The sequence below is a fragment of the Micromonospora saelicesensis genome (assembly GCF_900091575.1).
GTDB lineage: Bacteria > Actinomycetota > Actinomycetes > Mycobacteriales > Micromonosporaceae > Micromonospora > Micromonospora saelicesensis.
On sequence record NZ_FMCR01000001.1, the window covers coordinates 1,468,671 to 1,526,341 of the forward strand.

The window sequence follows — 57,671 nt, forward strand, 5'->3', positions numbered from 1 at the left end:
TGGGCAGTCGTGCTGGCCGCCGCACAGCGACTGCGGCGCAGCACTGACTTCGCCGCAGCGGTTCGGGGTGGCCGACGCGCCGGACGTGGCGCCGTCGTGGTCCACCTGACCGTGCCGGTGACCGTCGACCCCAGCACACCGACCTCGCCGGAGCCGGTACGGGACAACAGTGCGGAGCAGTCGTCCGTGCCGTCCCGTGCCGGCTTCGTCGTGTCCAAGGCGGTCGGTAACGCGGTGACCCGTAACCGGGTCCGGCGCCGACTGCGGGCGCTGGTCCGGGAACGGTTGACCGACCTGCCCGCCGGCAGCACCCTGGTCGTCCGGGCGCTCCCCGCCGCGGCGCAGGCGTCGTACCCTCGGCTCGCCACCGACCTGGACGCCGCCATCGCGGTCGCCCGGTCGCCGCGCGAACGGCGGTCCCGATGAGCGGCACCGAGCAGAGCAGCCCACGGCCGTCGACAACCGGTGCCAAGGTGCTGATCGCGCCCATCATCGCGTACCGTCGGTGGATAAGTCCGGCACTGCCGGCTCGCTGTCGGTTCTACCCGTCGTGCAGTGCGTACGCCCAGGAGGCGGTCGTTCGGCACGGCGCGCTCCGGGGAGCCGTGCTGGCGGCCCGGCGGTTGTTGCGCTGCCACCCCTTTCACCCTGGTGGATATGACCCGGTGCCGGAGCCGGGCGGCCGCCGTCGTGCTGATGTGACTGGAGCCCCGAATTGAGTCTGAGTCTCGACTGGATCTACTACGCGATTTCGTGGATCCTGCTGACCTGGCACTCTGCCTGGGACGCCATCGGGGTGCCCGTCGGTGCCGTGATCGGCACCAACTTCGCGTGGATCCTCTCCATCATCTTCCTGGTGGTCACCGTCCGGGTGATCCTGTTCCCGGTCTTCGTCAAGCAGATCAAGTCGCAGCGGGCGATGCAGGCGCTCCAGCCCAAGGTCAAGGAGCTTCAGGAGAAGCACAAGGGTGACCGGGAGACGCTCCAGAAAGAAATGATGGAGCTCTACAAGAAGGAGAAGGCCAACCCGCTGATGGGTTGCCTTCCGATGTTCCTTCAGATCCCGGTCTTCCTGGGCCTCTTCCACGTGCTGCGCCGGCTCGACCCGGACAAGCAGAACAAGACCCTCTACGGCTGGACCGCCGACCAGTTCCAGAGCGCCTCGCAGGCGAAGCTCTTCACCGCCCCGATCGCCGGCAAGTTCGGCTCCACGGCCGAGGAGCTGACCAGCCTCGGCGCCAACGGCAGCACCGTGAAGATCATTGCTGGTGTCCTGGTCCTGGTCATGATCGCCACCACCTACCTGACCAGCCGTCAGATGATCCTCAAGACCGGCTGGGCCGAGGACCCGCAGCAGCGGATGATCCAGCGACTGATGCTCTACGGCATCCCCGCGTCGCTGCTGATCTCCGGCGCGATCTTCCCGATCGGCGTCATCATCTACTGGGTCACCAACAACCTCTTCACCCTCGGCCAGCAGCAGTGGGTGCTGCGGAAGTTCCCGCCGCCGGTGACCGCCAAGAAGGCCGTCGCGCCCGCCGCCAGCCGTAACCCGGTGCAGCCCGCCAAGTCCGGTGGCCTGTTCGGTCGCGGCAAGACGGCCCCGCCGGCACCGGTCAAGGCGGCCGCGCCCAAGGTGGCCGGGCCGAAGCCGGGCGCCAAGCCGGTGAACAACCCGAAGAAGAGCCGCCCCGCCAAGCGGCAGGGCTGACCTGCGAGGGCCGCCGCCGGATCACCGGCGGCGGCCCGTTCCGCACCGCGCAGCCGCCGTACGGCCGGCGCCGGACGGAACCGCCCGCGCACCGCGCGGCCACGGGCGACACTGCCCGTACAGACGTGCCTGTGGGCACCGGCGACCTCCCGCCGGCCCCGGGAAACCAGTCGGACCCGACGGTCCGGCCGAGCGAGTACGGAGATGAGACCGTGACCGAGACCAGCATCCCCCGCGCCGAGCAGTCCCTGGACGAGGAGGAGACCGCCACGCTCGCGGTGGACGGCGACGACACCGAAGCCGATGACACCGAGGCGGACGACGACACCGACACCGCCGCTGGCACCCGGGTGAAGAAGGCTGTGGGCGAGGGCGACCTGTTCCGGCAGAGCGAGATCGCCGCCGACTACGTCGAGGGCCTGCTCGACATCCTCGACTACGACGGCGACATCGACGAGCTGGTCGCCGCCGGCCGTCCGATGGTCGAGGTGGTCGGCGAGCGGCTGCAGAATCTGGTCGGTCAGCGCGGCGCCACCCTGGAGGCGCTCCAGGAACTGACCCGCCTCGCCGTCTTCCGGCAGACCGGTACGCCGAGCCGTCTGCTGCTCGACGTCGGTGGCTACCGGGCGAACCGCCGTAAGGAACTCGCCGCGGTCGCCAAGAACGCCGTCGAGAAGGTCAAGGAGTACGGCGAGCCGGTCCGCCTGGAGGCGATGTCCGCGTTCGAGCGCAAGTGCGTGCACGATGTGGTCAACGCCATGTCCGGCGTGGCGAGCGAGTCCGAGGGTGTGGAGCCGAACCGGCGCATCGTCGTACGGCCGGCGGACTGACCGGGTGACCCACGACGACATCACGGCCGACGCCGTGTCCGGCCCGGGCGGCACGCCGCCCGGGCCGTCCGCTGTCCGCCCCGCCACCGCCACCGCCACCGCCGACGCCGACGCCGAATCGACCGGGCGTGACGCCGCCCCGTCACCGGCCGACGCGGCTTTGCCGCCCGAGCTGGCCCCGGCCGCGCTGACCCTCTTCGGTGACCGTCTCGACCTGGCCGCCGCGTACGCCGAGCTGCTGGCCACCGACGGGGTGGTCCGCGGCCTGATCGGCCCCCGGGAGGCACCCCGCATCTGGGACCGGCACCTGCTCAACTGCGCCGCGGTCGCCGAACGGATCCCGTCCGGCGCGACGGTGCTCGACGTCGGCTCCGGCGCCGGTCTGCCGGGTCTCGTCCTGGCCATCGCCCGTCCCGACCTCACGGTCACCCTGATCGAGCCGCTGGCGCGCCGGACGTCGTTCCTGATCGAGGTCGTCGAGCGACTCGGTCTGGCCAGGTCGGTGCGGGTGTTCCGCGGCCGGGCCGACGAGGCGGCCAGCGGGTCGAGCGGCCGGGAGCCCATCAGCGGAGACGTGGTGACCGCGCGCGCGGTTGCACCCCTGGATCGGCTCGCGGGCTGGAGCCTCCCACTGGCGGTTCGCGGTGGTCGGCTGCTGGCACTCAAGGGCTCGTCCGCCGCAGCCGAGATCGAGGAGCACGCCGAGGTGGTGGCGCGACTCGGCGGCGGGGAGCCGAGCGTGCAGCTCTGTGGCGTCGGGGTGATCGATCCGCCCACCACGGTCGTGGAGATCGTGCGCGAGCGGATGATCGGCCCGGCCCGCCCGGCGGCCAAGAAGCGTGCCCGGGGCGGACGCTCCCGCCGAGGTTGACACTTCGCGCCATCGGGCTTCCGGCCGGTGGGTTGCCTCGTTGTACCGGTACGGATGGACGAGGGGATGAGAACCCGACGTGGACCGGCCGCGCCCGTCCGCCGTAGGCTGACCGCGCGTCGATAGTGTGGAGCGGGTGACGGACGTCGCGGGTCTCCGACCGCTCCCGCGGGCCGTACGCTCCGGGTTGCGGCCGTGGATGCGGCCAAGTTGACCGGGGCGCGGACCGACCATCCGAAGCGGGCAGGGATGACAGGTGCATGACGACGGCAGGTACGACGATCCACGCGTGACCGGGTCGACCAGCGATCCCGTTTCACGTGAAACCGACTACCCGAGCTGGTCGCCCGGCGCGACCGGGCCATCGACCCGACCGACCGACGGCGATCCCCCGACAGCACTCGACCCACCGTCGGGGGCCGGGCGGCCAGATAGCTCAGCCATTCCGGAGCCGGCGAGTGGTCGTCGGACGCCGGAGGCGTCGAGTCGACCGGTCAACGCCGCTGAGGTGCGGTCGACCTCAGGTCGCCGGAACACCGCTGCGGCGGTTCGCTTCGAGCCGGCCGTCCCGCACCAACCCACTGCGGCGGCCGCTCGGGACGCCGCGCCGGTGGTCGCCGACGCACCGGTCGCTTCGACCGAGTCGTTGGCCGCAGTGGCGGCCGATCCCACGTACGTTTCACGTGAAACCCCGACGCGCGAAGAGGATGACCCACCGTTGGCTATGGAGGCGATGCGCGCCGTGCAGATCCTGAATCCCAGTGGCGAGGTGACCATGCCTCGGCCGGACCGGACCCGGGTCATGTGCGTCGCCAACCAGAAGGGTGGCGTGGGTAAGACCACCACCACCGTCAACCTTGCGGTGGCGCTCGCCCTGCACGGCAACCGGGTGCTGGTGGTCGACCTCGACCCGCAGGGCAACGCCTCGACCGGGCTCAACGTCCCACACCACACCGGAATCCCCGACGTGTATGACTGCCTGATCAACAGCGTGCCGCTGGCCGAGGTGGCACAGGCGGTCGAGGGCATCCCCAATCTCTGGTGCGTACCCGCGACCATCGACCTGGCCGGCGCGGAGATCGAGCTGGTGTCGGTGGTGGCCCGGGAGTCGCGCCTGGACCGGGCGATCGCCGCCTACCCGGGCGAGTTCGACTACGTCTTCATCGACTGCCCGCCCTCGCTCGGCCTGCTCACGGTCAACGCTCTGGTTGCCGCGCAGGAGGTGCTGATCCCGATCCAGTGCGAGTACTACGCGCTGGAAGGGCTCAACCAGCTGATCAACAACATCAATCTGGTACGCCAGCACCTCAACCCGAAGCTCGACGTCTCCACCATCCTGCTGACCATGTACGACCGTCGCACCAGGTTGGCCGACGCCGTCGAGCAGGACGTCCGGAACCACTTCGGCGACAAGGTCCTCCAGGCGGTCATCCCCCGTAACGTCCGGGTCTCCGAGGCGCCGAGCTACGGCCAGTCGGTGATGACCTACGATCCCGGTTCGCGGGGCGCCACGAGTTACTTCGAGGCCGCCCAGGAAATCGCCGAGCGGGGCGTCAAGGAGCCGGTGGGCCGGAATGCGTAGTGCGGACGAATCGCTGGGAGGCGTGGCATGAAGAACCGTCCTCGGGGCGGTCTGGGTAGGGGCCTGGGGGCGCTGATCCCGACCGGGCCGGCGCCGGCTGCCGCTGGCACCGCGACGGCAGAGCCGGAGAACGAGCACCTGGACGACGCGGGCACCGTCGCTGTCGCCGCAGTGCCGGCCGGAGCGCCGGTTCGTGAGCCGGAACCGGTGCTGAGCCCGGTGCCCGGTGCTCGATTCGCCGAGATCCCGGTCGACGCGATCATGCCCAACCCGAAGCAGCCCCGCCAGGTCTTCGATGAGGAGGCGCTGGAGGAGCTGAAGACCTCGATCCAGGAGGTCGGCTTCCTCCAGCCCATCGTCGTTCGGCAACTCGACGACGAGAAGTACGAACTGGTGATGGGCGAGCGGCGCTGGCGGGCCGCCCAGGCGGTGGGGCGGGATAGCATCCCGGCGATCGTCCGGGACACCCGTGACGACGCGATGCTCCGCGACGCCCTGCTGGAGAACATCCACCGGGCGAACCTGAACCCTCTGGAAGAGGCCGCCGCCTACCAGCAACTGCTGGAGGAGTTCGGGGCCACCCACGAGGAGTTGGCCCGCCGGATCGGCCGGAGTCGCCCACAGATCTCCAACACGATCCGACTGCTGAACCTGCCCGCACCGGTGCAGCGCCGGGTTGCCGCCGGCATCCTGTCGGCGGGGCACGCCCGCGCCCTGCTGAGCCTCGACGAGGCGGAGGCACAGGAACAGTTGGCCCTGCGGATCGTGGCCGAGGGACTGTCGGTTCGGGCGACCGAGGAGATCGTGGCCTTGGCCCTCAACGACGGGCCGGCGAAGGGTCAGGCCGCGAAACGACGACCCAAGGCGCACGCGCCGGCCCTGACCGACCTCGCCGATCGCCTGTCCGACCGGTTCGACACCCGCGTGAAGGTGGACATCGGCCGGAGCAAGGGCAAGATCACGATTGAGTTCGCGACGGTGGACGACCTTGAGCGGATCGTCGGGATCATCGGAGTGCAACAGGAGGAGGGCGGGGAGGACTGACCCCGCCCGCTCGCCTACGGCCGCGCTACCCCAACGGGGGCGCGGCCGTTCTGCATCCCAGGGTCGTCGCGGTTTCACGTGAAACAGACGGCGGCGCTGATTCAGCGGATCGGCGTGCGCTGCGGCTCGTGGTCGCTCTCGGCTCGGCCAGCCGACCCGGCGTCCTTCTCTGGCAGCAGGAGGAGTCGGCGGGAGTGGTGGGCCGATGGATCGGTCGCGCCGGCCCGCACGTTCGACAGCACAATCCGCGGGCGATGGGCGATGGGCGATGGGCGATGGGCGATGGGCGATGGGCGATGGGCTTGGGCTTGGGCTTGGGGCTTGGGGCTTGGGGCGTGGGGCGATGGGCGTGGGGCGTGGGCGTGGCGTGTGGGCGTGGCGTGTGGGCGTGGGGTGTGGGTGTGGGGTTTGGGGTGGGGCGTGGGGCGTGGGGTGTCAGGTGTCAGGTGTCAGGTGGCGGACGCGGCGACGGGCGAGGCGGGCGGGGGCGCCGCGATGGGGGTGGTGACGGCGCCGCGATGGACGGCGAGCCCGACATCGCGAGCGGCTCAGGGGGGGAGCGGACGCAGCGGCGGGTGGCGGACGCAGTGGGGGTGACTGGCGGCGGTCGCTGAGGTGAGAGCGGGCGCTGATGGATCCACTACACGCGTCGCAGAGGGCTCCGGGATAGTCCGCTCGACCGCAACCACCCCCCGCGCGGATCAAAGCGTCAGCGAGCCGCTGAGCGGCGCGAAACGGCGTCTCCGTGGTCATCCGCAGATGGGCCGCAGCTCTCGAACGCGATCAGTCCGGCGGAGTGGCAGCCTCGCAGCGACCTGGCGAGAGACCGCCAGGCCTCCGGGCCTCCGGGCCTCCGGGCCTCCGGGCCTCCGGGCCTCCGGGCCGCTGCCGGGCCACCGCGCCGCTGCCGGGCCGCCGCTGCCGGCCCGTGTGAACCGGGTGTACGAGCGGTAGGCCAGCGCGAGCCCGGCCCCGGACCGCCGGACCGCCCTCGCCGCCCTCGCCGCCCGGCGCACGGTTTCACGTGAAACCGAGATAGCGGCTCGCTGGCGCCCGATCGGAAACCCTTTGGGTCGGGGTGACGGTCAAGCGCAGTCACCTCCAATCTCAGAAGCTCGACGTCGTTGCTGCGGTTCGACTCCCCGTCCTTCGGCGTCCAGAGCATCCGGACGTTCATCCGGATGTTCAGGCATCCGGGCATCGGGCCGTCCATGCCGCACGGGCCGAGGTCTGTGCTGGCGCGCTCCGCGAACCGAGCCAAGCCGTCACCTCCGACGTGTGCCAAATGACCCAGCGGGCGGCGTCGGCGGCTGGGTATCGCGCGCCGGCGGCGGCATGCGGAGCCGATCGGAGCGCCCCCGTCCAATTCCGTCTTCAGCAGCCATCGAACCCGCCGATTTGGCGGGTCGCGGACAACGACCGACTGGCCGAAAAGTTATCCACACCGGTTGTCCACAGGCACCCCCCGTTTCACGTGAAACAGCGCGTGGGAGCGGGTGCGAGCCTGTGGATGACGGCCTGTGTTCAGGATCTCGGCAGCCTGTGGATATCGCCTCTCGGCGCCCCGCGCAACCACGCGCACCAGGTCGACGGTGGGCACCGATCCGGTGGCCCGGGACCGCTCGAACAGGTAGGGACAGCGGTGCCAGACTCGGTTAGGGTCAGCGTCGTGCACGACAACCCTCCCTCAGTCCCGGACTTCACCCAGTGGCCGTCATTTCCCTTCGAGGGTGACCTCCACGTTAAGCAACTCGATGATCCGGTCCCGGTCGAACCGCCCCGGAAGGGCGAGGGTCTCCGGGAATGCACCGCCTGCAACGCACCCGACGACGCCTACATCTGGGTCGGTGAGCGGTGGCGGGTCCGCGCCATGGACCGGCCCACCGGCCTGCCCATGGTGCTCATCCTGGAATCGCGCACCCACCTCGACCTCGGCGATCTGCCCAACCTGCTGGCCGCCGAGTTGGGGGTGATGACCGTACGTCTGGAGCGGGCCATCCGGTCGCTCGACGGCGTGGCACGGGTGCACGTCAATCGCTGGGGCGACGGCTCGGCTCATCTGCACATGTGGTTCCTCGCCCGTCCGTACGGCCGCCTTCAGCTACGGGGCACGTTCCTGTCCCTGTGGGACTCGATCCTGCCGCCGATCTCCGAGGCGCAGTGGCGGGAAAATCTGGCGCTCGTCGCAGCCTGGCTCGCCGAGTTCGGTGGCCGTCCGCTCGCCGAGCCGCCCCGCATCCAGTGGCAGGCGCCGTCCAGTCTGCTGGCCCAGTCCGCTGCCGCCGATGCCGCTGCCGCAGCGGAGGCTGCCTCAGCGGCAGCAGCCGGGACGGAGGCTGTCTCGGTCATCGAGGCGGCAGAGGAGATCCCGGAACCAGCGCTCGACTCCACTCCTGATCCGACCGACGCCGACAGCGGACCCCGGGCCGAACCGGTCATGGACCCGGACGCCGGCTCGACGACGACCACCGTCACCGACCGCGCGGCTGAACCCGCCCGGTCGGCCACGGTCAGCGGTCCGGCGGCTGCACCCGTTCGGACGGCATCCGCCACCAATCTGCCCGGCATCCCGACCTCCGGCACCCGGGACTCCACCGCCGCAGCACCCGGCAGCGCAGCATCCGGCAGCGCCACCACGACGGCTACCGACGGACTCCACGTCGGCCCGGCGGAGATTCCCACCGGCGGGCCTCACGTCGTCGGCCCGGCGAGCGGAAGCGCCGACGAGGCTGGTTCCGTCAACCCGGCCGCGTCCGACCTGGCCGCCGAGGGCGCCTCCGGAGAGGGAGAGGCCGTCAACACGACCGCCCCCGAGAAGAGCGCCGGCACTCCGGGCGCGGCCGCACGCACCAACGGCAGCGACACACCCGACGTACGCGCGACCTACTGATCTGGAACCGACCATGAGGTTGACCCGGACCGGCCAACCTCATGGTCGTCCGGCGGGTGGTCCGCTCGGCCGAACGGGTTGGCAGGTAGGTCAGTGCTTGGTGAGGCGGCCGGCTGCTCGGGCGACCAGGGTGCCGAGGAGTCGGCCGAAGTCCAACCCGGCCGCCTGCGCGGCGAGCGGAAGCAGTGATGTCTCCGTCATCCCCGGCGAGACGTTGACCTCCAGCACGTGCGGCTGGCCGGCCGCGTCCACGATCACGTCGACGCGGGAGAGATCCCGTAGACCGAGTGCGGTGTGCGCCGCGAGGGCCACGTCAGCGACCGTGGCGGCCACCTCCGGGGCCAGCCGGGCTGGGGCGTGCCAGGTGGTCCGTCCTGCGGTGTAGCGGGCGGCGTAGTCGTACACGCCGTTGCGCGGCACGATCTCCACCGGCGGCAGCGCCTGCGGGCCGTCGCCGAGGTCGACGACGGAGACTGCCACGTCCATCCCCGGCACGTACCGCTCCACCAGTGCCGTGGAGTAGTACGCGAAGCAGCCGACCATTGCGGCGGGCAGCGCGGCGGCGTCCCGGACCACCGCCCCGCCCAGCCCGGACCCGCCCTGCGCCGGCTTCACCATCAGGGGTACGCCCAGACGGTCGACGATCCGGTCCAGGACGGCGACCGCGCCGAGCTCGGAGAAACGATCGTGCGGGAGCGCCACCCAGTCGGGGGTGGGGATGCCGGCCTCGCGGAGCACCGCCTTGGCCGAGGGCTTGTCCCAGGCGACCCGGGAGGCCCGAGCGTCGCAGCCGACGTACGGGACGTCGCACAGATCCAGCACCCCGCGCAGTGAGCCGTCCTCGCCGGTAGCGCCGTGCAGTGCGATCACCACCGCGTCCGGCGGGTCGGCCGCGAGTGCCGGTAGCAGCGCCACGTCCGCGTCTCGCAGCTCGGCCTCCACCCCGACGGCGCGCAGCGCGTCGAGCACCCGACGACCGGAGCGCAGCGACACGTCCCGTTCGTAGGAGAGCCCACCGGCGAGCACCACGACGCGCAGGTCGGCCGAGATGGCGGAATCGGTCACGAGGAGGTGCTCGGCGGTCGTACCCATGCCGGCATCATGCCAAGTCGGGCCCGGGCACGTCGGAGCCGGCCCGGCCGCGTCGGCCGGCGGCACCACCCACGGCGCCGAAGACCCGGCGCATCGCGATTTCCTGCTCCATCACACCGGCCAGCCGGCGGACGCCCTCGCGGATCCGCTCCGGCGGCGGGAAGCTGAAGTTCAGCCGCATGGCGTCGGTGCCGGTGCCGTCGGCGTAGAAGCCGGTGCCGGGAACGTAGGCGACCCGGGCGGCAACCGCTCGCGGCATCATGGCCTTCGAGTCGAGCCCGTCGGGCAGGCTGGCCCACACGAAGAGACCGCCGGCCGGGGTGGTCCAACTGGTGCCCTCGGGCATCAGGTCGGCCATCGCGTCGAGCAGGGCGTCACGGCGTTCCCGGTAGACCTCGCGGTAGACCTTGAGCTGCTGCCGCCAGGGCATCGTGCTCAGGTAGGTGGCCACCGCGGCCTGGGCGAAACCGCTGGGGCAGAGGATCTGCGCTTCGCTGGCGATAACCAGCTTGTCGCGGACCGCGTGCGGCGCCAGGATCCAGCCGACCCGCAGGCCGGGGGCGAAGGTCTTGGAGAAGGTGCTGAGGTAGAAGACGCCGTCGCGGCGGCGGGCCCGCAGGGGTGCCGGGGCCTCACCCTCGAACCCCAGCTGGCCGTACGGGTCGTCCTCGACGACGAGTAGACCGGCGCGCTCACAGATGTCGAGCACCCGTTCCCGGCGCTCCTCGCTGAGCGTCACGCCGGTCGGGTTCTGGTACGTGGGGATCGTGTAGAGGAACTTGACCCGCTGGCCGGCGCGGGCGAGGTCGGCGATGGCCGTCTCCAGCGCCTCCGGGATGAGCCCGTCCGCATCCATCGGTACGTGGACGACCTGCGCCTGGGCGGCCTGAAACACGCCGAGCGCACCGACGTACGTCGGCCCCTCGGCGAGCACCACGTCACCCGGGTCGAGAAAGAGCCGGGCCACCAGGTCCAGTGCCTGCTGCCCGCCCACGGTGACCACGACGTCCTCGGGGGAAGCACCGCACGCGGCGTCGATCCCGGAGAGCGACATCACCTCGCAGATCCGCTCGCGCAGCTCGAGGGTGCCCTGACCAATGCCGTACTGAAGGGTGGTCACGCCGTGCTCGGAGCCGAGCCGGCCGAGCATCTCGCCGACAGCGTCCAGCGGAAGGGCGGCGATGTACGGTGCGCCGCCGGCGAGCGAGACGACCTCCGGACGACTTGCCACCGCGAACAGTGCTCGGATCTCGGAGGCGGTCATCCCGCGTACACGCCGGGCGTACCGGTCGGTGTAGTCGTCGAGTGTCGTGCCGGTCATGACCTCACCTCGATCGCTGCTCGGGTGGCTACCGCCCCGGGTACCCCACACACCGCTGACCATGGCGGAAGGGACACCGATTGTCGATCCTAATCCGCCGGCGTCGCGCCGTCGCCGCACCGAAGCGGATCGACCACATGGCGGACCGTCCTCGGCGTCCCCCGTTGCGGTGGGCATCTGCGCGTCCCCTCCCGTATCGCCGGTCGGCGGCGTACGATCGCTCGTCGGGGGCAGGAAGGCGGCGCTGTCGTTCCATGCCGGTCTCACCACCGAGCCTATTGTGGGGATGCGCCATATGTCGCGACGTCTGGTCAGCCTGACCCTCGACACGTTGGAAGACCTCCCGCGCCCATGCCGGCAGTGCGTCTACTGGGAGCTCGATCCGGTCTCCGCGGACCGGGCCTGCGCCGCTGGCGATCCGGGCCTGGAGAAGGAGGCGTGGGTCTCGCAGACGCTGCTGGAGTGGGGCTCCTGCGGCAAGCTCGCGTACGTCGACGGCATGCCGGCCGGCTTCGTGATGTACGCCCCGCCCGCCTACGTGCCCCGTTCGATGGCGTTCCCGACCTCACCGGTCTCCGCGGACGCAGCACTGTTGATGACCGCCAACGTAGTCGCCGCGTTCTCCGGCGGCGGGTTGGGCCGGATGCTGGTGCAGGGTGTCGCCCGGGACCTGACCAAGCGTGGGATCAAGGCGATCGAGGCGTTCGGCGACGCCAAGTTCGGCGACGCGGACGACCCCGCCGGCGGTTGCGTGGCCCCTGTCGACTTCTTCCTCTCCGTGGGCTTCAAGACCGTACGTCCGCATCCGCGCTTCCCTCGGTTGCGCCTTGAGCTGCGTACGGCGCTGAGCTGGAAGTCCGACGTCGAGTACGCGCTGGAGAAGCTGCTCGGGTCGATGAGCCCCGAGACCCTGCTCCGGCCGGTCCGTCCGGCACCGGCCACCCGCTCCACCAACGGCTGACGCCCGGCGGCGAATCAGTCCACCACCGTGCCGGCGGTCACCACCGCACGCAGTTCGCTGACGTCGAGCGAGCCGGTCGGGACGTCTCGTTCGATCGGGTAGTACATCCGCTGCACCGCGGCGACGATCGCTTCCACCACCCGGTCCCGGAACCGGGGGTCGACAAGGTGGGCGCGGTCCGTCGGCGAGGTGAGGTAGCCGACCTCGACCCGGACGGCGGGCATCCGCGTCAGTCGCAGCAACTCCCACGTCTTGGCGTGGGTACGGCAGTCCCGCAGCCCGGTGCGGGCGACGATCTCCCGCTGCACCAGCCCGGCCAGGCGTTCACCGGTCGCCGAGGTCACCCCGTTGTCGGTGCCGTAGTGGTAGGTCGCGACGCCGTCCGCATCCGGGTTGGCGTGGCCGTCCAGGTGCAGCGAGATGAACACGTCGGCGCCGAGCGAGTTGGCGAGCAGGGCCCGGTCGGTGTCCGGCAGGCAACTGTCGGGCGACGGGCCCCGGGTGAGCTGCACCCGCACCCCGGAGGCGGCGAGTCGCCCCTCCAGTCGGCTGGCCAGGTCGTGCACCAGGTCCGCCTCGGTCCAGCGCAGCGAGCCGTCGGGCACCACCATCCCAGGGTCGGTGCCGCCGTGCCCCGGGTCGATGACGACCGTCTTGCCGACCAACGCCGGCCCGGACTGTCGGATCGCGTCGGATTCACGGAGCCACTGCGGGCGGCCACCGACCACCTTGCGGCCGATCCGCCGGAGCGCGTTCATCGTGTGTGGGCCGCAGGAGCCGTCCGGGGTGAGCCCGACCTCACGCTGGAACTGGGCCACCGCCCGCGACGTCCGGACGCCGTAGATCGCGTCCGCGCGGCCCACGTCGTACCCCATCTCCAGCAGTCGCTCCTGTAGCGACCGGACATCCTCGCCGGTGAGCGGCTCGGGGACCGCGTGGTAGAGGGTGCGGGCGCCGAGCCGCCAACGGGCGGCGTCCAGGGCTCGCCAGGTCTCCGCGCCGACCCGGCCGTCCACACTGAGCCCTCGCGACTGCTGGAACGCGCGGACCGCCCGCTCGGTGTCGAGGTCGAACTCGTCGCTTTGCGGGCCGGCGGCGGCCAGTAGTTCGAGGCCGGTCAGGATGGTACGGATCTCCGTGACCGCTGGTCCCCGGTCACCGGGTCGGATCGGACGCACGCACGACCCCCTCTGCACGACGCTGGCTGGCCGGGCGGCCCAGGCTTGAGGCTATGCGCTCCGGGGCGGCGAGGTGGCTGGGCCGAGAAATACGTCGGCGGCACGGCCGAGAAGACACCGAACCCCGCACCCGGCGAGCGGGTACGGGGTTCGGTTGATGTTTCTGCTGATCAGAGGGCCGATTCGATGAGCCGGACCAGCTCGCCCTTCGGCTTGGCACCAGCGATCGACTGCACCGGCTGGCCGTTCTTGAAGACGGTCAGCGTCGGCACCGACATCACCCGGTAGGCCCGAGCGGTCTCCGGGTTCTCGTCGATGTTGAGCTTGACGATGGTGACCTGGTCACCCATCTCCCGGGCGATCTCCTCGAGCAGCGGCGACACCTTGCGGCACGGCCCGCACCACTCCGCCCAGAAGTCCACCAGCACCGGCTTGTCGGCCTGCAGCACGTCAGCGACGAAGCTCTTGTCGGTGACCGCCTTGGTTGTTCCCACTATGCCCCTCCTCCGGGATGTGTTCTTGTTTCAGCTGAGCGTCGCGATGAACCGCTCGGCGTCGAGCGCGGCGGCACAACCGGTGCCGGCCGCGGTGATCGCCTGACGGTAGGTGTGGTCGACCACGTCGCCGGCGGCGAAGACACCGGGCACGTTGGTGCGGGTGCTCGGGGCGTGGACCTTCACGTAGCCCTCGTCGTCCAGCTCGACCTGGCCCTGGAACAGCTCGCTGCGAGGGTCGTGACCGATGGCGACGAAGACGCCGGTCACGTCCATCACCTTGGTCTCGCCGGTGTGCACGTTGCGGACGCGTACGCCGGTGACCTTGCCGTCCTCGCCGAGGATCTCCTCGACGGTGCTGTTCCACTCGACCTTGATCTTCTCGTTGCTCAGCGCCCGGTCGGCCATGATCTTGCTGGCCCGGAACGAGTCGCGGCGGTGGATGATGGTCACCGACTCCGCGAAGCGGGTGAGGAAGGTGGCCTCCTCCATCGCCGAGTCGCCGCCACCGACTACCACGATCTGCTGGTTGCGGAAGAAGAAGCCGTCACAGGTGGCACACGCGGAGACGCCGTGGCCCAGGAATTCCTGCTCACCGGGCACGCCCAGCGGACGCCAGGCCGAACCGGTGGAGAGAATGATGGATCGCGCCCGGTAGGCGGTCTCGCCGACCCAGACGGTGCTCACCGCGCCGGAGCCGGCGTCGCCGGTGTCCACCAGCTCGACCCGGGTCACGTCGTCGGTGAGGAACTCGGCGCCGAACCGCTCGGCCTGCTTGCGCATGTTGTCCATCAGCTCGGGGCCGAGGATGCCGTCGGCGAAGCCGGGGAAGTTTTCCACCTCGGTCGTGGTCATCAGCGCGCCACCGGACTGCACGCCCTCAATGATCAGCGGCTTCAGGTTGGCACGTGCGGCGTAGACCGCCGCTGTGTAGCCGGCCGGCCCGGAGCCGATGATGATCAGGTTGCGGACCTCGTCCACTGCCGTCTCCCGAGTTGTGTGTGTTCGGCGTCGGCGCGAGCACCGATGCTGATCCGAGTCGCCGACGCCTGGGTGGGGCCGGCAGCTGACTTCCAGAACGTCATCGTACGAACCGGGGATTCCCGAGCCGGGCATCCGGTGGGTCAGGTCACGTGGGGGGTCATCGTGCCATTGACCGTGGATTCACCCTACCCGCGCCGAATACCGGCTGTCCGAGCCGGACCCAGGCACTCCGCACTCCGGGCCACTCACCCAGGCCCACCGGGCACCGGTTGCGTCGGTGAAGTGGATGACCAGCGCCTGTTCGCCCTGGAACCGCGCGTAGTCGATCACCTCGACCACCAGTGGGGCCGATCCGTGCTCCGCCGCGACGCTGGCCAGACAGCTGGTCAGCGCGGCTTCGTCGGTCAGCCGGGCCAGCCGGTCCGACCCGTCGGGAGAGGGACGGCGCTCGCCCTCGGCATCCACCTTTGGCTGCTCGCCCGGGGTGTTGCCGGTCGGCCGGCTGGCAGCCGGTGTGCGTGGCACGCCCGTGCCGTAGGCGTTGGCGAGGGTCTGCGGGGTGTAGTTCGTACCACTGCGCAGTGCCGGCCCGGTGGTGCGGGCCGTCCCGGCCCCCGCGACGCCCTCCGGCGCGCTCGCCGGCTGGTTCATGGCGTTGGTGTCAGCGGAGTCGTCCGACGCCCGCATCGAGAGCTGATTGAGGCCCAGCGCGACGGCGATGACGGCGATCGCGGCGGCGGCCACGGGTGCGCCACGGCGGGCCCAGCCGCGCTGGCGGCGGCCCGGACCGGTGGACGTCGGGCGCCCCGACCCGCCGGGCGTGGGGACGGGAGGCCGGCGACCGGCACCGCCCTGCGCCGGTACGACCAACGGCGTCGCCGTGTCGCCGTCCCGATCGAGGCTGGGCGCGCCGGCGGATGCCTTCTCGGTCGAGGTGTCGGTCGTCGGCTCCGCGGAGGCCAACGCGGCCAGGAGGCGGTCGGTGATCGCCGACGGCATCTCCGGGGACGGCTCGCCCCAGCGGCTCAGGTCCGTCCTGACCTCGGTCACGGCGGGGGCCAGCAGCGCGTACGCCTCGGCCCAGGACGGGTCCGCGGAGACCAGTCGGGCGACCTCGTCCTGCTGCGGGGTGCCGTCCAACGCCCCGCCGAGGTAGTCAGCGAGGAGGTCGATGTCGACCTCCCGGAACCCCTCGGTCGTCACGTGTCCTCCTGGTTGGCGTCCCGCCGGTACCGACCTGACCCCGATCCGACGCCCTGCACCGGGTCGGGGTTCCCCGGCGTGACGCCCGGCACGCCCGTGATCGGGGTGATGGGGTCCGGGCGGGCCGAAGGCGTCGCGACGGCGGCGGGGCGGAGGTGCCCGAGCAGCACGGCCAGCCGCGCCCGGCCCCTGGCACACCGGCTCTTCACGGTGCCCTCGGCGACGCCGAGGATGCGGGCGACCTCGGCGACCGGATAGCCCTGTACGTCGACCAGCACCAGAGCGGCGCGCTGCTCAAGGGGCAGCGCGGCGAGCGCCTCGCGGACCACCAGCACGGTGTCGTGGTCCGTCACCGGTGCCGCCGGCTCGAGCCCGCCGGTGCCGTCGTCGGCCCGGTTGCCGTCCGGCAGCGGCACGGTGGGATGCGCCTGCCGGCGTCGGATCCGGTCCAGGCAGGCGTTGACCACGATCCGGTGCAGCCAGGTGGTGACGGCGGAGTCGCCGCGGAAGCGGGCCGCCGCCCGATGCGCCGACAGCAGGGCGTCCTGGAGGGCGTCGGCTGCCTCCTCGCGGTCGCCGAGCGTCCGCAGGGCCACCGCCCACAGCCGGTCCCGGTGCCGGTGGAACAGTTCGGCGAAGGCGTCCCGGTCTCCGGCGGCGTGCGCGCGCAGCAGCTCCAGGTCCTCTGCGGCGGCGCGCCCGTCCATCACCGCGCCCAGTGCGAGCGGTGCCCGGACCGTGGAGCCCGGCTCACGACCCCTGGACCGTAATCTCCTGCACCCCCAGCTTGAACCCGTTCTCGGACGGCGGCAGCTCGGTGATCCAGAACAGCAGGTACCGGTATTTCTGGTCTGCGTCGAAGCCGTTGAACGTCATGGTGGTGCCGTCGTGGTCCTCGAACGGCTGGCCGATGGCGGTCTTGTAGCTCGCCACCAACTGCTTGTCACCGCTGGTGCTGGACGGCGGGTTGGTCGTGCCGGCGAGCAGCTGGGCGGACGCGCCGGTGGCCGACAGCACTGCCTGCACCGACTTGACGGTGTGCGGCTCGCCGAGGTCGATCCAGACGCCCATGCCCTTCTTCAGGTTGCCGAAGTTGGGCTTGTTCTCGTAGGTCTCGGTCTCCCAGCCCTTGTCCTCGTCGCCGTCGATGACCCTCTCGGCGTTCCGGACCTCACTGCGATTGCTGCTGTCCGGGTCGATGATCCGGACGTTCTTCACGGTCAGCTTGCGGGCCGTCGCGGCGGCCGGGGTGGCGTCGCCGGCCGGCGCACTGGAGGTCGGCGCGGCGGCCGGGGTGGGCTGCGGGTCCTCGTCGTCGCCGCCCAGGGCGATGATCCCGATCAGCAGACCGACCAGGGCGACGGCCAGCAGGCTGGCGATGCCGAAGGCGACCTTGCGGCCCCCGGCCGCGGCCAGCGGTGACGGCTCTTCCCCGGTTTCGGCGGCGAAGCGCAGCGGCCCGCTGTTGTCGAGGTAGTGCTCATCCTCGGCCGGCACGTCCAGTCGCGCCAACTCGGCGGCGAGCACGTCGGAGGACGGCGGCGCGATCTCGGCGTCGAGCAGGTCCATGGTCAGGTCGTCCAGGTACGCCGGAACGCCCGCCCGCACCTGGCGCGGGGCCGCGATGGCACCTCCGGCATCCCGAACAGCGTCCGGGATGGCGGCGCGGCCGTGGCCGGCAGTGGCGCCGCGCAGTGGTGCCTCGGCGTGCGGCCAGGAGCCGGTCAGCGCGAAGTAGAGGACACCGCCGACCGCCCGGATGTCGTTCTCCTGGCTGTCGGCGCCGTCGGTGCGGGCGTCGGCAAGGACCACCCGGCCCTCATCGCTGATCATGACCGTGCCGGGGTGGACGTTGCCGTGCACCATGCCGGTGGCGTGCACCGCGGCGAGCGCGCTCGCGACGGCGTTGCCGATCGCGGTGGCCCGAGCGGGGTCCAGAGGGCCGTCGGTCGCCAGGTCCCGCAGGGACTGCCCGTCGACCCACTCGCGCACCACGTACGCCCGGTCGGCCTCGTCGATCGCGTCGTAGACGCCGACCAGGTTGGGGTGGATGACCCGACTGGCCGCGACGGCGGCCTGAAGCATCTCGGTGGCGGAGTCGCCACCCGGGTAACGCAGCACCACGGCAACGGGACGGCGCAGGATGACGTCGACCCCGCGCCAGACCAGCCGACCCGCACTGTCGTTGTTGATGTGCTCAACCAGTTCGTACCGCTCGGCGAGGACTTCACCGGCCGTGGGAGCACCGAAGGTCATGACCGGAGGAGCGCTTTCGTCCGCCTCCTGACCCTCGCCGACCTGGGTCACCCGTCCTCCCTCGGTGATCGTGTCGATCGATGAACCCGAACTGCTGGGCATGTGGCTTCCCGCTCTGCCGTTGAAGGAACCGGCCGACCGGTGTCGACGCCCAGCGTCGGCCCCTGCCGTACCCGTCGAGAGCGACCTTACCCGGCTTGCCCGTCTCTCCGACATGTCATCTTCCCGCCGTACCTGGCGGGGTTCCGGCAGTCGAAGCGCTCGTCCGGTTACGACCGTTGTCAGCCACGTTGCTGGCACATGTACTAGCTAATCTACGGCCTCACCGCAAGTGACCGACGCCGGGGCTGGGCTGGCGTGCCGCTCGCGCTACCTCGTACGTTCCCACCGATCGGGTCGCCACCCTCAGCCGTACGGTTGGTTATCCACAGGCCGAAGCGGCGGTTGACCGGCGAATCGCGGAGTTATCCACAGGTGCATCCCCAGCCTGGTGATCCGTGGTCACGGTCCGTATGGGTGCCAACTTGTTGTAATCAGATGCGAACGTTCAGCGACCGAGGCGCCGGCGAACCATCCCGACCACCTCGGTGATCTCGCCGATCTTCAGCAGCATGGCCAGACCCAGGTAGGTCCCGCCGATCACCACGCCACCGATCACGAGCTGCACGACGGCCTGCATCCAACTTGGCCTGTCGCCGCCCGGCAGAAGACTCACGACGAGGAGGCCGACCAGTGCGGCCCCCAAGGCGGCGACCGCCACCCGACCGAGCGTGCGCAGGATGGCACCCATCCCGATCCGGCCCACACGGGGCCGCAGCAGCCACGCGGAGGCGAAGGCGGCAGCCAGGTAGGACACGGCGTTGCCGATCATCATCCCGGCCGCGGCGAAGTGGGCGGCGAAGGCGACGTAGAGCACCACCTGCACGCCGATCCGCAGGGCGACCACCGGGATGTTGATCAGCGCCGGGGTGCGGGTGTCCGGCAGGGCGTAGAAGGCGAAGGTGAAGAGCTGGCTGATCGCGAACGGCACCAGCGCCAGCGCCGCCAGGAGCAGCACCAGCGAGGTGTCTGCCGCATTCTCGTCGGTGAACGCGCCGTAGCGGAACAGCGTCACGGCCAGCGGAGTCGCCAGTACGGCGTAGCAGACCGCGATCGGGGCGAGCACCGCCGAGACGGTGCGCGTGCCCCGCGACAGGTCGGCGGCGACGTCGGAGTAGCGGCCGTCAGCGGCGGCTGCGCTCATCCGAGGCATCAGTGCCGTGATGATCGATACGGCGATGATGCCGTGCGCCATCATCAGCAGCAGGAACACGTTGTTGTAGATCAGCGGGCCGGCAGCGTTCTCCTTGCCGGCCCGGTTGAGCAGGTTGAACAGCACGATCAGGCCGACCTGGCTCACCGCGACGTAGCAGAACATCCAGCCGCCGAGACGCCCCAGCTCCCGTAGCCCGAGAGTGCGGAAGTCGAACCGGAACTTCCACCGGAAGCCGACCTTGCGCAACGCCGGCAGGAGGCCGGCGGCCTGGATCGCAACGCCGAGCAGGGTGCCGCCGCCGATCAGCAGAATCCGGCCGGGGGTCATCTGGTCGGGCCGGACGATCTCGGCCCCGAAGATCGCGATGTACAACCCGGCGGTGGCGATCACCACGATGTTGTTGAGGATCGGCGCCCACATCGGCGCGGCGAAGTGACCCCGGGTGTTGAGCACCGCGCTGATCAACGCACTGAGACCGGTGAAGAAGATCATCGGCAACATCAGGTACGACAGCGCCGTGACGAGATCCCGGAAGTCGGTCCCCGTCTTCTTGCTGGCGTAGAGCGACGTCAGCACCGAGGCGAACGCGACCGCGATCAGCGCCGCCACGGCCAGGGCCAGCACCGCCAGGGTCAGCAGCCGCTGGGCGTACGCCTGCCCGCCGTCGGTGTCGACCCTGCGCCGACGGACCAGCACCGGGATCAACACGCTGGTGAGGATGCCGCCGAGCAGGAACTCGTAGACCATGCCGGGCAGGATCTGCGCGGTGGTGTACGCGTCACCCACCAACGCCCCACCCAGCGCGGCGGTCAACGCCAACGTGCGCAGGAAGCCGGTACCCCGGCTGACCAGGCTGCCGATCGCCATCACCGCACTGTTGGCCGCCGCGCTCGCCTCGCCCACCTGCTCCTGCGGCGGCGCGGTCGACTCCATGGCCGGCTGGTTCAGCGGCTCGGCGGAGATGAAGGTGGCGCCGTCCCCGGGACGGACACCGGGGCCGCCGTCGTTCGCGGCGTTGGCGCTGCGGTAGAGCCCGCCGCTCATCTCCAGCCTCCCAGGGGTACGTCGAGTCGGACACCGACCCGCACGCCACAGACCATAGTCAACCCCCACCCGTTACCCGCGCCCGGCGGATCGGATCACACCCCGGCCCGATAAGCTGGCGATCCCATGTCCGAAGCCTCCGCTCCTCACGCCGCCGACCGCCGCGAACTCACCGCCGCGCAGCGCAACGCCGTCGCCGAACTACTCCGGGTGTCCCCGGTCGCCGACGAGTTGGGCCGCCGCTTCGTCCGCGCCGGTCACGAGTTGCACCTGGTGGGCGGTTCGGTGCGGGATGCCCTGCTCGGTCGACTCGGGGATGACCTCGACTTCTGCACCGACGCGCACCCCGACGAGACCCTGCGGATCATCAAGGGCTGGGCCGAGTCGATCTGGGAGACCGGTCGGGAGTTCGGCACCATCGGCGCTCAGCGCGACGGCCTCCGACTGGAGATCACCACCTTCCGCGCGGAGTCGTACGACCAGGTCAGCCGCAACCCGGTGGTGGTGTACGGCACCAGCCTCGACGAGGACCTGAAGCGGCGCGACTTCACGATCAACGCGATGGCGGTCAGCCTGCCGGACCACCGGTTCACCGACCCGCACGGTGGGCTGGACGATCTTTCGGCCAAGGTGATCCGTACCCCGAGCACGCCTGGTGAGTCGTTCGGCGACGACCCGCTGCGGATGCTGCGGGCCGCCCGGTTCGCCGCGCAGCTGCGTTTCGCCGTGCACCCGGACGTGCACCTGGCGATGACCGAGATGGCCGCCGACCTGGACCGGATCACCGCCGAGCGGATCCGCGACGAGTTCACCAAGTTGCTCTGCGGCGCCGACCCGATCACCGGGCTGCGGCTGCTGGTCGACACCGGGCTGGCCGAGCGGTTCCTGCCGGAGCTGACCGGCCTGAAGCTGGAGATCGACGAGCACGCGCAGCACAAGGACGTCTACGAGCACACGTTGACGGTCGTCGAGAACGCGGTCTCCTACGAGGAGGACGGCTGCGACTTCATCCTGCGGATGGCCGCCCTCCTGCACGACGTGGGCAAGCCGGCGACGAAGGCGGTCGGGTCCGACGGCCGGGTCAGCTTCCACCACCACGAGGTGGTCGGCGCTCGGCTGACCAAGGCCCGGATGAAGGCGATGCGCTACCCCAAGGACGTCACCGCGCAGGTGACCGCGCTGGTCGCGCTGCACCTGCGCTTCTACGGGTACGGGCGGGGCGAGTGGACCGACTCGGCGGTGCGCCGCTACGTCGCCGACGCCGGTGACCTGCTGCCCCGCCTGCACAAGCTGACCCGCTCGGACTGCACGACCCGCAACCGGCGCAAGGCCGCCCAGCTCGCGGCCGACTACGACGCGCTGGAGGATCGGATCGCCCGGATCGCGGCCGAGGAGGACCTGGCGCGGGTTCGACCCGACCTGGACGGTAACGCGATCATGGAGCTGCTCGGCGTACCGCCGGGGCCGGTGGTCGGGCGGGCGTGGAAGCACCTCAAGGAGCAGCGCCTGGAGCACGGCCCGCTGGACCGTGACGCCGCCGAGGCGGAGCTGCTGCGCTGGGCCCGCGCCGAGGGTCTGATCTCCTAGCGCTTCGAGCCGAGCGACGACCGATGCCGACGGGCGCCACCCCCGAACCGGGAACGGCGCCCGTCGGCGTACCTCGTCAGCGGGTTTCGACGGCCTTCCCGTCGACGGACGCGGCTCCGTTGCCGGCCGGAGTGGACGCCGAGCCCAGCCGTGCCAGCAGACCGGGCAGGTCGATGCCGGTCAGGTCGCTGCCGAGCTGGAGGCCCTGGGCCACGTTGCCGGCCACCGACTTCGTGAGCGACGACGCCCCGTCGGTGGAGATGACGGTCATCTTGTCGATCGCCCCGATCGGCGCACTGGCCGCCTCGACGACCTGCGGCAGAACCTTGACCAGCAGGTCCAGCACAGCCGCCTCTCCGTACGCGGCGAACGCCTCGGCCTTGCGCGCCATCGCGTCGGCCTCGGCCTCGCCCTTGGCGAGGATGGCCGCGGCCTCGGCCTGGCCTTCCCGCTCCACCGCCTCGGCGATGGCGGAGCGTCGCCGCTGCTCGGCCTCACCTTCCTTGGCACCCTCGATGGCGTTGGCCTCGGCGAGCGCGGCCCTCCGGGCCCGCTCACCCTCACCGGTGAGGCGGGCCTGCTCGGCGGAGGCCTGCGCGGCGGCGATGACGGACTGGCGCTGCGCGTCGGCGTGCAGCACCGCCGCGTTGCGGGACGCCTCGGCCTCCTGCTCCACCTTGTACCGGGCCGCGTCGGCCGGCTTGCGAACCTCGGTGTCGAGTTGGCGCTGCTTGAGTTCGGCGTTGCGCTCGGCCACCTTCTGCTGTTCGGAGAGGATCGCCTGGTCCCGCTCGGCCTGGGCCAGCGGTCCGGCCGCCGCGGACTTCGCCTTCGCCGCGTCGATCTCGGCCTGGATGCCGGCCTGCTTGAGGGCCAGGTTGCGGTTCGCCTCGGCGATGGCCTCCTCGGCGAGCAGCCGCTCCTGCTCGGCCTGCTGCCGGGCCCGGGCCTCGGCGATCGCCGCGTCCTTCAGCACCCGGGCCGCCTCGGGGCGGCCCAGGTCCTGAAGGTAGGAACCTTCGGCGAGGATGTCCTGGAGCTGGAAGGTGTCCAACACCAGGCCCTGGTTGGTCATCGAGTGCTCGGCCTCCTCGGCGACCGCGCTGGCGAACGCCGCCCGGTCCCGGATGACCTCCTCGACGGTGAGCCGGCCGACGATCGAGCGCAGCGCGCCGGCCAGCACCTCCCGGGTGAAGTTGTCGATCTCGTCCTGCTGGTGCAGGAACCGTTGTGCGGCGGCCCGGATCGCGTCCTCGGTGCCGCCGACCTTGACGATCGCCACGCCGTGCAGGTCGGCGCGGATGCCCTGCTTGCTGACGGCGCCCCGGATGCCGACGTCGATCCGCCGGCTGGACAGGTCGAGCGACTGGAGCTTCTGCACCACCGGCAGCACGAAGACCGAGGCGCCCAGCACGACCTTCTGCCCGGAGTTGTCGGTGGACCGCCCGCCGTCGGCGGTCTGCGTGGTGCGGCCCTTGCGACCGGTGACGATGAACGCCTCGTTCGGGCCGGCCACCTTGATCCGGGAGAGCACGAAGAGCACCAGGATGAGCGCGAGGAGGACCGCGCCACCGATGGCGATGAGTAGGGCCATATGAGGAGTCCCGTCTGTGAGGGGGAGGTCAGTAGGTCTCTACGTGCACGCTGGTCTCGCTGAGCGCCTGCACGACGAAGACCTGGGCACCGATCGGGATCGGCTGGTCCGCGCGGGCGCTGAGCTTGACCGGTTGGCCGGCTAGGCGAATGCGGACCTCGCCGTACCCGTTGGCCGGCACCGGGGTGACGACCAGGCCGAGCGCGCCGACCAGGTCGTCGCGGGTGGGGGTGGGGTCGGTGCGCATGTTCCGCGCCGCCCGACTCAACCGGGACGCCAACCAGCCGGTGGGCACGGCCGCGAGCACGCCGCCGGCCACCGCCCCGACGACCATGCCAGGTGTACGCGCTCCGAGCAGCTCGTTGACGATGGCCGCGCCGAACCCGAACGCCCCGGCGAAGCCGGCGACCGTCTCGACCGAGATCGGCCCGTCCACGTCGGCGTGCCCGAACTGGAACAGCTCGGTGCCGAGCAGGGCGAGCGCGAGCACACCGATGCCCGCCCCGCCGATGATCAGAAAGATGAGCGTCCCCGTTGCCACGACCTTGACGGTATCGACGCCGCGCAACGCCGAACGGCCTGCCAGGGCGGGTCGGGAGTGGCGCTCAGCCCGACGCTGGTGGCCGGGCCGGCGAGAGAGTCCGCGTCAGGGAGAATAGGTGGATGCGCTGGGCTGTGCTCGACTCACCGATCGGTGAGTTCTCCGTCGCCACCGACGGCACGAGCGTCCGCGGTGCCCATTTCGGCCGGCTCGAGGCGGCCACCAACGAGCCCGACGACGCGCTGTCCCGGCAGGCCGTCGACGAGCTGCGGGCGTACTTCGCCGGTGAGCTGACCGCGTTCACCGTTCCGGTGTCGGTGCCGCGCGGCTCTGACTTCGAGCGCGCCGTGTGGCGGGAGATGACGCGGATCCCGTACGGGGAGACGCTGACGTATGGCGAGGTGGCGCGCTTGGTCGGCGATCCCGGAGCGGCACGGGCGGTGGGAGTGGCCTGCAACCGCAACCCGGTCCCGGTGATCGTGCCGTGTCACCGGATCGTCGGCGCGGGCGGCAAGCTGGTCGGCTTCGGTGAGGGCCTGCCCCGCAAGGTCAAGTTGTTGGAGCTGGAGGCCGGGGTCGCGCTGCGACATGCTTGGGCTGGAAGTTGACGCCGGTCAGCCAGGGTTATACAACTTCGGTATGGCTGGCATTGACCGACGCGCTGGTCAGTGGCGAGGTCGACTCGATTGACGAGTTGGCGTTGCGGCTGTCGCCGTACCTGGAGATGTCGAGCTGAACGCGGCGAAGGGCCGGGTCCGTGCGGACCCGGCCCTTCCACGTGCTTGGTGATTCAGCGCGTCAGCGCGTGACCTCACCGGCAATGAACTCCTCGACGGCCTGGTGGGCGTCGTGGTCGGCGTACTGCACCGGCGGGGACTTCATGAAGTACGACGAGGCCGACAGGATCGGGCCGCCGATCTTCCGGTCCAGGGCGATCTTCGCGGCCCGGACCGCGTCGATGATGACGCCGGCCGAGTTCGGCGAGTCCCACACCTCGAGCTTGAGCTCGGCGTTGAGGGGGGTGTCACCGAACGAGCGGCCCTCCAGGCGGATGTACGCCCACTTGCGGTCGTCCAGCCACGGCACGTGGTCCGACGGGCCGATGTGCACGTCGCTCTTGCTCATCTCGTGCGGGATCTGCGAGGTGACCGACTGGGTCTTCGAGATCTTCTTCGAGACCAGCCGCTTGCGCTCCAGCATGTTCATGAAGTCCATGTTGCCGCCGAAGTTGAGCTGGTACGTGCGCAGCAGCTCGACGCCGCGGTCCTCGAAGAGCTTCGCGAGAGCGCGGTGCACGATGGTGGCGCCGACCTGGCTCTTGATGTCGTCACCGACGATCGGCAGGCCCGCGTCCTCGAACTTCTTGGCCCACTCGGGGTCGGAGGCGATGAAGACCGGCAGGGCGTTGACGAACGCGCAGCCGGCGTCGATCGCGGCCTGGGCGTAGAACTTGGCGGCCTGCTCGGAGCCGACCGGCAGGTAGCAGACGACGACGTCGACCTGCGCGTCGCGCAGCGCCTGCGCCACGTCGACCGGGGTGGCGTCCGACTCCTCGACGATCTCGCGGTAGTACTGGCCCAGACCGTCGAAGGTCGGACCGCGCTGCACGCTGACGCCGGTCGGCGGCACGTCGCAGAGCTTGATGGTGTTGTTCTCGCTGGCGACGATCGCCTCCGCGAGGTCCATGCCCACCTTCTTGGCGTCCACGTCGAATGCCGCGACGAACTCCACGGCGTTGACGTGGTAGTCGCCGAAGGCGACGTGCATGAGACCCGGGACGCGGTCGTTCGGGTTGGCGTTCCGGTAGTACTCGACGCCCTGAACCAGGGACGAGGCGCAGTTACCCACACCGACGATGGCGACGCGGACGGAGCCCATAGCGTCTGCCTCCTTCTTTTCTGTCACGGCCGCTCATTCCTGGTCTCTCCAGGCGGAGGCGGGCTGTTGTCTTCTCGTCGGCCGCCGGCTGTCCCGATGTTCGGGACCGTCGGGGCTCGGCCGGAGCGCTCGTTGGCGATGAGCTCCTCCAGCCAGCGGACCTCGCGCTCACAGGCATCAAGGCCGTGGCGCTGCAGTTCCAGCGTGTAAGCGTCGAGGCGCTCGGCCGCCCGGCCCAGCACGTCACGAAGCCCTTCGCGACGCTCCTCGATCTTGCGGCGGCGACCCTCCAGAATGCGCAGTCGGGTCGCCTGGTCGGTCCGGGCGAAGAACGCGAAGTGCACCCCGAAGCCCGTGTCGTCGTACGTCTCGGGCCCGGCCTGTGCGATCAGCTGGGCGAAGCGTTCCTTGCCTTCCGCGGTGATTTTGTAGACCACCCGACCTCGTCGGCTGGTCAGCGCGGGAACCTCCTCGGCAGTGGCGGGCGTCTCAGCAGCTTCGGTGATCCATCCCGCCGCCTGCAGCCTGCGTAGCGTGGGATAGAGCGAGCCGTAGCTGATCGCCGCCCGGATCGCGCCGAGTTTGGCGGTCAGCTCCTTGCGCAGCTCATAGCCGTGCATCGGAGACTCCTGCAGGAGGCCGAGGATGGCGAACTCAAGCACTGGCCACCCTCTCTTTACCCTCCGGCGGGAGCGGTAACCGCCGCGATGTATCGGACCGATACATCGCACGTTAGCGGGTCGTGCGGGCCAGGGCAAACCCCCGTTCCGAGATGCCGTCGTCACGGATTGTGAGCGTGGTCGCCTGGTCGGGCCGGACCGCGTACCCTTCTCCGCATGCGTACGCAGCGCCAGGTCGTCGACTACTCGCTTCAGAAGCGAGCAGTGCTGCGTGAGCTCCTGGCCGGCCGGGTCGGCACGTACGACGTCTGCGACGCGTCGCCGTACCTGAAGAACGCCGCTCGGTTCCACGGTGAGCCGACCGACCGGCGCTGCCCGATCTGCCGGAGCGAAAACCTGACCCTGGTCCACTACATTTACGGTGACGAACTCAAGCAGTCCGCCGGACAGGCTCGGACACTGACTGAGTTGCCCGTGCTGGCGATGACGCTGCGTGAGTTCCAGGTCTTCGTGGTGGAGGTGTGCCTCGGTTGTGACTGGAACCATCTCGTCGAGCAGTACCTGCTCGGCCGGGACGGTCTGACCGGCGACAGCGACGGCATCAGCGAGCAGGACGCGGCGGGCGCCGGAGGCGCCGGTCGGCGGAGGCGAGAGGCGCAACGGTGATCTCAGCTGGTTGGACCGGCCCCGGGGCCGTAGACGAAACCCGGGACGGCCGACCGCTCGTTGGCCCGATTGGCCCGATTGATACGGCAATGACCCCGGTCGGCCGGCACCCCCGTGCCGGCGCCCCGGGTGAAGCAACTCACGGCAACCCGGTGGCGGCGCAGCCGCGCCCCACCGCGACCGGCAGGGTGTGAGGAATGAACTCGTACGGCGATCCCAGTTCTGCGCGCGGACGGACCCAGCACTCGGGTCCAGACGGTGACCCCGGGCCGGGCGCGGACGACGCGTACCGCCGACCCGGCGGTGATTCCGGCGGGAGCGGCTGGTCAGCCTCGGACCGAGGCGTGGCAACCCCAGGCCGGGCCTCGGTGACGCCCCGGGCTGCCGGTGGTCGCGCCACGGTCGGCGGTTCCGCCTCGGTGCCGCCGCGTGGCAGCGCGGCCGCCGGGTCCGCCTCGGTGGGTGCGGCAGCGAACGGTCGGTCCGGTCGAGCCTCGGTGCCGGTGTCGCCGGCACCCGGTGTGGCCGCTGGCCGCGCTGGCGCAGGTCGGGCCTCGGTGCCCGTCTCCCCGGCGCCGGCGGGTCGGGCCTCGGTCGGAGCCGCCGCGGTCGGTGCGGCCTCGGTCGGCACCGCCTCGGCGGGCCGGGCCAGCGTCGGCTCCGCATCGGTAGGTGGTCGTGCGGCGGTCGCCCGGGCGAGCGTCTCACCGGTCTCCGGTGGGCCGGGCGGCCCTGGGGGCCCCGGTGGTCCGGGCGGGCCGGGCGGGCCCGGTAGGGGCGGCCGTGGTCCGGGTGACTCGGGCGCGGCGCGGGCAAAGAAGCGCAAGCGGATGAACCTGCTGATCGCCGGGTTCGCCGTCTTCATCATGCTCGCCGGCATCGGCGTGGTCGGGTTCACCTACTACTCGACAAACGTGGTCATGCCGAACGAGATGCCGCTGCCGCTGTCCACCACCGTGTACGCCAAGGACGGCAAGACGCAGCTCGCCAAGCTGGGCAGCGAGAACCGTACCTTCGTGACCATCCAGCAGATCCCGCAGCACGTGCAGGACGCGGTCGCCGCGGCGGAGGACCGGAACTTCTACCGGCACTCCGGCGTCGACTACAAGGGCATCGTCCGGGCCGCATGGAACAACGTCTCCAACGGCGACAAGCAGGGCGCCTCGACGATCACCCAGCAGTACGCCCGCAACGCGTTCGAGAACCTCAAGGACGACACGTACGGCCGGAAGGTGAAGGAGGCGATCCTCGCCTCCAAGCTGAACGACAAGTACGACAAGCCGACGATCATGCAGCACTACCTGAACGTCATCTACTTCGGCCGCGGCGCGTACGGCATCGAGGCGGCGGCACAGACCTACTTCGGCAAGCCGGCCATCAAGCTCACTCCCGCCGAGGGAGCAGTGCTGGCCGCAGTGATCAAGCAGCCGCAGCCGAGCGAAACGCACAAGGGGTTCGACCCGGCGGTCAACCCGATCGATGCCAAGTCGCGGTGGGACTACGTGATCGGCGGCATGAAGAAGGAGGGCTGGCTGGACTCCCCCAACCATCCCCCGGCGCCCACCGAGTACCCGAAGGCGCTGCCGCCGAAGAAGGACGGCGTCGGCTTCGGTGTCGACAGCCCGCGCGGCAACGTCATCAACTACGTCCGGCAAGAGATGGACGAGATGGGTCTCTGCTCCGACAGCGGTGCGGAGGGCAAGACGAGCTGCGTCGACGCGCTGCGGGATGGCGGCTACCGGATCACCACCACCATCGACCCGAAGCTCCAGACCGCCGCGGAGAACACCGCGATGCAGTCGAAGAAGGGCTCAGAGCTCAACGACCAGCCGAAGAACCTGATGGCGGCGGTGGTCTCGATCGACCCGAAGATGGGCCGCGTGCTCGCCTACTACGGCGGTGACAGCGGCGCCGACTTCGACTACGCCGGCAAGAACATCGACAAGAACGGCGACCTGACCGGTGGGCACCAGCCGGGCTCGTCGATGAAGGTGTACACCCTGGCCGCCGCGATCGAGGCCGGGATCTCGGTCAAGTCGCACTGGGACCCCACGCCCTACAAGCCCAAGGGCTCCAGGGACACGATCGGTAACGCCAACCGCACCAACCTCAAGTGCGGCAAGTACTGCACCCTCGAAGAGTCGACGGTCCAGTCGTACAACGTGCCCTTCTACTGGGTCGCCGACACGATCGGCGCCGACAAGGTCGTCGACATGGCCCGGAAGGCCGGCGTGACCACCATGTGGGGCGTCGACCCGCCGCAGGCCTTCGACCTGTCGAAGAAGGGGCCGAAACCGTTCGACAACTACACCGGTTTCGGCAAGTACCCGATCACCGTGTTCGATCACGCCAACGCCATGGCTACGTTCGCCAACGACGGCAAGTACATCAAGGCCCACTTCGTCGTCAAGATCGAACAGCAGGACAAGGCCACCGGCAAGTGGAAGGTCGTTGGCAGCGAGCGCATCAAGCCGGAGCAGCGGATCCCCAAGAAGATCACCGACGAGGTCACCGGCGTCCTGAAGCAGATCCCTCGCCCCAACAACATCTCCCTGGAGAACGGCCGCCAGGCCGCCGCCAAGACCGGCACCTGGGAGTACGACGACAAGGACAACTCGCACGCCTGGACGGTCGGCTACACCCCGCAGAACGCCACAGCGGTGTGGGTGGGCAGTCGGGATCCGAGGAAGCCGCAGATCAAGCTCGCCAGCGGTAAGGACATCGGCGGTTCGACGCTCCCCGGCCCGATCTGGGAGAAGTACATGAACACCGCCCTCAAGGGCCAGGAGGAGATCCCCCTGCCCAGCGTCACCGGCGAGGGTGACACCACGAAGGGCAACGGCAAGGAGCCGCCGCCACCGCCGCCGACCAACCCGGGGGGTCAGCCTGGGCAGGGCACCCCCTGCAACCCGCTGATCGATATTTTCTGCAACCCCGGGGGCAACAACCCCGGCGGGAACCCTGGGGGCAATCCCGGAGGTAACCCCGGCGGCAATCCGGGCGGCAATCCCGGCGGGGGAGGTGGTGGTGGCGGGGTGTTACCCAGCCTGCCACCCAACCGGGACTGACCCGCACCAGCGCACGACGCCGCCGCCGGCCGGACGACCTGTCCCGGCCGGCGGCGGCGTTTTCGTACCCGGAACTCCGCGCCGGGACGGGACGGGCACCCCCGTCGTACGGCAGGATGCCTCTTCATGAGCACCCAGTCGACGCCCGGCATCGACGACGCCGGAACCACCGATCACCCGTCCCGCTCCGACGGGTTCGTCCGCGGCATCTCCAGCGTCATCGGCGGGCCGCTGGGCGACCACGCGACAGCGGTGGACCGGCCGGCCGGTCGGGAGCGTCGCTTCTGGACCGCCGTGCGGATCGTGCTGGCGATGGCGTGCCTCACGCTCGCGCTGCACTGGGTGCAGAAATCGCCCTGCCAGGACGGCGCCTGGCAGAACAACGTCCAGTACACCCGGTTCTGCTACACCGACGTCCTCGCCCTCTACTACGCCGAAGGGCTCAACGAGGGCAAGGTGCCCTACCGCGACCACCCGGTCGAGTACCCGGTGCTGACCGGCTACTTCATGGGGGCGCTGGGCCTGCCGGTGCACGCCATCGGTGACGGCGACCCGAGCATCAACCAGGGTCAGTGGTTCTACAACCTGAACGCGCTGGTGCTGGGCGCGCTCGCGGTGGCCACGGTGGCGGTGATCCTGGCGCTGCGCCGCCGACGACCCTGGGACGCGGCGATGTTCGCACTCGCCCCGGCGTTGGTGCTCACCGCCACCGTCAACTGGGACCTTCTCGCCATCGGGCTGGCCGCCTTCGGCCTGCTGGCCTGGGCTCGAAAACGACCGGCGGTGGCCGGGGTGCTGCTCGGGTTGGCCGGCGCGGCGAAGCTCTGGCCGCTCTTCCTGCTCGGGCCGATCCTCATCCTGGCGCTACGGGCCGATCGGGTTCGTGCCGCGCTCATCGCCATCGGGACGGCGATCGCGGCCGTGGTGCTGGTCAACCTGCCGGCCGCCCGCGCGTACCCGGAGAACTGGGACCGGTTCTTCGAACTGAACACCACCCGGCCGATCGACTGGGGCACGCTCTGGTACATCGGGCGCTACCTGGACGGCAAGGTCGGCAACGACCCCGCCAACCTCGGCCCGTTCGAGTGGCTCAACGCCAACATCCCGACCCTCAACACCGTCTCGTACGCGCTGTTCGGGCTGGCCTGCCTCGGCGTCGCCGTGCTGGCGCTGCGGGCGCCGCGCCGACCGCGGCTGGCTCAGCTCGCGTTCCTGGTGGTGGCCGCGTTCCTCATCTTCAGCAAGGTCTGGTCGCAGCAGTTCGTCCTCTGGCTGCTCCCGCTGGTGGTGCTGGCCCGACCGAAGTGGGGCGCGTCCCTGGCCTGGCAGATAGCCGAGGTCTGCTACTTCGTCGCCTTCTACGGGGAACTGCTCGGCGCGGCAACCAGCCGGCCGGTCTTCCCGGAGGGGGTCTTCGTGCTGGCCTCGACGCTGCGACTGGCCACCGTGGTGGTGCTCTGCGTGTTCGTCGTCAAGGAGATCCTGCACCCCGACCAGGACGCGGTGCGGGCCACCTACCCGGACGACCCGGACGGTGGCGTTCTCGACGGCGCCCCGGACGCCCCCTGGATAGACCGCTGGCGCCGCAGAGAGACAACCAGCGAACCCCGACCCGAGCCCGTCGCAACTACCTGACCCAAAGCCGACCGCGGCTTGGACCAGGTCAGGGTTTTCGGGGCAGCCCGCCCGGCGCAGGGATCAAGCCTGACCGCCCGGAGCCGGGCGGGCTCCCCCGAAAAACCGCCCTAAAGCTTTACAGGCGATAGACGACAGCGTCGTCGCCGACCTCCTGCCGGCTGATGCCGAGCGACTCGACCGGCGCGTCGATGTTGATCTCCCACGGTGTGCCGGCCACCTGGCCGCGCAGCAGCACCACAGTGCGGACGCCGAGCGTGCGCAGGTAGTCGACGCTCGTCTGGTCCGGGAACGACTGGCTCACCCGGCGGACGTCGTCGAGCTGGCGCGGCGTGAAGCCGCTACCGCCGTTGACCACGTCGGGGAACCCGCTGGTCGACCAGAGCATCACGTGCTGGTCGAGGCTCTGACTGCTGGGCAGCACCAGCAGCGGACCCTCCGCCGAACGCATCGCCGCCGGCTGGGTCGGCACCACCGGGTGTGGGGTGGTGTTCAGGCCCTCGACGGTGACCAGCAGCAAGGGCAGCAGGGTGGCCATCCGCAGCCACGGCCCCGGCCACGACGGAATCCGCTGCGCGGTCAACTCGCGGACCCGGTCGGTGAGCGCGGTGACCGCGCCCGCCGCGAGCAGGCCGAGCAACAACGTGGTCCAGAGCATCAACCGCCCGGGGGTACGCAGCCCGCTCCAGCCCGGCAGGTGCTCGAAGAGGGGCACGTAGGTGAAGGTGCCGTCGAAGAAGCGGGTGCCCATGGCGAAGGCCATCGTCAGCAGCACCCCGGCGAGCAGCAGCAGTCGGTGCCGCAGCCGCCAGACCGAGAAGAACAACCCGCCCGCGGCGAGTGCGTAGAGCACGAAGCCCGGCAGCAGGGTCATCTCCGGATGCCACGGCAGCGCTGCCCGGGCACCCTCGTGCAGCCCACCCCAGATCCGCGACTCGCCGGGCGCTGTCACGAAGCCCGACGCCGGCGGCGAGAAGAGGCTGATGTCGGCGATGGTGCGCTCGGCGTACGGGTGCAGCTCGGTCACCTTGAAGAACGGGAACGCCATCAGCAAACCGACACCGGCGAACAACACCCCGCCGAGCACGTCGGCGGCGAACAACCGGCGACCGAACGGAACGGCCTGCCCGGTGCGCAGCCGCCGCGCGAAGAACAGGACGGCAGTGACCAGCACCGCGCCGGCCAGGAAGTACGCGAATGGCAGCCCGATGCCGAAACCCAGGCTGAGTTGCCAGGCCGCCACCAGCCAACCGGCATAGACCCAACCGTCATGCCGGCGCTCCGGCCGGTAGCCGTGTCGCAGGGACCACCCGTGCCCGCGCGCCAACATCGCCAGCGCCAGCGGAATGCCCCCGTTGGAGAGCACGTGCAGGTGCCCGGCCTGGGCCAGCAGCCACGGCGCGTAGGTGTAGCTCACCCCCGCGACGGCCGCACCGATCCGGCCGGCCCCGAGCTGTCGGGCCAGCGCGTACGCCCCGAGCGTGGCAAGCGCGTGCGCCAGCACGAACATGATGTTGTAACGCAGCACGGCGTCCTCGGGACCGCTGCCGAGCATCCCAGCCGGGGCGTACCCGAGCAGCGTGTCGGAGAACGCGAAGCTCCACAGCTCGGGGAAGAACGTGTTGGACTGCCACAGCCGCGCCGGCTCGGCCAGCAGGATGTGCCCGGACCAGGCCATCTGCCAGGCTTGCAGGCTCGGGTCCCAGTAGTCCTGCGGGAGGGTGTAGCGCGGATAGCGCAGCGTCGGCCAGGTCATCAACACGGCCAGCGCCAACGCGCCGAGGGCGGCCAGGGTCCACTCGTGGATCAGGAACCGACCGACCGCCCGGCCCACCCGACTGAAGATGGAGGGCTTCGGCTCCGGTGCGGAGGCGAAGGCCTCCCAACGCTCCGGGCCGACCGGCTTGGCCTCGCTGTCGCCCTTGTCCTTACCGTCGGTGCCGTCCGCCTTCGCGCCCTTGGCCGGGTCGCCGTCCTTGGCCGGTTTGCTGGCCTTGATCGCGGCGCTGTCCTTGGCCGCGCCATCCACCGTGCCGCTGTCCTTGGCCGCGGCGCTGTCCTTGGCCGCGCCGCTGTCCTTGGCCCGGTCGGTGCCCTTGGATGCGTCGGTGCCCTTGGCGGTGCTGGCGCTGACCGCGGTGCCGCCCTCGGCGGCAACCTGCTTGGTCATGGCGTTCTGCTGGGTGGGGGTGCCGGCCGCAGCCGTGGTGGGACTCTCGGCGGCCGCGCCGGTGGGGGTGGGCCGGGCGTTGCCGGTCCCGGGCTGTCCGCTGGTCATGCCGCCGGGCTCTCCGCTCCGAGCTGCTCACGCAGGAAGTCGATGTCGGCGGCCTGGCCGGTCACACCGCCCGGTGTCTCGACGACCACCGGCGCGCCGGCCGCCCGGATCACCGCCACCACCAGCTCCGGGTCGATCGTCCCGCCGCCCAGGTTGTCGTGACGGTCCTGGCCGGAGTTGAACGCGCCCTTGGAGTTGTTTGCGTGCACCAGGTCGATCCGCCCGGTGATCGCCTTGACCCGGTCGACCAGGCCGAGCAGCTCCTCACCGCCCGCGTACGCGTGGCAGGTGTCCAGGCAGAAGCCGACCTCGTAGTCACCGATGGCGTCCCAGAGTCGGGCGAGCGCGTCCAGCCGTCGGGCGCAGGCGTTGTCGCCGCCGGCGGTGTTCTCGATCAGGACCGGTACGCCGAACCCGCCGGAGTCCGCCGCGTACGCGAAGGTCTTGCGCCAGTTGTCGAAGCCGACGGTCAGGTCGTCGCCGGCGTTGACGTGCCCGCCGTGGACGATCAGGCCCTTGGCACCGATGGCGGCGGCAGCGTTGGCGTGCCCGAGCAGCAGCTTGCGGCTCGGGATCCGGATGCGGTTGTTGAGCGTGGCCACGTTGATGACGTACGGGGCGTGCACGTAGAGGTCGACCTCGGCGGCGCGCAGCCGCTCGGCATCTTCGCGAGGCTTGGGCGCCTTCCAACCCTGTGGGTCGGCGAGGAAGAACTGCACGGTCTCGGCGGACCGGGCGGCCGCCTCCGCCAGCGGGTCGGTCGAGTCGACGTGGGCTCCGATACGCATGCGAGCGAGCCTACGTCGCGACCCCGACCGGCGGGGCAAGGGCCGGGGCGGTGTCGCGTCACCGGAGGGACCGACGATCGTTGATGGGTTTGAACCGGCGACCAGTATCCCGGTGCCGCCAGCGGCGCGAGCGTCGCACACGGCGACCGGCGGTCGACGGCCGACAGCGAGGTCACCCCCGCGGCGCGGCCCGGCGCAGCGGGGGCGACCCCATCGCACACCAGTACCGAGCGACGACGAATCTCGGAAAATTGTGCTTTTCCCCCCGACAAGGTACGAGTGCTGTTGTATCGTCAGATAACAACACGATAAAGCTCCGCGGGGCGTCTTCGGTCCAACCTCATCGGTGTGGTCGTTCCTCCCCAGGTCCCACCCAAGGAATGCGGACCGGACGCCCCGCGGCCTCGTAGACGGGGGTCCACCACCGACCAATTGACGGTCGGGCGGTGGGCCCCCGTCGGCTCGTCCGGGTCCGGACCCGACCACCCCGGGCATGATCGTTGGGACCGGGTATCCTGGTCAGGTTGTCCGCGTCCGGCCGGGTTCCCTCGGCGCGTGCGGGCAGCGACACAAGACCTCCTGCCACGGAAGGACCGTGGCCGCTTAGCCCACAGGAGGTGAGCACGTCTTGCGTCACTACGAACTAATGGTCATCCTCGACTCCAGCCTCGAGGAGCGCACCGTCGCACCGTCGCTCGACACGTACCTGAACGTGATTCGGACCGCGGGTGGCTCGGTTGAGAAGACCGACGTGTGGGGCCGTCGGCGCCTCGCGTACGAGATCAACAAAAAGGCCGAAGGCATCTACGCCGTCATCGACCTGCAGGCCACGCCTGCTGCGGTGGCCGAGCTGGACCGTCAGCTCCGGCTCAACGAGTCCGTGCTGCGCACCAAGGTCATCCGACCGGAAATGCGCTAGAGCATCCAACCCCGGTTCGTCCGGATCAGCCTCCGCGACTCTGTCGTACGGCTCTGCGAGCCTGTACGACGAGACGCTGAGTGCGCGAGGAGATGGTCATGGCAGGAGACACCACCATCACGGTCATCGGCAATCTGACCGATGACCCCGAGTTGCGGTTCACCCCCTCCGGGGCTGCGGTCGCCAAGTTCCGAGTCGCTTCGACGCCCCGTTTCATGGACAAGGCGTCGAACGAATGGAAGGACGGCGAGCCGCTGTTCCTCGCATGCACCGTGTGGCGCCAGGCCGCCGAGCACGTCGCCGAGTCGCTGCAGCGTGGCGCTCGCGTGATCGTGTCGGGCCGGCTGCGTCAGCGGTCGTACGAGACCCGCGAGGGTGAGAAGCGCACTGTCATCGAGCTTGAGGTCGACGAGATCGGCCCGTCGCTGCGCTACGCCACGGCGAAGGTGCAGAAGATGTCCCGCTCCGGCGGTGGCGGCGGCGGCTTCGGTGGCGGCGGTGGCGGTGGCAACCAGGGCGGCGGCGGAGGCAACTTCGACGACCCCTGGGCTTCGGCTGCTCCCTCTCCCGCGCGTGCCGGTTCGGGCGCCAATTTTGACGAGGAGCCACCGTTCTAATGGCGCCTAGCGCTCGCGATCGCAAACCAGGAGCACGTGCAACGGCCAAGGCTGCGGCACTGCGCAAGCCCAAGAAGAAGGTGAACCCGCTCGACAAGGACGGGATCGCCTACATCGATTACAAGGACACCGCGCTGCTGCGCAAGTTCATCTCCGATCGCGGCAAGATCCGCGCTCGTCGGGTGACCGGCGTGACCTCGCAGCAGCAGCGGCAGATCGCCCGTGCGGTCAAGAACGCCCGTGAGATGGCGCTCCTGCCATACACGGCCACCACCCGCTGAGAGGAGGCACCGATATGAAGATCATCCTGACTCAGGAAGTGTCCGGCCTCGGTGCCCCGGGCGACATCGTCGAGGTCAAGAACGGCTACGGCCGTAACTACCTGCTGCCGCAGGGCTTCGCGATCGTCTGGACCAAGGGCGCGGAAAAGCAGGTCACGGTCATCAAGCGGGCCCGTGGGGCCCGCGAGATCCGCGACCTCGACCACGCCAACGAGGTCAAGGCTCAGCTCGAGGGTCTCAAGGTCAACCTGAAGGTCCGCGCCGGCGACGGTGGACGGCTCTTCGGCTCGGTCACCCCGGCCGAGATCGTCGACGCCGTCAAGGCCGCCAGCGGCCCGGTCCTCGATCGTCGCCGGCTGGAGGTGCCCGGTCACATCAAGTCGATCGGCGCCTACCCGGTGAAGATCAAGCTGCACCCTGAGGTGACCGCGTCGTTCAACCTGAACGTCGTTCAGGGCTGACGTCCGCAACACCACCACGAGGGCCCGCACCGAGCGATCGGTGCGGGCCCTCGTGCGTACGTCGTCCAACCCGGCACTGCCCGGGCCAAGATGGTCGCCGCCGGGCATGCCCCGACCCGCCGCCCAGTGGGGCCCCGACCTGCCTCCCCGCCCAGCGCAGGCCCCGACCCGACGCCCGCCCGAGCCGGACCCGGCCTGCCGACGGGTCACCCGATGGGCTGGCCCGTCACCGCGCTGATCAGCACCGTGGAGAGGCCACCGCCCACCACCGCGGCAGCAACCGCGATGGTCGCCGAGCGCCACGTCGTACCCACCCGCCGCAGCAGCGCGGCCACCACCAAGCTGCTCACCAGAGCCAGACCGAAGCGCGGCGAACCGGCCAGGAGTGACTCCAGTGCGCGCGACCGGGCGGACTCGCACCCGCCCCCGCTGATGTCGGTCACACAACCAGCCGGCGCCTGGCTGTCCAACGTCAACAACCAAACGAAGATCAGCATCGCCGGCACCAGGTAACAGGCCGCCGTGTACAGCAGAGGCCGGACGGACCCACCCGGATCCGGGTCCAGCAGGTCGTCCTCCAGACGCCGCGCCCAGGCACCCGTGGCCGCCGACTCGACCCGCCGACGTACCGACGCCGTTCCCACCGCCGGCCGGTCCGCCCTACGTCGGGGCGTACCCGGACGCGGCGCGGCCGGACGCGGCGCGGCCGGACGCGGCGCAGGCGCGCTGCGCGGCCGTGGGGCGGTGTATCCCACCACCGGAGACCGGGGCGCCGACGTCGTCGGATCCATCCAACGCGGGTCGTCATCGGCCAACCGAGTGCCGGACCAGAACCCGTCATCCCGGCTCGGCCACCCCTCGGCCGCAACCGAGCGATCGGAGCGCGGCGCCAGCGTACGGTCCCACTGGTCGTCCTCGATCGCGGACCGCTCCCACTGGCCGGTGCGGTCCGATCGCTCCCAGCCACCGACGCTCTCCGCGGCCGACCACTGCCCGCTCAGGTCCCCGCTGTCCGCGCCGGCCGTCGGCGGCCACGCGTGCACGCCCGAGGCGTCCCACGGGTCCACCGCAGGCGGGTACGACGGTTCGGGCTCCGCCACCCGGTCCGATCCGCGGGCCCACGGGTCGGCCGCCGGACGTGACCAGGACTCCTCCGCCGCACGGCGGCTACGCCGGCTGGGACGGCTCGGCTCCTGGTCCGGCACCTGCTCGCTCTTGGCGGACTCCGGCTCCCCGCCCGACCAGATCACCTGCGGACGGCCAACGGGCGCGCGGCGGGGACGCCGGTCCGAGACAGCGCCGGAGACCGGCTCGTCCTCCCCGGCATCGGCCCGTCGGCGGCCGGAGTAGCCCTGCTCCTGCGGCCGGTCGAGCGTCCACTCCCGGGTGTGGTCCGAGTCCGGCGCCGGGCCGATCGCTGCCTGGTCCCGTCGACGCGGCTCGCTGCCCCGCCGCCGACCACTCGACGACTCGGCGGACCGTCGGCCTGCCCCGGAGATCGGCCGCTCGGGCTCGTCCTCGTCGTCGTCCGGTGCCGCGTGGCGACCACCGCCGTCCGCGTGCCGGACCCCGGACTCCAGCGCCCACCGGGGCAGGTAGGCGTCGACAGGCTCGTCCTGGCCGCGGTCCAACGCACGCCGCCTGCTGGAGGTGCGGTAGCGCCCGTCCTCGTCGTACGGGTCAACCGGAACAGACGCCGCGCGCTCACCCCACGAGGCGGTTGGCTGGCGCTCGCGCGGGCTGCCATCGCCGCGTCCCCAGTCCCGGTAATTCACGGCCGGAGTGTGACCCTTCTGAACCGAAAGCGGAATCCGCTGTCCAGGTGTAGCCGTTCGCTGGAGATAGTACGGGACGATCGTGTCACAGGCCCGACCGAAATATTCTCCTCCACAGGCTGGGGAGCATGTTCTCGCAGGTCAACGACTTATGGCCGAGAATTCCCCAATGGTTATCCACAGGCTGTGCACACGCTGCGCACATGCTGTCCACCGGGATCCACAGGTTGTCCCGAGGCTCGTCCACCGGCGTTGTTGAGTCTCTGACCTCGGGGTCCGTATGGTTGGCCCTCGACCGCCGGCGATGGCCCCCGATCGACCGGCCCGGTCGGACGGAACTGTCGTACCCCAGCGGTAGAGCTGGGGTTGGATCCGGCGCAGTGGAGGGGGGACCCGTGTCGGTCACCGACGACATGCGGGCAGAGCCACGCTCCGGCGGAGGCCAGCCACCCGCGCAGCGGGATGGCCAGTTCGACAAGACCCCGCCCCAGGACGTCGCGGCCGAGCAGTGCGTCCTCGGCGGCATGCTGCTCTCCAAGGACGCCATCGCCGACGTCGTCGAGATCCTCAAGACCAACGACTTCTACCGGCCGGTGCACGCCACCATCTTCGACATCATCCTCGACATCTACGGCCGGGGTGAGCCGGCCGACTCGATCACTGTCGCGGCGGCGCTCGCCGACTCCGGGGATCTGGTACGCATCGGTGGCGCACCGTACCTGCACACACTCATCGCCAGCGTGCCCACCGCCGCCAACGCCGCCTACTACGCCCGCATCGTCAGCGAGCGGGCGGTGCTACGCCGACTGGTCGAGGCCGGCACGAAGATCGTGCAGCTGGGCTACGGCACCGCCAGCGGCGGCAGCCGCGACGTGGACGACGTCGTCGACCTCGCCCAGCAGGCCGTGTACGACGTCACCGAACGGCGGGTCAGCGAGGACTTCGCGGTCCTGGCCGACATGTTGCAGCCGACGCTCGACGAGATCGAGGCGGTGGGGGCGACCGGCGGCATGATGACGGGCGTGCCGACCGGCTTCAGCGACCTGGACCGACTGCTCAACGGTCTGCACGCCGGACAGTTGATCATCGTGGCCGGGAGACCTGGTCTGGGCAAGGCGCTCGCGCTCGACACCCCACTGCCGACCCCGGATGGCTGGACCACCATGGGCGAGGTCAAGGCGGGCGATCAGCTACTGGCTGCGGACGGCTCTCCGACCACGGTTACACACGCCTTCGACGTGATGCACGACCGTCCCTGCTACGAGGTCGAGTTCTCGGACGGCACCGTCATAGTGGCGGACGCTGAGCACCTGTGGAAGACGACCACGCGGGCGATCCGGCGGCAGGAACCGGCGCGGCAGAGGCGGCACTGGCCCGAATCGTCGCTGGCCAACGTGCGTGCGGCACATGAGCGGCTGAGCTCCCTGGGGAACCAGCCGATCACGCTCTTCGACACGATTGCGCAGGTTGGGCCGGAGTTCCGGCATGTCCTGCACACCGTCGCCCGTGAGGTCGGGTCGGTTGGCCGGATCAGCCGTCCCATCGTCCGCAACGGCAAGCCACAGAACTGGACTGCACCGGGATATCCGGCCGGTCCGCTTCTCGGCACGCTTCTTCAACGAGCCGAGCGGGAGATCAATGCCGGCAGCCGAGCCGACCACGACGGCGTTGTCACCACCGCCCAGATCGCGGCCACGCTACGTACCGACACCGCCCAGCGACGGCTCAACCATGCCGTACGTAACTGCGCTCCCATCCAACTCCCGGACCGTGAGCTGCTCGTCCCCCCCTACACGTTGGGAACATGGCTAGGGGACGGGCACAGCGACGCCAGCCGCTTCACCACGGCAGATCCGGAGATGGTCGCGCACGTCGAGGCGGACGGCTTCGTCGTGCGGCCCAGCGGGCCGATGGTCTACACCATTCTGCTGCAGCCCACGTCCGCTGCTGCGGGGAACGGTGTCTGCGTGGACTGTGGCGTTTCCACCAGGGCGTTGCGTGAGAATCCAGCGACGAGGAAGTGTGCCGACTGCCGTCACCGGAACGGTTCCTTCCTCGGGCTGTTGCGTCAGGTCGGGGTAGCGGGGAACAAGCACATCCCGGGCGACTATCTGCGCGCCTCCGAGGCTCAGCGCAGGGCGTTGCTCGCTGGGCTGATGGACACCGATGGGACCGTCGCCCCCTCCGGCAACTTGCAGTACACGTCGACCTCGAAGCGGCTGGCTGATGACGTACGCGAACTCATCGTCAGCCTCGGCTACCGCTGCACGGTCAACGCGAAGCCGGTGCGCGGACGCACCGACGAGTCGTCGATCGCGTACACGCTGAACTTCTCCACGCCGGATGTCATCTTCCGGCTCAGGCGGAAGCAGGATGCACACGCCGAACGCCGCCGCACCACCTCCGACGTTCGAACGACCTCGCGGTTCATCGTCGACGTCCGGCCGGCCCCCAGCGTTCCGGTGCGGTGCGTGACCGTCGACAACGACGAACACCTGTACCTGGCCAGCCGGGCGATGATCCCCACCCACAACAGCACGGCCAGCATGGACTTTGCCCGAAATGCTGCGATTCGCGCAAACCAGGCAGCTGCGATCTTCTCGCTGGAAATGAGCAAGGTCGAGATCGTCATGCGGCTGCTCTCCGCCGAGGCGCGGGTGCCGCTGCACGTGCTGCGCAGCGGTCAGCTCTCCGACGATGACTGGACCAAGCTGGCCCGGTGCATGGGCGAGATCAGCGAGGCGCCGCTCTTCGTCGACGACACGCCGAGCATGAACCTGATGGAGATCCGCGCCAAGGCTCGGCGGCTCAAGCAGCGGCACGACCTCAAGATGATCGTGGTCGACTATCTCCAGCTGATGACCTCGCCGAAGCGCACCGAGAGTCGCCAGCAGGAGGTCGCGGACCTGTCCCGTGGCCTGAAGCTGTTGGCCAAGGAGGTCGAGTGCCCGGTCATCGCGGTCAGCCAGCTGAACCGTGGTCCCGAGCAGCGCACCGACAAGCGACCCCAGTTGTCCGACTTGCGCGAATCGGGCTGCCTCACGGCGGAGACCCGAGTGATTCGCGCGGATGACAACACCGAGATCAAGCTCGGGGAGTTGTTGTCAAACAACGCTAGAGACATCCCGGTCTGGGCGTTGGACGAGAGCCTTCGCTATACCCCTCGCACCATGACCCACGTCTTCCCGAGCGGCACCCGCGAGGTGTTCCGTCTGACCCTCGCGTCGGGCAAGCAGATTGACGCCACAGCGAATCACCCCTTCCTCGCGTTCACCGGCTGGTTGCCACTCGGTGAGTTGTCGCCCGGAGATCGCATCGCCACGCCGCGACACCTGCCGCCTCCAATGGTCACCCGACCGTGGGTCGACGCCGAGGTGGTCATGTTGGCGCACCTGTTGGGCGACGGGTCCTTCGTGCGGCACCAACCCATCCGGTACGCAAGTTGTGATGAGCTGAACCTGCAGGCCGTGACGGAAGCAGCGAAGCACTTCGGGATTTCCGCCGTCCGCGACGACTATGCGGCCGCGAGGGTCACAACCCTCCGCTTGCCGGCGCCCTATCGCCTGGCTCGCGGTCAACGTAACCCGATCGCGTCTTGGCTGGACGAGTTGGGCCTCTTCGGTCTGAGGTCACACGAGAAGTTCCTCCCTTCTGCCGTCTTCAGCCTGCCCAAGGAACAGATCACCAGCTTCCTGCGGCACCTCTGGGCCACGGACGGTTCGGTGACCGTCAACGGCACAGGCCGCGGAGGGCGCGTCTATTTCGCGTCCACGAGCCGACGAATGCTCGAGGACATCTCTCGACTGCTCCTCAGGTACGGCATTACAGCCCGGCTGCGGGACGTACCAGTCGTGGGACATCGCCCTCAGTACACGCTCGACATCTCCGGTCGGGACGACCAGTTGAGGTTCCTGCGCGAGATCGGCGTCTACGGGCAGCGCTCGGAGGGCTGTGCTGCTCTGCTTGCTGCTTTGGAGTCGACGGAGAGCAACACCAACGTTGACACCGTGCCGCGCGAGGTGTGGACCAGGGTGAAGGAAATCTTGGTCGAGCAGGGGATGACGCACCGTGAGTTCGCGGCTGCCATCGGCACCCAATTCTGTGGTAGCGCCCTCTGGAAGCGCGCGCCCAGCCGTTCCCGGCTGGCGGCGATCGCCACCGTCCTCGACGCGGCCGACCTCGACTTGCACGCGACCAACGACATCTTCTGGGACTCGGTAGTGTCCATCGAGTCGCTCGGTGAACAAGAAGTGTTCGACGCGACCGTGCTCGGGAAGCACAACTTCATCGCCAATGGCATCGCCACCCACAACTCGATCGAGCAGGACGCCGACGTTGTCATCCTTCTGCACCGCGACGACTACTACGACAAGGAGTCGCCGCGGGCCGGGGAGGCGGATTTTATTGTTGCCAAGCATCGAAATGGGCCCACCGACACGGTGACCGTCGCGGCGCAGCTGCACCTGTCCCGCTTCGTCGACATGGCCATCGGCTGACCGACGCGGCAACCGTCGTCGGTCAGCCGAGCAGTGGGAACCAGCCCGCCGACTCGCCCAGTTCCAGCCGGTCCCGGTCGGTCAGCGGTACACGCCCGGTGGCTTTCAGCAGGAAGTCGTGGTCGTCCCACGCGCTGGGTCGAACGGTGTCGTCGCTGAGCAGGCCGTCCATGGTCGCTACCGCGACGCGTACCGCCAGTGGGCCGGGCGGCGGCGCGTCGGGCAGTTCCAGCGTCAGGTCCAGGTGGTGGACGGCGGCCTCGGTGGTCAGGGTGGCGAGGAAATCCGGTACGCGCAGCACGTGTCCCTGGGTGGTCACGTACCCCTCGGGGTCGGCTGACCTGGCGGCGCGGACCGCTGCCGGCGCGGTGTCCCGCCAGAGCTCGACGATCCCGCTCGGACGGTCGAAGGCGGCAGCCGATCGGCGGACCCACCAGGCGTGCCCGGCGGCCTCGTCGTCGTTGCCGGGAAAGTCACGCCAGTAGCTCACGTCGTCGATGTCGGCGGGGCCGTCGACGGGGCTGGCCAGGGTGACGAGTGCCCGCTGGGCGTCGCCGAGCACGTGCAGGAGCAGGTCGGCGATGAGCCAGCCCCGGCAGCGGGTGGCTCGTTGCAGGCCGGCATCGTCCAGGTGACCGACCACCGCGGTGATCCCGTCGTACGCCTGGGCCAGCGCCTCGTCCGGTCGGATCGCGGTCATGCGACTCAGCCTCGCATGAAGCATCGCGCCCGCCAACGATCAATGGCCCGGGTGGTGTGCCCGGGCCGACGCGTGATCGACCCGGGCGGGAGGCCGGCCTGGGATCAGCCGAACATCTCGTCGAGGAAGCCCTTGCGCTTCTTCTGCCGGTAGTGGCCGTGGTAGCCGTGGTGTTGCTGCTGCTGGTGGCCGTAGGCCGGCTGCGGCGGGTAGCCGTGGGCGGGCGGGGGCGGCGGCGGGACGGCGCCGTAACCGGGCTGGTGCGGCGGGGGCGGCGGGGGCGGGTAGCCGGCCGGCTGCTGCGCGGGCTGCCCTGGCGCGCCGCCGGTCTGTTGGCGGCTCCAGTTGGCCTCCGCCTCGAACAGCTTCTCCAGCTCGCCGCGGTCCAGGAAGATGCCTCGGCACTCCCCGCACTGGTCGATGACGACGCCGCTGCGCTCGTACTGGCGCATTTCTCCGTGACACTTGGGACAGGTGAGGCTACTCATCGCCCGACGGTACCTGGTGGACCTATGCAGTTGCTGTGAGCGCCTCGGTGACTTCTTCGTCGGACACCTCGTGGAAATCGTCGTAGTAGACGCTGACCGCGCCGAAGTCCGCCGGGCGTTGCGCGCAGATGACCTGGTCGGCTTCGGCGGCGAGCAGTTCGTACGCCTCCTGCGCGCCGACCGGGACCGCGACGACGACGCGGTGTGCCCCGAGTTGGCGGACGACTTCGACGGCGACGCGGGCGGTTGCGCCGGTGGCGAGGCCGTCGTCGACGATCACGGCCGTCCGCCCGGTGAGGTCCAGCTGTGGGCGGTCGCCCCGGTAGAGCCGTTCCCGGCGTTCCAGTTCGGCCTGCTCCCGATGGCGGACCTCGGCGATGTCGTCGCTGCTGAGTCGGCTGGCCACCGCGTCGTTGAGCACCTGGACGCCGCCCGGCCCGAGTGCGCCGAAGGCGACCTCCCGGGCCCACGGCATGCCGAGCTTGCGGACGACCAGCACGTCCAGTGGTGCGCCGAGGCGTTCGGCGACGACCCGGGCGACCGGCACGCCGCCACGGACGAGGCCCAGGACGACGACGTCCGGTTCGCCGATGAGTGCGGTGAGCCGTTCGGAGAGCGCCCGGCCGGCGTCGGCCCGGTCGCGGTACGTGGTCATGCCTTCAGGTTTACGCCCTGACGCGCCGTTCCGCTCGGAAGTTACGCCGAAGTGGTCCGACCGGACCCCTCATCGGCAACCGCGGCGGTCGGTGTGTCGCCCGGGCGGTGCAGGGCGGGAGCCCAGGTCAGCAGGGCCAGCGGGTACAGCAGGTAGCCGAAGCGGGTCGTGGGCATCAGGGCGATGGCGGCGAGCAGCCCGTACCCGCAGATGAGTGCGGTGGCGACGGCGGTGCGGGGCGGGCGGCGGGCGAGCCGGACGGCGATGGCCACTCCGGCGGCGACCAGCAGCCCGGCGGCGATCAGCCGGCCGGCGGGTAGCGCGCTGGCGATCAGGTAGCCGGGGAACGGGGACTGCGCGGGGCTGGTGACCAGCCCGTGGCCGAGGGGGAAGCGCAGCACGTTCTCGGTGAGGGCGTCGCGGTCCACCAGCAGCGCCGGCAGTAGTGCGGCGATGGGCAGTCCGATGGCGCCGACGGCGACTCGGGTGCCGGCGCGTCGGGTCAGGCCCCAGACGATCAGGACCAGGGCGACCGGCCAGGCGAACAGCTTCAGCGCGCCGGCGAGCCCGACCGCGAGGCCGGCCCGGCCGGGTCGGTCGGCGGCGGCGAACGCGAGGGCCAGCAGGCAGAGCGCGAGTACGGGTAGGTCGTCGCCGCCGGTGGCGAGGGTGAGGGCGCAGATCGGCAGTACGGTGGCGGCCTGCACGCCGCGCAGCAGGGCGGCGTCCCGCCGGTGGTTCGCGGCAGTGGTGGCCTGGCCGGCGGTGGCCCCGCCGGTGGTGGCCTGGCCGGCGGTGGCCGGTGTTCTGCGCAGGGCGGCCACGGCCAGGGCGAGTGCCAGCGCGGTGCCCACCGCGAACCAGACCCGGGAGTCGGTCCACCAGGTGTCGAGCAGTGCTCTGGGCAGGCCGAACATCGCCATGCCGGGCTGGTACGGGGTGTAGCCCATCAGTTGCTCGCCCGGTGGCAGGGCGGCGATGGCGTCGGGTCCGAGGTATGGCGTGCCGTGTTCCAGGAGGCGGCTGCCGGCCTGTTCCACGACCAGCACCTCCTCCTGGGCCCGGTCGGTGCGCCCACCGGCCCGGTCGATGCTCTGCCAGGCCAGGGGCAGCAGTGTGGTGGTGGCCCAGGCGAGGCCGGTGACCGCCCAGCGGGCTGGCAGACCGGTCAGCCGGGAGGTGGGAGAGCGTCGACGCAACAGAAGTTGGGCGATCACCGTCAGCGTCGCGAGCAGATAGCCGACGGCGGCGACCGCGCCCCAGGCGCGGTGCGGCAGCAGGGTGGACGTGACCGCGGTGATCGCGGCGAAGGTGGCCGACACGGCGTAGAGGCCCAGGTCGAGGGCGAGTCCGCCGGCGGCGTTGTCGAGCGTGCGCCAGTGCCAGCGACTGCGGTGGGCGGTCGGGTCGTCGACGATCACGCGCGACAGTCTGGCAGACCGGGCTGCCCGCGCAGCGGGGCGACGCCTGCTCAGGCGGGCAGGTGTGGCAGGCGGTCGGGCCTGGAGCGGCCGGCCTGGCGGCGGTTCTGGCTCAACCGGATCACCGCCCCGGTGTCGTGCAGCGGCGCGGCGAGGGTGCCCGGTCGGCCGCCCGAGCCGCGCTGCATCGCCGCGAGCAGGGTGCCGGACGGCATCGGCCGGGCGAACAGATGCCCCTGGCCGGCGACGCAGCCCAACTCCCAGAGGGCCCGCCGCTGCGGCTCGCTTTCCACCCCCTCGGCCACCACGTCCAGGTCGAGGCTGCGACCCAGGTCGAGGGTGGAGCGGATGACGGCGGCGGCCTCCGCCGAGCTCTCCATCGTCGTCACGAAGCTCCGGTCGATCTTCAGCTCGTGAACCGGGATTCGGGAGAGCAGCGAGAGGGAGGAGTAGCCGGTGCCGAAGTCGTCCAACGCCAACCGGACTCCCTCGTCGCGTAGTCGGCTGAGCACCCGGTCGACCACGTCGAGTTGGCTGAGGGTCAGCGTCTCGGTCAACTCCAGGACCAGCCGGTCCGGTGGCAGGTCGTGGGCGCGGAGGCGGGCCAGCACCGAGCCCGGGAACCGCGCGTCGAGCAGACTGCGCGGGGACACGTTGACCGCGACCGGTACGTCGAAGCCCGCGTCGCGCCAACTCACCGCCGCGATCAGCGCCTGGTCGAGGATCGCTTCGGCGAAGGCAGGTAGCAGCCCGGACCGTTCCACCGCCTCCAGGAACCGCAGCGGGTCGATCAGGCCGTGGGTGGGGTGGTGCCAGCGGGCCAGCGCCTCAGCGCTGGTCACCTCACCGGTGCCCAGGTCGACGATCGGTTGGAAGTTGACGACGAACTCGTGGTCGGCGACCGCGCGCGGTAGGTCACCGCCGAGGGTGAGGCGACCAAGGTCGGCGGTGTCGCGGGTCGGGGCGTACGTGGAGATCCGCTGCCCGGCTCGCTTCGCCTGGTACATGGCCACGTCGGCGCGGCGCAGCAACTCGGCCATGCCGCCGTTGGACGGTGCGCCGGAGATCCCGCCGCTGGCTTCGACGCTGATTCGCATGCCGTCCAACTCGAACGGCTCGTGCAGGGCGGCGAGCAGCGTCTCGGCCCGGTGCGCGGCGACCGCCGGGGCCGGCAGACCGCGCATGAGTACGGCGAACTCGTCGCCGCCGAGGCGGGCCACCAGGTCGCTCGGCTGGGCCGCACCCCGCAACCGGTCGGCCACCTGCACCAGCACCTGATCGCCGGCGGCATGCCCGAGCGTGTCGTTGACTTCCTTGAAATGGTTGAGGTCGATCAACACCAGCGCGGTCACCCCGTCGGCATGACGGGTGCTCAGCTGTTCCGTGCCCTCGTCGAGGAGGTGCCGGCGGTTGGCCAGGCCGGTCAGCGCGTCGTGTGAGGCCGCGTACGCGTGCTCGTCGGCGACCCGGGCCAGTTCGGCGTACGCCTGGGCGTTGCGCACGGCGGTGCAGAGCGCGGAGGCGAAGGTCCGCAGGGTGTACTGCTCCCGCTCGGAGAGTTGCACCGGGCCGCGGAAGCGCAGCCGAAGCATGCCGACGTCGACCGTCCGGTCGTGGCCTTCCAGCGGTGCGGGGACGATCGTGCCGTCCACGTCGGTGAGCGTGCCGGTCGGGCCGTCGAAGGTGATGCCGCCGGTGCCGCCGCGTACGGTGCGGCCGCCGTCGCGCAGCTCGATCTCGACCTCGTCGGCGGAGAACAACTCGGCGGCCTGGGTGACGGCGGTGGTGAGGACGTTGTCCAGGTCGACCACGTTGAGCGCGTCGGTGGTGCGGGCCAGCCGCTGCCACGCCTGCTGCTCGGTGCGGCCTCGGATGCGCGCGGAGTAGGCCAGGTGCAGGCTCAGGACCAGGGGCGGGACGGCGAGCAGCAGCCGGGGGTCCATCCGGACGATCAGCAACGTGCAGGCCGCGACGGCGAACCGCACGGCGAAGCCGGCAAGCCGAAGGTCGAGATTGCTGCGGAAGTGCTTCGCGATTCTGGTCTGGGAGGCGAGCGCGATGACCGGGATGGCGAGTAGGTCGTCCAGGAGCGCCGCGACCAGGTAGGCGAGCGCCAACGGCCCCAGCAGCATCAGGGGGGCCGTCTCCGTGGGCGGCCAGGTCCAGGTCGTCATCGCGAGTGCCGTGCCGGCGCCCCAGGCCACGATGACGTTCTTGCCGATACCGAAGGCCAGCTTGATCGGTGTGAGGCGAAGCGAGGCGAGGGCGATTCCGACTGCGGTACAGAGCACGACCACCGAGGTCGGGGCGATGGCTGCACCGACGATGATCGCTGTCTCGTTCCAGCTGATCGACTGGGTCGTCGACCGGATCCGTACGCGAGCCTTGACGAGCGTGCCCAACGCGATCATGAGCGTGAGCATGACCAGGACTGCGCCGTCGCTCACCGTCTCCAGCTTCGCCGAACGGAATGCGGTCGGAAGTGACGTGGCGACGATGACCGCGGCAACAACGACGACGAGACCGACGAGCAGCAACAGCCGCCGATCGGTCTCAATCTCTCGTCGCTGAGGAAGGGTCATGCCGCTCCCGAAGGACTGCCTGCTCGTTCTCGCAGCCTACTGCCCGGGCCCTCAGAAGTCCTGTGTCGAACTTGTCAGTTCCAGTCGGTGCCACGCATCGCGTTGCCCCCTTCTCCCGCTGCGCCAATTGGAGTACCTGTCCCGTGATGGGGAGGTCTTCCTCCGAAAGGCAGCTTAAGAGGCGGAAGGGCAGGCTAGAAGAAATAAATGTCGGTATGCGCAACATTAGCCAACTTGAAGCCTGTTTATCACGTTCTGTCCATCGTTACTGAACGGAGTGCGGTCGAACGAGCCGGCACTGGATTCAAGTGGCACCTTGCAAGTGTGGACGGTATCTGACGAGGTTATGGGACGCCTTATTCTTTGAGTCTGAGGGCCGTTCAGGAGTTGCCTCATCCGGAGTTTGGTCAGGCGTGAGGGCGGCATGGGCAGAGTTGGCGCGGCCGAGGGCGCCCAGTGGGGCAGGTAAATGGCAGCGGCCTACGCCCGGTCCTTGGCGACGACGGGTGGATAACCGCGTTTCGGCAGGCGGGGATGCAACTTGCTGCCGGCACCGTGCGGTCCCGCACTGGCATTCGCGCAGCTCCTCCCGTCACTCCCGCACGCCTAACCGTCGTTCGTATCGCCCCGTAAGCGGTACGCCACCCCACGAGGTCGTACACTCCGTTGCGTGATCGGCTGAATACCTGATACGGCTGGCGGGGACGGGTGGAGATTCAGGTTCTGGGCGGCCTTTCGGTGCAACTCTCTACCCACACGCTGCGCCTTGGCACACCCAAGCAGCAGACAATCTTCGCGATGCTCACCATTCAGCCCGAGCGACTTGTGACAGTGGACGACCTCGTCGATGAGCTATGGGCCGATCGCCCACCGCGATCGGCCGTAGCTAATGTGCGTACCTACGCCGCCAATCTGCGCCGGGCTTTCGAGGCTTTCCCGGCCGGCCGCGGTGCCATCGAACGCCAGCGCAGCGGCTATCGGCTCGTAGTCGACCCGGAACGGGTCGACGTCTTTCGCTTCGAGTTGGAACGGAACGCGGGCCGGGAAGCGCTGACGGGTGGCCACCTGGACCGTGCCCGCGAACTGCTGGGGCGTGCCCTGGCTCGGTGGCGGGGACCGATGCTCGCCGGCGTACCGCTCGGGCCCGTCCTCACCTCCCGAGCTGTCGCGGCCGAGGAGGAGCGGCTGTTGACCGTGGAACTTCTCGCTGACGTCCAACTGAGATCGGGCCGGGACGACCTGGCAATTGCGCTGTTACGGGAGGTGGTGGCCCGCCATCCTCTGCGTGAGCCGGCCTACGTCCTGCTCATGCGTGCCCTGCACGAGCGCGGGGACAACGCGGAGGCGCTGGCGGTGTACGACGAGATTCGAACAACGCTGACCACGGAGTTGGGTGTCGGCCCCGGGGGCAATCTCGAGGAGTTGCGCCGCTCCATCGTCACGGCGATGTCGCGCCCCGGTTCGGCGCGTGCCGCCGTACGGGTTCGCGGACCTGACCGGGCGCGCCAGCCAGCGGGAGGGGCGGGCGTGGCGGTCAGCGCGGCACCGGAGCCGGCGGCTCAGATCAGCCCAGTCGATCACCTTCCCCGAGCTGTCACCGACTTCGTCGGCCGAGCGGACGTGGTGTGGCGGCTGCTGGCGGAGACTCGGCGGGTCGAGGAGCGGGTGCCGGCCGTACACATCATCGACGGCATGGCAGGCAGCGGGAAGACGGCCCTCGCCGTGCACCTCGCCCGTCGGCTGTCCGATCGATACCCGGACGCCGCGTTGTTCATCGACCTGTGCGGGCACGGTGACAAGAACCGGATCGAGCCGGCGGGTGCTCTGTTCACCCTGCTTCGACAGCTCGGGGTGCCGGCCGACCGGGTTCCGGTGGAGTTCGACGACAGAGTGGAGTTGTGGCGACAGGAGTTGGCCCGCCGCAGGGCAGTGGTGATCCTCGACAACGCCGCGAGCAGCGAGCAGATCATGCCCCTGCTGCCGGCCGAGCCGACCACCGTTGTGTTGGTGACCTCGCGACGACGGCTGTCCCACCCGGATGCCGGGCCGTCGCGGACGCTGCCGGTGATGAGCCCGCAGGAGAGCGTGGATCTGCTCCGCCTGAGCGTCGGTCGGGACCGGGTCGAGGCCGAGCCGGATGCCGCCGCCGAGGTGGTGCGCCGGTGCGGGTACCTCCCACTGGCGATTCGACTGGCCGGTGCCAGGCTGGCGCATCGGCGCGGCTGGCGGTTGGCGGACCTGGTGGAGCAGATGGCTGGCGATGCTCCGGTGCTGCACCATCTCGCTCAGGAGGAGAGCACTGTCACCGGGGCCTTCGCTGCCTCCTATGAACCGCTTTCACCTTTGACCAAGCGTGTCTTCCGATTCCTGGGTCTGTACCCGGGCAGCCGCTTCGGCGCGCCGGCAGTCGCCGCACTGACCGGTCTGACGATCGCGGAAGCTCGCGCGGCGCTCGACGACCTTGTCGACCGGAACCTGGTCGAGGACCTGGACTCGACGCGATATCGACTACACGACCTCATGCGGCAGTACTCCATCGATCTGTGCTCGGGTACCGACTCGTCGAACGACCGCCGACGTGGACTGGCTCGACTGTTCGACTTCACGCTGGAGGCCGTCCTGAAGGTCGCCGACCTGCTGGAGCCGGGCGTCATCAGATCCCAGGTGACGCACATTCCGACCGGACAGCTCGAACTCGTCGAGGCCATCGGGGAGCCGACCGCTGACTGGTTGGAGGCCGAGCGGACGGACCTGGTGACGATGGTGGTGTCGGCACGCGAGTCGGGGTTCCACCAGCACTGCTGGCAACTGGCCCGCGCTCTCTGGCGCTTTTGCTACATCCGCGGTTACTTCGAAGACATCATCCTGACCCATCGTCATGGACTGGAGGCGGCGGAGGCTGCCGGGGACATCGATGCGCTCGCGCTGATGAACAACTACCTGGCGTCCGCCTACGTCCGCACCGGGAACAAGCAGGGGGCGCTCGACCACCTGACCCGCTCGGTCGAGCTCTCCCGCAACTCGTGGGACGCGCTGAACCCGGCCCGGTACCGCGCGAACCTCGCCGCTGTCTACTGGTGGAGCGGTCACCTGGCCGAGTCGGTGAAGCTCGGCTTCGCGTGTCTGCGCGATTACAAGGTGTACGGGAATGTCGGCGGGTCCATCCTGCTACCGAATCTCGGTCTGGCGCTCTCAGCCCTGGGCCGTTACGAGGAGGCGCTGCGGATACACCGCCGGCACCTGGCGTGGGCCCGGACGAACTCCGACGAGTTCCACACGCTCAACGCTCTCAGCCACATCGGCGCCGTGCGTCTCCGAATGGGTGACCTTCCGCAGGCGATCCGAATTCTCCTGGCCTCGTTGGCGCTGCGCGATCGCACCGGGCACCGGTATGCCGAGGCCGAGGTGCGCAACGACCTCGGGATCGCCTATCGCGGTCTGGGTCGTCTGGTGGAGGCCCAGCAGGAGCACGAGTTGGCTCGGAAGCTGTCGATCGGTTCGGGCGAGCGACACGTCGAGGCGGCTGCGCTCAACGAACTCGGCCGCACCCTGCTGGCGCAGGGTCGGGGCGGTGAGGCGTTCGAGGTGCACCAGGAGGCGTTGCGGTTGGCCACGCGGATTGCGCACCCCCACGAGCAGGGTCGAGCGTTGGCCGGGCTCGCCGAATACTTCGCCCGCACCGACCCGGCCGAGGCGCGGCGGCACTGGGAGCGGGCGTTGGCGATCTTCCGACGGATGGGCGTGCCGGAGCGCTTCGAGGCCGAACGTCGCCTCGCCGAGTTGACTGGCCCGACAGTGGTCGCAGAGCGCTGACCAGTCTGAACGGCGCTTATCGATTTCTTATCGGCAGGCCCGGTAACTTACCGACCGTATCGACGAACGGGGGAGGTTCTGCCCCTGGGCAGAACCGGGTCGTCGACACGCGCCCGCTGCTGGGTCCCCCCAGCGACCTCGGCGGCGGGCTGGTGAGGGAGGAGCGGCGTCGGGGCCGTTGCGCCGTCAGCACCCGGTGCTCGTCAGCGTGACGCCGCTCCTTCCGACCGCCGTCGTACCGCACCGATAGGCTCACGACCGTGACCGAACCCGCGCAGCTCAGCCACGTCGATCGCGCCGGCGCGGCCCGCATGGTCGACGTCTCCGCCAAGGCGGTGACGGGTCGCTTGGCCGTCGCGGCCGGCCGTTTGCGGACCACGCCCGAGGTCATCGACCTGTTGCATCGCGACGGGCTGCCCAAGGGTGACGCGTTGGCCGTCGGGCGGCTCGCCGGAATCATGGGGGCCAAGCGCACTCCTGACCTGATCCCGCTCTGCCACCCGATCGCCCTGCACGGTGTCACCGTCGACCTGCGGCTGACCGCCGAAACAGTGGAGATCACGGCGACTGCCCGCACGGCCGACCGGACGGGCGTGGAGATGGAGGCGCTGACGGCGGTTGCCGTCGCCGGTCTCGCCCTGGTCGACATGGTCAAGGCGGTCGACCCGGCGGCCTCGGTGGAGGCGGTCCGGGTGCTGCGCAAGGAGGGCGGCAAGACCGGCGAGTGGGTTCGGCCGGAGGACCGACCGTGATCCGGGCCCGGGTGATCGTCGCTTCCAATCGGGCCGCGGCCGGTGTCTACGCCGACACCAGCGGCCCGCTGCTCGTCGCCGGCCTGCGCGAGCTGGGCTGCCAGGTCGACGACCCGGTGGTGGTGCCCGACGGTGAGCCGGTCGGCGACGCTCTGCGGGCGGCCCGCGCCGACGGTGTCGAGGTGGTGCTGACCAGCGGCGGCACCGGAGTGACCCCGACGGATCGGACCCCGGACGTGACCCGGGGCCTGCTGGATTACGAGATCCCCGGCATCGCCGAGGCGATCCGTGCGCACAGTCGTGACCGCGTGCCGACGTCGGTGCTGTCCCGGGGCCTGGCCGGGGTCGCCGGTCGGATGCTGGTGGTCAATCTGCCCGGCTCGACCGGCGGCGCCCGGGATGGCCTGGCCGTTCTCGGGCCGATCCTCGGCCACACCGTCGACCAGCTCCGCGGCGGGGACCACTGACCGCTTCGCGGTGGCGACCACTGACCGGTGCGCGCCAGGCCCGGGCGGGTGTCGGTCCGTGCCGATAGGCTCGGTCGGTGAGCACGGAAACCGCACCCACAGCGGATCGGGTCATCGCACCACCGCCGGCCGGGTGGGAAGAAGCCCGTTCGCGGGTCTACGCGGTCGGTCTGGCCGCCGCGCTGCCCGCCACCGCCCGACCACTTGTCGACACCGACGGGTCGACCCTGGCCGAGCCGTTGACCACCCGCACCGACCTGCCGGCGTTCCCGACCTCCAGCGTGGATGGCTGGGCGGTGCGCGGCAGTGGGCCGTGGCGCGTCGTCGGCCGGGTCCTGGCCGGCAGCACCCCCGCGCCGCTCACCGAGGACGACACCACAGTCGAGATCGCGACCGGCGCGATGGTGCCCGAGGGCGCCACCGCCGTGCTCCGCGTCGAGGAGTCCGCCGCATCCACCACCGGCCTGATCAGCGGCACTCCCCGGGAGACGCCCGAGTGGCGCAACCCCGGCGAGGAGGCGTACGTCGATGAGGAGTTGCTGCCGGCCGGCACGCCGGTCGACCCGGCGGTGATCGGCCTGGCCGCCGCCTGCGGGCACGACACGCTGCGGGTCCGGCGGGCGCCGCGCGCCGCGCTGCTGGTCTTCGGCGACGAACTGCTGACGGCGGGTCCGCCCGCGGCCGGTCGCATCCGCGACGCGCTGGGTCCCGCGGTGCCGGCCTGGCTGCGGCGCTACGGCTGCCAGGTCCGCCCGTCCGACGTGGTCGGCCCGGTGGCCGACACGCTGCCCGCGCACGTGGCGGCCCTACGCTCGGCACTGGGCCACGCCGATCTGGTCTGCACCACCGGCGGCACGATGAACGGCCCGGTCGACCACCTGCACCCGACCCTGGAGGCGCTCGGCGCCGACTACGTGGTCAACACGGTGGCGGTCCGCCCAGGCTTCCCGATGCTGCTGGCCCGGCTGACCGGCCCCGACGGGCGAGCCCGGTTCGTGGCCGGGCTGCCGGGCAACCCGCAGTCGGCCATCGTCGCGCTGGTGTCGCTTGTCGCCCCGCTGCTCGCCGGCCTCCAGGGCCGGTCGATGCCGGTGCTGCCGCAGGTCACGTTGGCCGAGGCGGTGCCCGGTCGCGGTGACCACACCCACCTGGCGTTGGTCCGACTGGACCGGTCCGCCGGGGTAGCGTTCCCGGTCCGTCACGTCGGCTCGGCGATGCTGCGGGGCCTTGCCGGCGCGGACGGGTTCGCTGTCATCCGACCCGGCACCAGCGGTGAGCCGGGCGACCGGGTGCCGATCGTGCCAATGCCGTTGTTTCCCGGGGAGCGTGCATCGTGACCGCACCAGCGATCACCTTCGGCGAGGTCACCGACCAGCCGCTTGATCTCGCCACGCACGAGGCGGCGGTCGCCGACCGCCGGGCCGGCGCCGTGGTGTCGTTCCAGGGCGTGGTCCGCGACCACGACCACGGCCGCCAGGTCACCAGCCTGGAGTACGAGGGGCACCCGAGCGCCGCACAGGTGCTGCGCGAGGTGGCCGCCGAGATCGCCGCGGAGCCCGATGTCTACGCGGTGGCGGTCTCGCACCGGGTCGGTCCCCTGGTGATCGGTGACGTGGCGCTGGTCGCCGCGGTGAGCACGGCGCACCGGGCGGCGGCCTTCGCGGCCTGCGCCCGACTGGTCGACGAGGTCAAGGCGCGACTGCCGATCTGGAAGCGGCAGGTTTTCACCGACGGCACCGAGGAATGGGTCAACTGCCCCTGACCGCTCAGCGGCGGCCGTTGACCACCACGGCCCGGGCGAGCCGGTCGCCGTAGAACGCCGGCTCCGCGCCCGGCCGCCAGGGCAGCGCGGCGACCAGGACGATCAGCGCGAGCGCGAGCGAGTTCTCCATCAGTGCCCCGAACAGGCCGTCCTGGTAGTGCGACATCTCCGGCAGTTGGTGTTCGTACGGCCAGATCGGCGAGATCAGGAAGAGCAGGTAGAGCCCGATCGCGGCGAAGCCGTGGCGGAGCCCGGTCAGCGTCGGGTACCAGATCGGCGGGCGGAGCCCGTTGACCCCGGGCAGACCGCCGAAGACCGGCCCCTGGCCGGAGCGCTGCGGCATCCCCCGGCTCGCCTCGCGGCGACGCACGGCGGCGTCGGCCAGCACGATGATCGCCGGGATCACCCAGACCAGGTGGTGCGTCCAGGAGATCGGGCTGATCACGTTCGCGGTGAGCCCGACCAACGTGAAGGCGGTCAGCTCGTCACCGTCGGCGCGGGAACTGGCCGCCCGGGACAGGCCCAGCGCCAGGACCAGCACTGAGAAGGCGAGCCAGAGCAGCCCCGGGGTCTCGATCGAGTCGTACAGCCGGGCGAGCAGGCCGGCGAGGGACTGGTTGGGCGTCATGTCCGCCGCGCCGACCCGTTCGGTCTGCCACAGCACGCTGCCGAAGTAGGTCCGCGACTCGTCACCGACGATGGCGAAGGTCCCCAACGTCACGCCGATCGTGGTGCCGATGGCGGTGGCCGCCACCCGCCACTGACGGGTGATCAGCAGGTAGGCGATGAACAGCGCCGGGGTGAGCTTGACCGCGGTGGCGAGGCCGATACCGGCCCCGGCCCAGGCCCCGCCGTAGATGAAGCGCAGCAGCGGGCCGTCGGTGGCGGCGTAGTGGGTGCCCCGGCGGGACCGCCAGCGAAGGCCGATCAGGTCAGCCATGATCAGGGCGAACAGCAGGATGTTGACCTGGCCGTAGCCGAGCGTCTCCCGGCCGGGCTCGATGGCGACCGCGAGCGGCACCGCCAGGGCCACCGTGAACCACAGTGGCCACCCCAGCCGGTCCACGATGGGTCGGAGCAGCCCGGCCAGCACCAGCGCCAGGGCGGCGAT

47 protein-coding genes (1 of these 47 only partly in view) are annotated in these 57,671 nt (G+C 70.4%); 25 read left to right on the top strand and 22 right to left on the bottom strand.

Translation table 11 applies throughout. The features are described from left to right. Positions 1-9: 9 nt before the first annotated feature. The 8 genes from rnpA (at position 10) to GA0070561_RS34090 (ending at position 8,928) form a co-directional block, all read left to right on the top strand. Entirely contained in the window at positions 10-426 is a 417-nt protein-coding gene (gene rnpA / locus GA0070561_RS06950; protein WP_091396551.1) for a ribonuclease P protein component, read from the top strand. Further along, a complete protein-coding gene (gene yidD, locus GA0070561_RS06955) occupies positions 423-719 on the top strand; it encodes a membrane protein insertion efficiency factor YidD (protein WP_091396555.1) in 297 nt (98 codons plus the stop codon). The genes rnpA and yidD overlap by 4 nt, the downstream gene beginning before the upstream one ends. A 2-nt stretch (positions 720-721) precedes the next feature. Then, a complete protein-coding gene (yidC, locus tag GA0070561_RS06960; RefSeq protein ID WP_091397530.1) occupies positions 722-1,711 on the top strand; it encodes a membrane protein insertase YidC in 990 nt (329 codons plus the stop codon). 212 nt (positions 1,712-1,923) lie between these two features. Next, complete coding sequence (locus GA0070561_RS06965; RefSeq protein ID WP_091397533.1) at positions 1,924-2,541, top strand: Jag family protein; 618 nt, start codon at positions 1,924-1,926, stop codon at positions 2,539-2,541. A gap of 4 nt (positions 2,542-2,545) precedes the next feature. Further along, positions 2,546-3,412: a 16S rRNA (guanine(527)-N(7))-methyltransferase RsmG gene (gene rsmG, locus GA0070561_RS06970; RefSeq protein WP_091396558.1), complete on the top strand. Its 867-nt coding sequence runs from the start codon at positions 2,546-2,548 to the stop codon at positions 3,410-3,412. Positions 3,413-3,668: 256 nt separating this feature from the next. After that, positions 3,669-4,994 (top strand): ParA family protein, encoded by a 1,326-nt coding sequence (locus GA0070561_RS33500; protein WP_091396562.1) that lies wholly within the window; start codon positions 3,669-3,671, stop codon positions 4,992-4,994. A gap of 27 nt (positions 4,995-5,021) precedes the next feature. Beyond that, positions 5,022-6,038, top strand: a complete 1,017-nt coding sequence (locus tag GA0070561_RS06980; protein ID WP_091396565.1) for a ParB/RepB/Spo0J family partition protein — start codon at positions 5,022-5,024, stop codon at positions 6,036-6,038. 1,669 nt (positions 6,039-7,707) lie between these two features. Continuing rightward, complete coding sequence (locus GA0070561_RS34090; protein WP_425255883.1) at positions 7,708-8,928, top strand: hypothetical protein; 1,221 nt, start codon at positions 7,708-7,710, stop codon at positions 8,926-8,928. A 90-nt stretch (positions 8,929-9,018) separates the two neighbouring features. Here the strand turns inward: GA0070561_RS34090 and GA0070561_RS06995 are convergent, their stop codons facing one another. Both GA0070561_RS06995 and GA0070561_RS07000 read right to left on the bottom strand, forming a co-directional pair. Next, the gene (locus tag GA0070561_RS06995) at positions 9,019-10,020 is read right to left on the bottom strand and encodes a D-alanine--D-alanine ligase family protein (RefSeq protein ID WP_091397536.1); all 1,002 of its coding nucleotides are present in this window, start codon (positions 10,018-10,020) and stop codon (positions 9,019-9,021) included. Positions 10,021-10,027: 7 nt separating this feature from the next. After that, complete coding sequence (locus GA0070561_RS07000) at positions 10,028-11,341, bottom strand: aminotransferase-like domain-containing protein (protein ID WP_091396573.1); 1,314 nt, start codon at positions 11,339-11,341, stop codon at positions 10,028-10,030. A gap of 295 nt (positions 11,342-11,636) precedes the next feature. On the opposite strand from GA0070561_RS07000, the gene GA0070561_RS07005 reads away from it, so the two are divergent. Continuing rightward, positions 11,637-12,302, top strand: a complete 666-nt coding sequence (locus GA0070561_RS07005; protein WP_091396576.1) for a GNAT family N-acetyltransferase — start codon at positions 11,637-11,639, stop codon at positions 12,300-12,302. Between the two features lie 14 nt (positions 12,303-12,316). On the opposite strand, the gene GA0070561_RS07010 is transcribed toward GA0070561_RS07005, so the two are convergent. From GA0070561_RS07010 to murJ, 7 genes are all read right to left on the bottom strand, one after another. Beyond that, positions 12,317-13,480: an N-acetylmuramoyl-L-alanine amidase gene (locus tag GA0070561_RS07010; protein ID WP_091396579.1), complete on the bottom strand. Its 1,164-nt coding sequence runs from the start codon at positions 13,478-13,480 to the stop codon at positions 12,317-12,319. Positions 13,481-13,650: 170 nt separating this feature from the next. Continuing rightward, entirely contained in the window at positions 13,651-13,974 is a 324-nt protein-coding gene (gene trxA, locus GA0070561_RS07015) for a thioredoxin (RefSeq protein WP_030331849.1), read from the bottom strand. Between the two features lie 30 nt (positions 13,975-14,004). Continuing rightward, positions 14,005-14,955 (bottom strand): thioredoxin-disulfide reductase, encoded by a 951-nt coding sequence (gene trxB / locus GA0070561_RS07020; protein ID WP_091396582.1) that lies wholly within the window; start codon positions 14,953-14,955, stop codon positions 14,005-14,007. Between the two features lie 183 nt (positions 14,956-15,138). Further along, positions 15,139-16,161, bottom strand: coding sequence for a hypothetical protein (locus tag GA0070561_RS07025; RefSeq protein ID WP_091396585.1), 1,023 nt, complete (start codon positions 16,159-16,161; stop codon positions 15,139-15,141). Continuing rightward, a complete protein-coding gene (gene sigM, locus GA0070561_RS07030) occupies positions 16,158-16,868 on the bottom strand; it encodes an RNA polymerase sigma factor SigM (protein WP_091396589.1) in 711 nt (236 codons plus the stop codon). Before sigM ends, GA0070561_RS07025 begins: the two co-directional genes overlap by 4 nt. Positions 16,869-16,911: 43 nt before the next feature. Next, the gene (locus tag GA0070561_RS07035) at positions 16,912-18,519 is read right to left on the bottom strand and encodes a protein kinase family protein (protein ID WP_091396593.1); all 1,608 of its coding nucleotides are present in this window, start codon (positions 18,517-18,519) and stop codon (positions 16,912-16,914) included. A gap of 445 nt (positions 18,520-18,964) precedes the next feature. Then, complete coding sequence (gene murJ / locus GA0070561_RS07040; RefSeq protein WP_091396597.1) at positions 18,965-20,716, bottom strand: murein biosynthesis integral membrane protein MurJ; 1,752 nt, start codon at positions 20,714-20,716, stop codon at positions 18,965-18,967. Between the two features lie 126 nt (positions 20,717-20,842). On the opposite strand from murJ, the gene GA0070561_RS07045 reads away from it, so the two are divergent. Beyond that, positions 20,843-22,303 (top strand): CCA tRNA nucleotidyltransferase, encoded by a 1,461-nt coding sequence (locus GA0070561_RS07045; protein WP_091396600.1) that lies wholly within the window; start codon positions 20,843-20,845, stop codon positions 22,301-22,303. A 76-nt stretch (positions 22,304-22,379) separates the two neighbouring features. Here the strand turns inward: GA0070561_RS07045 and GA0070561_RS07050 are convergent, their stop codons facing one another. Next, positions 22,380-23,897 carry a flotillin family protein gene (locus tag GA0070561_RS07050; RefSeq protein ID WP_091396605.1) on the bottom strand — a complete coding sequence of 506 codons (1,518 nt, stop codon included), beginning with the start codon at positions 23,895-23,897 and terminating at the stop codon, positions 22,380-22,382. A 28-nt stretch (positions 23,898-23,925) separates the two neighbouring features. Continuing rightward, positions 23,926-24,483, bottom strand: coding sequence for a hypothetical protein (locus GA0070561_RS07055; RefSeq protein WP_373861544.1), 558 nt, complete (start codon positions 24,481-24,483; stop codon positions 23,926-23,928). Between the two features lie 77 nt (positions 24,484-24,560). Here GA0070561_RS07055 and GA0070561_RS07060 point away from each other — a divergent pair, with 77 nt between their 5' ends. Both GA0070561_RS07060 and GA0070561_RS34490 read left to right on the top strand, forming a co-directional pair. Next, the gene (locus tag GA0070561_RS07060) at positions 24,561-25,046 is read left to right on the top strand and encodes a methylated-DNA--[protein]-cysteine S-methyltransferase (RefSeq protein WP_091396612.1); all 486 of its coding nucleotides are present in this window, start codon (positions 24,561-24,563) and stop codon (positions 25,044-25,046) included. Next, positions 25,043-25,174 (top strand): hypothetical protein, encoded by a 132-nt coding sequence (locus GA0070561_RS34490; RefSeq protein WP_279616343.1) that lies wholly within the window; start codon positions 25,043-25,045, stop codon positions 25,172-25,174. Before GA0070561_RS07060 ends, GA0070561_RS34490 begins: the two co-directional genes overlap by 4 nt. A gap of 62 nt (positions 25,175-25,236) precedes the next feature. On the opposite strand, the gene GA0070561_RS07065 is transcribed toward GA0070561_RS34490, so the two are convergent. After that, a complete protein-coding gene (locus GA0070561_RS07065) occupies positions 25,237-26,316 on the bottom strand; it encodes an inositol-3-phosphate synthase (protein ID WP_091396616.1) in 1,080 nt (359 codons plus the stop codon). A 23-nt stretch (positions 26,317-26,339) separates the two neighbouring features. Next, positions 26,340-26,978 (bottom strand): PadR family transcriptional regulator, encoded by a 639-nt coding sequence (locus tag GA0070561_RS07070; RefSeq protein WP_030331823.1) that lies wholly within the window; start codon positions 26,976-26,978, stop codon positions 26,340-26,342. Between the two features lie 174 nt (positions 26,979-27,152). On the opposite strand from GA0070561_RS07070, the gene GA0070561_RS07075 reads away from it, so the two are divergent. The 3 genes from GA0070561_RS07075 (at position 27,153) to GA0070561_RS07085 (ending at position 32,305) form a co-directional block, all read left to right on the top strand. After that, entirely contained in the window at positions 27,153-27,602 is a 450-nt protein-coding gene (locus GA0070561_RS07075) for a DUF5318 domain-containing protein (RefSeq protein WP_091396619.1), read from the top strand. Positions 27,603-27,799: 197 nt separating this feature from the next. Next, positions 27,800-30,670 (top strand): transglycosylase domain-containing protein, encoded by a 2,871-nt coding sequence (locus tag GA0070561_RS07080; RefSeq protein WP_091396622.1) that lies wholly within the window; start codon positions 27,800-27,802, stop codon positions 30,668-30,670. Positions 30,671-30,796: 126 nt separating this feature from the next. After that, complete coding sequence (locus GA0070561_RS07085; protein ID WP_091396625.1) at positions 30,797-32,305, top strand: glycosyltransferase family 87 protein; 1,509 nt, start codon at positions 30,797-30,799, stop codon at positions 32,303-32,305. Between the two features lie 118 nt (positions 32,306-32,423). Here the strand turns inward: GA0070561_RS07085 and GA0070561_RS07090 are convergent, their stop codons facing one another. Together GA0070561_RS07090 and GA0070561_RS07095 are read right to left on the bottom strand one after the other, a co-directional pair. Continuing rightward, entirely contained in the window at positions 32,424-34,583 is a 2,160-nt protein-coding gene (locus GA0070561_RS07090) for a hypothetical protein (RefSeq protein ID WP_091396628.1), read from the bottom strand. Then, positions 34,580-35,371, bottom strand: coding sequence for a deoxyribonuclease IV (locus tag GA0070561_RS07095; protein ID WP_091396632.1), 792 nt, complete (start codon positions 35,369-35,371; stop codon positions 34,580-34,582). The genes GA0070561_RS07090 and GA0070561_RS07095 overlap by 4 nt, the downstream gene beginning before the upstream one ends. Before the next feature lie 628 nt (positions 35,372-35,999). Here GA0070561_RS07095 and rpsF point away from each other — a divergent pair. The 4 genes from rpsF (at position 36,000) to rplI (ending at position 37,649) form a co-directional block, all read left to right on the top strand. Further along, positions 36,000-36,290, top strand: a complete 291-nt coding sequence (rpsF, locus tag GA0070561_RS07100; RefSeq protein ID WP_036391391.1) for a 30S ribosomal protein S6 — start codon at positions 36,000-36,002, stop codon at positions 36,288-36,290. Between the two features lie 80 nt (positions 36,291-36,370). Further along, on the top strand, positions 36,371-36,907 hold the full coding sequence (locus GA0070561_RS07105; protein ID WP_181518404.1) for a single-stranded DNA-binding protein: 537 nt from the start codon (positions 36,371-36,373) through the stop codon (positions 36,905-36,907). Continuing rightward, complete coding sequence (gene rpsR / locus GA0070561_RS07110) at positions 36,907-37,188, top strand: 30S ribosomal protein S18 (RefSeq protein WP_051723758.1); 282 nt, start codon at positions 36,907-36,909, stop codon at positions 37,186-37,188. Before GA0070561_RS07105 ends, rpsR begins: the two co-directional genes overlap by 1 nt. Before the next feature lie 14 nt (positions 37,189-37,202). Then, a complete protein-coding gene (gene rplI / locus GA0070561_RS07115) occupies positions 37,203-37,649 on the top strand; it encodes a 50S ribosomal protein L9 (RefSeq protein WP_030487689.1) in 447 nt (148 codons plus the stop codon). A 206-nt stretch (positions 37,650-37,855) separates the two neighbouring features. On the opposite strand, the gene GA0070561_RS07120 is transcribed toward rplI, so the two are convergent. Then, a complete protein-coding gene (locus GA0070561_RS07120) occupies positions 37,856-39,424 on the bottom strand; it encodes a hypothetical protein (RefSeq protein ID WP_091396635.1) in 1,569 nt (522 codons plus the stop codon). Positions 39,425-39,948: 524 nt separating this feature from the next. On the opposite strand from GA0070561_RS07120, the gene GA0070561_RS07125 reads away from it, so the two are divergent. Next, positions 39,949-43,920, top strand: coding sequence for a replicative DNA helicase (locus tag GA0070561_RS07125; RefSeq protein WP_425255888.1), 3,972 nt, complete (start codon positions 39,949-39,951; stop codon positions 43,918-43,920). A gap of 22 nt (positions 43,921-43,942) precedes the next feature. On the opposite strand, the gene GA0070561_RS07130 is transcribed toward GA0070561_RS07125, so the two are convergent. The 5 genes from GA0070561_RS07130 to GA0070561_RS07150 all read right to left on the bottom strand — a co-directional run bounded on the left by GA0070561_RS07130 (position 43,943) and on the right by GA0070561_RS07150 (position 49,766). After that, positions 43,943-44,620: a maleylpyruvate isomerase N-terminal domain-containing protein gene (locus tag GA0070561_RS07130; protein ID WP_091396641.1), complete on the bottom strand. Its 678-nt coding sequence runs from the start codon at positions 44,618-44,620 to the stop codon at positions 43,943-43,945. A gap of 104 nt (positions 44,621-44,724) precedes the next feature. Further along, positions 44,725-45,108 (bottom strand): TFIIB-type zinc ribbon-containing protein, encoded by a 384-nt coding sequence (locus tag GA0070561_RS07135; RefSeq protein WP_091396643.1) that lies wholly within the window; start codon positions 45,106-45,108, stop codon positions 44,725-44,727. Positions 45,109-45,130: 22 nt separating this feature from the next. Continuing rightward, a complete protein-coding gene (locus tag GA0070561_RS07140; protein ID WP_091396646.1) occupies positions 45,131-45,763 on the bottom strand; it encodes a phosphoribosyltransferase in 633 nt (210 codons plus the stop codon). Between the two features lie 41 nt (positions 45,764-45,804). Then, complete coding sequence (locus tag GA0070561_RS07145; protein ID WP_091396649.1) at positions 45,805-47,184, bottom strand: glycosyltransferase 87 family protein; 1,380 nt, start codon at positions 47,182-47,184, stop codon at positions 45,805-45,807. 50 nt (positions 47,185-47,234) lie between these two features. Then, entirely contained in the window at positions 47,235-49,766 is a 2,532-nt protein-coding gene (locus GA0070561_RS07150) for a putative bifunctional diguanylate cyclase/phosphodiesterase (RefSeq protein WP_091396652.1), read from the bottom strand. A gap of 798 nt (positions 49,767-50,564) precedes the next feature. On the opposite strand from GA0070561_RS07150, the gene GA0070561_RS07155 reads away from it, so the two are divergent. The 5 genes from GA0070561_RS07155 to GA0070561_RS07175 all read left to right on the top strand — a co-directional run bounded on the left by GA0070561_RS07155 (position 50,565) and on the right by GA0070561_RS07175 (position 56,560). Then, entirely contained in the window at positions 50,565-53,579 is a 3,015-nt protein-coding gene (locus tag GA0070561_RS07155; protein WP_091396655.1) for an AfsR/SARP family transcriptional regulator, read from the top strand. Positions 53,580-53,839: 260 nt separating this feature from the next. Further along, a complete protein-coding gene (gene moaC, locus GA0070561_RS07160) occupies positions 53,840-54,331 on the top strand; it encodes a cyclic pyranopterin monophosphate synthase MoaC (protein ID WP_091396658.1) in 492 nt (163 codons plus the stop codon). Then, positions 54,328-54,798 carry a MogA/MoaB family molybdenum cofactor biosynthesis protein gene (locus tag GA0070561_RS07165; protein ID WP_091397543.1) on the top strand — a complete coding sequence of 157 codons (471 nt, stop codon included), beginning with the start codon at positions 54,328-54,330 and terminating at the stop codon, positions 54,796-54,798. The genes moaC and GA0070561_RS07165 overlap by 4 nt, the downstream gene beginning before the upstream one ends. A 77-nt stretch (positions 54,799-54,875) precedes the next feature. Further along, entirely contained in the window at positions 54,876-56,135 is a 1,260-nt protein-coding gene (locus GA0070561_RS07170; RefSeq protein WP_091396661.1) for a molybdopterin molybdotransferase MoeA, read from the top strand. Beyond that, a complete protein-coding gene (locus GA0070561_RS07175; RefSeq protein WP_091396665.1) occupies positions 56,132-56,560 on the top strand; it encodes a molybdenum cofactor biosynthesis protein MoaE in 429 nt (142 codons plus the stop codon). Before GA0070561_RS07170 ends, GA0070561_RS07175 begins: the two co-directional genes overlap by 4 nt. Positions 56,561-56,564: 4 nt before the next feature. Here GA0070561_RS07175 and GA0070561_RS07180 read toward each other — a convergent pair whose 3' ends face one another. Next, on the bottom strand, positions 56,565-57,671 hold the 3' portion of the coding sequence (locus tag GA0070561_RS07180; RefSeq protein WP_091396668.1) for a glycosyltransferase 87 family protein. Its footprint extends 360 nt past the window's final position; the window shows 1,107 of its 1,467 coding nt (coding positions 361-1,467); its start codon lies beyond the right edge, outside the window — the gene reads right to left on this strand; it ends in the stop codon at positions 56,565-56,567.

Bases quoted from the DNA above. Each gene is read 5' to 3' on its own strand.
- yidD (WP_091396555.1), top strand. From the start codon at position 423: ATGAGCGGCACCGAGCAGAGCAGCCCACGGCCGTCGACAACCGGTGCC.
- GA0070561_RS06980 (WP_091396565.1), top strand. From the start codon at position 5,022: ATGAAGAACCGTCCTCGGGGCGGTCTGGGTAGGGGCCTGGGGGCGCTG.
- GA0070561_RS06995 (WP_091397536.1), bottom strand. From the start codon at position 10,020: ATGGGTACGACCGCCGAGCACCTCCTCGTGACCGATTCCGCCATCTCG.
- GA0070561_RS07000 (WP_091396573.1), bottom strand. From the start codon at position 11,341: ATGACCGGCACGACACTCGACGACTACACCGACCGGTACGCCCGGCGT.
- GA0070561_RS07005 (WP_091396576.1), top strand. From the start codon at position 11,637: ATGTCGCGACGTCTGGTCAGCCTGACCCTCGACACGTTGGAAGACCTC.
- sigM (WP_091396589.1), bottom strand. From the start codon at position 16,868: ATGGACGGGCGCGCCGCCGCAGAGGACCTGGAGCTGCTGCGCGCGCAC.
- GA0070561_RS07035 (WP_091396593.1), bottom strand. From the start codon at position 18,519: ATGCCCAGCAGTTCGGGTTCATCGATCGACACGATCACCGAGGGAGGA.
- murJ (WP_091396597.1), bottom strand. From the start codon at position 20,716: ATGAGCGGCGGGCTCTACCGCAGCGCCAACGCCGCGAACGACGGCGGC.
- GA0070561_RS07045 (WP_091396600.1), top strand. From the start codon at position 20,843: ATGTCCGAAGCCTCCGCTCCTCACGCCGCCGACCGCCGCGAACTCACC.
- GA0070561_RS07050 (WP_091396605.1), bottom strand. From the start codon at position 23,897: ATGGCCCTACTCATCGCCATCGGTGGCGCGGTCCTCCTCGCGCTCATC.
- GA0070561_RS07060 (WP_091396612.1), top strand. From the start codon at position 24,561: ATGCGCTGGGCTGTGCTCGACTCACCGATCGGTGAGTTCTCCGTCGCC.
- GA0070561_RS07065 (WP_091396616.1), bottom strand. From the start codon at position 26,316: ATGGGCTCCGTCCGCGTCGCCATCGTCGGTGTGGGTAACTGCGCCTCG.
- GA0070561_RS07075 (WP_091396619.1), top strand. From the start codon at position 27,153: ATGCGTACGCAGCGCCAGGTCGTCGACTACTCGCTTCAGAAGCGAGCA.
- GA0070561_RS07080 (WP_091396622.1), top strand. From the start codon at position 27,800: ATGAACTCGTACGGCGATCCCAGTTCTGCGCGCGGACGGACCCAGCAC.
- GA0070561_RS07085 (WP_091396625.1), top strand. From the start codon at position 30,797: ATGAGCACCCAGTCGACGCCCGGCATCGACGACGCCGGAACCACCGAT.
- GA0070561_RS07090 (WP_091396628.1), bottom strand. From the start codon at position 34,583: ATGACCAGCGGACAGCCCGGGACCGGCAACGCCCGGCCCACCCCCACC.
- GA0070561_RS07095 (WP_091396632.1), bottom strand. From the start codon at position 35,371: ATGCGTATCGGAGCCCACGTCGACTCGACCGACCCGCTGGCGGAGGCG.
- rpsR (WP_051723758.1), top strand. From the start codon at position 36,907: ATGGCGCCTAGCGCTCGCGATCGCAAACCAGGAGCACGTGCAACGGCC.
- rplI (WP_030487689.1), top strand. From the start codon at position 37,203: ATGAAGATCATCCTGACTCAGGAAGTGTCCGGCCTCGGTGCCCCGGGC.
- GA0070561_RS07125 (WP_425255888.1), top strand. From the start codon at position 39,949: ATGCTGCTCTCCAAGGACGCCATCGCCGACGTCGTCGAGATCCTCAAG.
- GA0070561_RS07130 (WP_091396641.1), bottom strand. From the start codon at position 44,620: ATGACCGCGATCCGACCGGACGAGGCGCTGGCCCAGGCGTACGACGGG.
- GA0070561_RS07135 (WP_091396643.1), bottom strand. From the start codon at position 45,108: ATGAGTAGCCTCACCTGTCCCAAGTGTCACGGAGAAATGCGCCAGTAC.
- GA0070561_RS07140 (WP_091396646.1), bottom strand. From the start codon at position 45,763: ATGACCACGTACCGCGACCGGGCCGACGCCGGCCGGGCGCTCTCCGAA.
- GA0070561_RS07150 (WP_091396652.1), bottom strand. From the start codon at position 49,766: ATGACCCTTCCTCAGCGACGAGAGATTGAGACCGATCGGCGGCTGTTG.
- GA0070561_RS07155 (WP_091396655.1), top strand. From the start codon at position 50,565: ATGCTCACCATTCAGCCCGAGCGACTTGTGACAGTGGACGACCTCGTC.